This is a genomic window from Algoriphagus yeomjeoni (assembly GCF_003259505.1).
Taxonomy (GTDB): Bacteria; Bacteroidota; Bacteroidia; order Cytophagales; family Cyclobacteriaceae; genus Algoriphagus; species Algoriphagus yeomjeoni.
This window is the reverse complement of sequence record NZ_QLLK01000001.1, coordinates 576,714-634,384: the sequence shown is the minus strand read 5'-3', so window position 1 is coordinate 634,384 and position 57,671 is coordinate 576,714. Positions and strand designations below refer to the sequence as shown.

The window sequence follows — 57,671 nt, the reverse complement described above, 5'->3', positions numbered from 1 at the left end:
GATGACCTGATCACCAAGGTTAATTTTATGAATCCGACACTCAGGAATCATTTCCAAAACTTGGCGTTTCGTACTACCCAAAAGGAATGTTTTCATATGACGGGATTTATCTACTCAAAAGGAAATCAAACCTTAACATAAATAAACCATTGGTTTTCTGATGAATCTTGTTGAATTTAATAGGTGAATAAAAACCGTTAAAACCATGAAAGCAACTATACTTTTTATTACCGCCTTATTATTCTTCAATTTGGCCGAGGCACAAAGCCTTGAGGGGGCTTGGAAACTTACCCATCAGGATGGTCAAGAAGTAACCGATATAGAATATATCAAGATTTATCAAGATGATTATTTTGCATATGGAGCAAAACAGGTTGCTGATAATCACTTTATCAGTGCAGGAGGGGGACCATTTTCTTATGAGGACGGGAAATATATGGAGACTTTAGATTTCTTCACATTAGATCCATTTCAGGTCGGAAAGACAAATAAATACAAGCTGGATTGGGTCAATGAAAAGATGGTCATCTCCTCAGAGATCAATGGGAAAATGCTCGTAGAAATCTGGGAAAAAGTGTCGGATGCAGAAGACGATCTAACGGGAAACTGGGTGATTACGGGAAGAAAACGAGGTGAGGAAATCTCCAGATCAACGCCTGGAGCTAGAAGAACTGTGAAAATTCTCAGCGGAGGTAGATTCCAATGGATAGCTTTCAACTCGGAAACCAAGGAATTTTCAGGCACAGGCGGAGGAACTTACACTGCCAAAGACGGAAAATATGTGGAAAGCATAACATTCTTTTCCAGAGATGATTCTCGAGTAGGTGCTAACTTAGATTTCAACTACGAAGTAATCGATGGTGAATGGCATCACAGTGGACTAAGCTCAACGGGTAATCCAATTTACGAGATTTGGACTCCTTATGCGATTGGATATCAGGGGAAGTAAGAATTTTAAATTCTAAAAGCTGAAAGCTGAAATAATAAAAAAAGTAGCCTTGTGAGCTCCTTTTCTATTTTTTATGCTTCTACAGCGTAGAGTTCTTTCAACTTTCCGACTGTATAATCTACTTCCTCTATTGTATTAAATCGGCTGAAGGAGAATCTAACTGCATCTCGCTCTGGCGTGTGATTGATTGCTCTCAATACATGCGAGCCAACTGTAGCCCCTGAACTGCAAGCGGACCCACCAGAAGCAGAAACTCCTTCCAGATCAAGATTGAATAGCAACATTCCGCTGTTGGCTTCAGACGGAGGTAAGCTTACGCTTAGTACAGTGTACAAACTCTTATCCAAATCTCCAGACAGTCCATTGAATTCAACTCCAGGAATTTCCTGAGTAAGGCTTTGGATGAAATGTTTTTTGATAGACTCAACATGGATCTGATGCTCAGCCATGTCCTCATAGGCGATTTCCAAGGCTTTTGCTATTCCAATAATCCCTATCACATTTTCAGTTCCACCACGCATATTCCGTTCTTGAGCTCCACCGTGGATCAATGGATGGATTTTCTTATCCTTTTTCACATAAAGAAACCCGGAACCTTTTGGGCCATGAAATTTATGACCTCCAGCTACAATGGAATCCACAGGAAGAGATTTTAGATCATGTACATAGTGTCCCATGGTCTGCACGGTGTCAGAATGGAAAAACGCACCCTGCTCTTTCGCAAGTGATCCAATGCGGTTCAAATCATTAAGATTCCCGATCTCATTATTTGCATGCATCAGAGAAACCAAGCTTTTTGGGTGGGCCTTCAGCAAGTCCTCCAGCTGATTCATATCCAATTCCCCCTTCTCGTTTACATCCAGTTTGCTCAGTTTGATGTGTCCTTTTTTCTCACACATTTCCAACGTGTGCAAGACTGCATGATGCTCAAGTGGGGAAGTAATCGCATGAGTAATTCCATGACTTTCGATCCCACAAACAATCGCAGTATTATCAGCTTCAGTTCCACCAGAGGTAAAGAAAATTTCGGCAGGAGTTACATTTAACAATTCAGCAACCTTCTTCCTTGATCTCTCAATTGCAGTCCTAACTTCTCTTCCAAAACTATGGACAGAAGAAGGATTGCCGTAATGATTTCTCATAAAAGGAATCATGGCTTCGATCACTCGATCGTCCATGGCAGTGGTAGCTGCATTGTCTAAGTAAACTTTCATCGTACTCGTATTGGGTTGTATATTCTTTCTATTGAGCTAAGCTCAAATCATTGAAGCATTCACTACTTCCTTGATATCAGCAATAAGCTTTTTGGCCAAATGCTCAGCGGTTGCTTCTGATTCAGACTCTGAGTAAATCCGAATGATCGGCTCCGTATTTGACTTCCGCAAATGTACCCATTCCTTTTCAAATTCGATTTTAACGCCGTCTATATCGTTGATTGGGTGGCTTTTATACTTCTTTTTGATCTCAAGCAAAATTTTTTCTACATCAATCTCAGGAGTGAGTTCGATTTTATTTTTTGATATGTGATAGTTGGGATAAGTAGCTCTGAGTCTGGAAATGGTCTTTCCAAAATTAGCTAAGTGAGTTAAAAACAACCCGATTCCCACCAATGCATCACGACCATAATGAGAAGTTGGATAGATGATACCACCATTACCTTCACCTCCAATGATTGCATTTACAGCTTTCATTTGATTGACTACATTCACTTCTCCAACTGCTGAAGCATTGTAAGTTCCGCCTCTTTTTTCTGTCACATCGCGAAGTGCTCGGGTAGAGCTAAGGTTCGAAACAGTATTTCCTGGAGTCCTAGAAAGCACATAATCTGCTACTGCAACAAGCGTATACTCTTCGCCGAAAGCAGATCCGTCTTCATTGATGAATGCCAAACGATCTACATCAGGATCTACAACGATGCCCAAATCATAGCTTCCGCGCTCTAATTTGCTCGAAATATCTCTTAGATTCTCTGGAAGTGGCTCTGGATTATGAGGGAAATGACCATCAGGAGTACAGTACATTTCTTCTATTTCTGTGACACCAAGGGCTCTTAGCAACATTGGCACAGCGATTCCTCCGGTGGAATTCACAGCATCAACTACTATTTTGAAATTTCTCGCTTTAATGGCCTCAACATCTACTAGCTCAAGGTCTAATACATGCTGAATATGGCGCTCGATGTAATCATTGATTTGAGAATAGGTGCCGAGTTTTTTTACTTCTGCGAAAGCAAAATCTTCTTTCTCGGCTTTCTCCAAAATGTCTTTCCCTTCTTCGTCTGAAATGAACTCTCCTTTGTCATTCAGTAGTTTCAGGGCATTCCACTGCACTGGATTATGGCTTGCAGTCAGGATAATTCCTCCACCGGCTTTTTCCAAAGGAACAGCGAATTCTACCGTAGGAGTGGTACTTAAACCAAGATCGATCACATTGATTCCCATTCCTTGGAGCGTAGCCGAAACTAACCCAGAGACCATCTCACCGGAAAGACGTGCGTCTCTACCGATAATTACCTTAGGGTTATTTGTTTTCTCAAGTACCCAAGCTCCATATGCAGAAGCAAATTTGACTATATCTATGGGAGTAAGTCCATCGCCGGCCTTTCCTCCGATGGTACCTCTGATGCCAGAGATTGATTTAATTAGTGACACGTATGGTAATTTGATTTGATTAAAAACTAATAAATCCCGTCAGCAGACAGGATTATCTCTATTTGAATTTGGCCATGACCTTATCCACTTCATTGTCGGGGTTTCCACAGCTGGTATCACCATCCATAGTCTTTCCACAGAATCCACAGGTTGCTCCTTCCTTATTGAGAAAGGGACTTTGAGAGGCACAAGTGCCCTTGAATTCGCCGTTTTTGAGGAATATTAGCCTTACAGACATCATAATGAAGAATAAAGCAACGAAACCAAGGGTAAGAAATACGGTTGTCATAACGGATAAATTTGCGCAAATTTAAGGCTTTACTTCGAAAACGTCCACAAACCTAGCATAGTTTCCTCACCCATGACAAATTTGAGTACCCGAGCCGAGAAATTGGCAGCTTTTGACAGACTACTTACCATCATGGATGAACTCAGGGAACAATGCCCTTGGGATAAAAAACAAACGACAGAAAGCCTCAGACATTTGACGATCGAGGAAACTTTTGAGCTTTCGGATGCAATTCTCGAAGGAGATGCGGATGAAATCAAAAAAGAATTGGGAGACATTCTCCTTCACATCGTCTTTTATGCACGAATAGGATCGGAAGAAGGCAATTTCGATATGACTACGATGATTGATGCGCTTTGCGAAAAGCTAATCCGTCGTCATCCTCATATTTATGGAGACACCCAAGCAGAGGATGAAGAAGCTGTGAAGCAAAACTGGGAGAAAATAAAGCTGACCGAAAAAGGAAATAAATCTGTTCTTGGAGGAGTTCCAAAATCACTTCCTGCGCTGATAAAAGCCATGAGAATTCAGGAAAAAGCCCGTGGAGTTGGTTTTGATTGGGAAGAAAAAAGCCAAGTTTGGGAGAAAGTAGAGGAGGAAATACAGGAATTCAAAGAAGAATTCAATGTAGCGGACGAAAAGGAAATCGATCGTGAGAAAGCAAGTGGGGAGTTTGGCGATTTAATGTTTTCCCTGATTAATTATGCCCGCTTTATAGACATCAATCCTGAGGAAGCTTTGGAACGAACCAACAAAAAATTCATTAAGCGGTTTCAATATTTGGAGGAAGCAGCAAAGGATTCAGGCAAAAAACTTAGTGAGATGACTTTGGCTGAGATGGATGTGTATTGGAATGAAGCGAAGAGAAAGTAGTCAGTCGCAGTCGCAGTCGCAGTCGCAGTCGCAGTCAAGGAAAAAATAGAGTTTAAAATTTGAGTTCCATAACTAGTAATTAAACATGTCAAACAAAATCATATTTACAAAAGAAGCTCCAGCACCAATTGGACCCTATTCTCAAGCTGTATTGGCAGGAAATACACTTTATGTATCAGGTCAAATTGCTTTGGATGCCGAGACTGGAGAACTTATCAATGAGAACATAACGGAAGAGACTCACGCTGTGATGAAAAACCTGGAAGCAGTGCTTCGTGCAGCAGATTTCACCTTCGCCGACATCGTCAAATGCAGTATTTTCATCAAAAACATGGATGAGTTTGGCACAATCAATGAAGCCTATGGACAGTACTTCAAATCGAACCCACCGGCTCGGGAAACAGTAGAAGTAAGTAAGCTTCCTAAAAATGTGAATGTGGAAATCTCCTGTATAGCCTTTAAATAGCCATTTTTGAACCTGCTCCCATACGATAGCGAAACCTTAGTCAGCGCTCTTTCCAAGGAAGAGGTGCTAGGTCATTTAAATCGTGTGACCAAGGAAGTCAATTACTTAGATCAAAGAACTAGAGCCAAGGGAGATATTCTCTTCAATGGCATTGTGGGCCAAAAAGGTTTTAGAATATCAAAAGTCGTCGACAGAGCTGATACATTTCTCCCGCTAATTTTGGGCAAAGTAGAGGCCACTCCCCGAGGTAGTATCATATTCATTGACTATCGACTGTTTCCTGGGGCACTATTTTTCTTAGGTTTTTGGTCAATCATTTTACTTGCATTCACCGCATTTTACTCTTTTATCATACCAAATTATACGTATGCCACCCTTTGTTTTATCCTCAGCTTGGTGAATTACATCATTGCAATGTATTTCTTCAATAGACAAGTGAAGGCTTCACGGAAAGTTTTTCACCGGCTGATCAACTTCCAAATGAAGGATTAACCCTTCTATTTTTAGGGATAAATGGCTTTTGGGCGTAATTTAGAGCCGCAAAAAAGAATTAATAAAACATACAATATGAGCATCCGCATAGAAAAAGACACCATGGGACCTGTAGAGGTACCTGCTGACAAATACTGGGGCGCGCAGACCCAAAGATCTATTAACAACTTCAAAATCGGCGGCGAAAAAAACCGCATGCCTCTTGAGATCACCCACGCCTTTGCGATTTTAAAAAAAGCAGCTGCGCAAACAAATGCGGAACTTGGCGTTTTGGATCAGGACAAAGCTGATATCATCGGTAAAGTATGTGATGAAATTCTGGAAGGAAAGCATGACGATCAGTTCCCGCTGGTCGTATGGCAAACTGGCTCAGGCACGCAATCAAACATGAACTCAAATGAGGTAATTGCCTACAGAGCGCACGTACTTCTAGGAGGTTCTTTGGAAGATGCCAAAAAGAAAATCCATCCCAATGACGATGTAAATAAATCACAGTCGTCCAATGATACCTATCCCACAGCCATGCACATTGCTGCATACAAAATGGTGATGGAGACTACGATTCCAGGAGTAGAGAAATTGAGAGATACGCTTGCAGAAAAAGCGGAAGCATTTAAGGATGTAGTGAAAATCGGAAGAACTCACTTCATGGATGCGACTCCTCTCACTTTAGGTCAAGAGTTTAGTGGTTATGTAGCTCAGCTAAATCATGGATTAAAAGCATTAAGAAATACCTTATCTCACCTTTCTGAATTAGCATTGGGAGGAACTGCAGTAGGAACTGGACTAAATACTCCAAAAGGGTACTCTGAATTAGTAGCAAAGAAAATCGCTGAGCTTTCAGGTCAGCCATTTGTGACTGCGGAGAACAAATTTGAAGCACTTGCAGCGCACGATGCTATGGTTGAAACTCATGGAGCGTTGAAGCAATTGGCAGTTTCTCTGATGAAAATCGCCAATGATGTGAGAATGCTTTCCTCAGGTCCAAGGTCTGGAATCGGGGAGATTTTAATTCCTGAAAATGAACCAGGATCTTCTATCATGCCAGGCAAAGTAAACCCAACTCAAGTGGAGGCTATCACCATGGTAGCTGCTCAGGTAATGGGGAATGACGTCGCCATTTCCATTGGTGGTTCTACTGGTCATTTTGAACTGAATGTGTTCAAACCCTTAATCGCGACGAATTTCCTTCAATCTGCCCGCTTAATCGGGGATGCATGCATTTCTTTCAATGATAACTGTGCAGTAGGCATTGAGCCAAATACCCCAATGATCCAAAGACATTTGGAGAATTCCTTAATGTTGGTAACTGCTTTGAATCCGCACATCGGCTATGAAAATGCAGCAGCTATCGCCAAGAAAGCACATAAAGAAGGTACAAGCTTAAGAGAAGCAGCGATTGCACTTAATTTATTGACTTCTGAGCAATTCACTGAATGGGTAAAACCAGAAGAGATGACTGGAAGCTTGAAGTAGTATTAAGCTTAGCTGCAAAAGTAAAAATGGTCCCGTCAGCGATGTCGGGACCATTTTTTATGATCTAAAATTCATTGATCAAGGTCTTTAAGTAAAGATTTTATATAGGAATCTGTAATATTCTCTTGATCGGATTTATCATAGATAGAAAGTAAATAAACCATATCATCAGAAATAGCAAAATTGGTTATTACCCTGGCTCCCCCTGATTTACCTTTTCCTTTTGAAGCTATTGACAATCGAATTTTATAGCAGTTTTTAAAAAGTAGAGTTCCTTCGGAAGGATTAGTTTCAAGTTTTTCGATGAGCCTTATATATTCTGATCGTAGGGAATGATATTTCTTAAGTAGCTTTTTAAGCTCCTTCTCAAATTCAGGAACAGATTTGACTTTATAGGTCACAATCAGTTAATTATATCTCTAGCATTTTTAGCTTTCAATTTTCCTGATTTTACATCAAGCATTTCTTTATAGCCCTGAACTACACTTTCTGCAATTTCCTTCGAATCTTCGACTCCTTCTGATGTAATAAATTTCACATTCAATGCCTTTAAAGCTGACTTGATTTCCTTGGATCGTTCGCTATTTTCCACTTCTATTACAATGGTTTCCATGGTGTTAAGTTAAATAAAATTTATGTATTGGATGACTACTTCTTCACATTCAACGAATATTCAATGAAGACGTTTGCTTTGTATAATTGTATAGTAAATTTAGCTAAGAGAGAATTTGGTAAAACCAAAAAAGGCTCCGTCATTTTATATGACGGAGCCTTTTTTGTGCTAGTAATATTTATTCGTTAGGTGTCAACGGATTTGACTTTCTGATCAATCCATCTGGCAATTCACCTTCTGTACTTGCTACAATTGTACAAACTGTCGCATCCCCAGTGACATTCACCACTGTTCTGAACATATCCAAAATTCTATCCGGAGCGATAATCAATGCGATCCCTGCAGCAGGAACCCCAATCGATTCTAGCACAATTATCAACATAATCAATCCTGCCCCAGGAACTCCGGCAGAGCCAATAGAAGCTAAGGTAGCTGTCAAAACAATCATTAATTGCTGCGTCAAGCTCAAGTCCATGCCCAGTGCCTGAGCGATAAACACCGCTGCAACTCCTTGGTAGAGGCTGGTTCCATCCATGTTCACTGTAGCTCCCAAAGGCAAAACAAAACTGGAAATCTCCTCAGAAACTCCCAATTCTTCCTCCACTTGCTTCATGGTCACAGGAAGCGTAGCTGAACTGGAACTAGTGGAGAACGCCAGCAATTGAGCTGGTCTAATAGCTTTGAAAAAATCCTTGTATTTCACCTTGGTAAAAGCCATCAAAATCGCCGGATACACGATCAAAATCATGGTAAACAAACCTCCCAAAACAACTAGGCTATACTTTAATAAAGCCATCAAAAGCTCAACGGCTGAATCTGGATTTTCACCTGCAATCTCTACAATCAATGATGCCATCAGCGCAAAAACCCCGATAGGAGCTATCATCATGATGTAATTTACTATCTGAATTATGACATCATTAAGGCCATCAAAAAACGCAACCACAGGCGCAGCCTTACTCTTTTGGACCTGTAATAGTGCGATACCAATTAGAATCGCGAAGAATACCACCTGTAGCATGGCAGCATTATCTGTGGTAGCTCTAAACACATTGTCAGGTACAATATCCACTAAAGGCTGTAAAGGGCTTTGTTTTTGCAATTCCTCAGCCTGACCCAGTCTCGATCCCGCATCGCCTTCATACAAACTCATCAAATTCTCCCTCGTTTCTGGAGGCAAGCTTTTTCCTGGTTTGAATACATTTACAAGCAACAATCCTATCGAAACTGCCAAAACAGTGGTAACTAAATAAGTACCAATCGTTTTTCCTCCAATCCTGCTCAATTTGGAAACGTCTCCTAAATTAGAAACCCCAACAATCAAAGATGCCAATACCAAAGGCACGGCAATCATTTTAAGGGCATTGATAAAAATCGTCCCAAATGGCTTAATGTAATCTATAGTAAACGAATTGGGGATTGAAGTCTTAATGACCACTAAACCGAAAATCAACCCCAGAACAAGTCCGATGATAATTTGGGTATGTAAGGGTATCTTTTTAAGCATATAGATGGGTTTAGAAGTCCTGCAGTTTATTACTTTTTGACAACAAAATATAATCAGCTATGACCAATGCGGCCATTGCTTCCACAATCGGTACAGCTCTAGGTACCACGCATGGGTCATGACGTCCTTTCCCTGACACTACTACATTTTCACCAGCTTCATTTACCGAATCCTGATCCATCATAATAGTGGCTACCGGCTTGAAAGCCACATTGAAATAAATGTCTTCTCCGTTGGATATTCCACCTTGAATTCCTCCAGAATGGTTAGTCAGCGTACGTACTTTATCTCCTTCTTGGACAAAAGTATCATTGTGCTTGGAGCCTCTCATTTTCACACCTTCAAAACCGCTTCCATATTCAAAGCCTTTCACCGCATTGATACTTAGCATTGCTTTACCTAACTCGGCATGCAATCGATCAAATACCGGCTCTCCGATTCCAGCAGGCGTATTCTTGATCACGCAAGTCACTACTCCCCCAATGGTATCACGATCCTTTCTAACAGAATCAATCAGCTCAATCATTTCCTCTGCCTTTTCTGGGTCAGGGCATCTCAGGATATTTTCTTCAGCTTTGCTGAGATCTAATTCAGTATAACTTTTGTCCAGTTTCAATTCACCAACCTGCGACACAAATGCTTGCACACTGATCCCTTTGGTTTCCAAAAGTTGCTTTGCCAAAGCCCCAGCAACAACACGGGCAGCAGTTTCCCTAGCAGAACTTCTCCCTCCTCCACGATAATCCCGTAATCCATATTTCTCGAAATAGGTAAAATCAGCGTGTGATGGACGAAATTTATCCGAAATATGGGAATAGTCTTTACTCTTTTGATCTGAGTTATTGATCACGATTCCAATAGGAGTACCAGTAGTTACTCCTTCAAATACTCCTGATTTAATCTCAAATTCGTCTTCTTCCTTACGCTGAGTGGTGATTTTGGACTGTCCAGGTTTCCTGCGCTGCATCTCTGCAATAAGCTTTGCCTCGTCTATTTTTAGTCCTGCAGGGCATCCTTCAATGATTACCCCTAAAGCTAAACCATGTGATTCACCATAGGTGGTGATCTTGAATAGCTTTCCAAATGAATTGCCCATTATCTCTTTCTAATTATCAATACAGCCAATAAAGCTACTGAGATCAGCAGCAACACGTTGATTGCGATTGTAAAATAGTATTTATATTTCTCGTTTAAAAACCGATTGTCTTCCGTAGAAATCCGGTCGTAAAGTCCACCTAATCTTTGGCTGGAAATCGCCTGATTTGCTTTACTTTCTCCCACAACTGTAATTTTAGCTTCAGGCCTTAAGGTATCATAAACAGCACGTTCGGAATCAAAATAAACCCATTCGAAATTCTTCGAAAGATCTACCTCTCCTGCCTCGTTGATCGTGATATAATAATTGAATTCTTTGATCCCTGAAACCCGCCCGTATCCTCTATTTATCTGTTGGCGGACATTAGGGTCATAGGTATTCAGATTAGCCATTGGAATCCTCTTAGGAGCAGAGATTGCATTGATATTTCCCACTCCACTGATGCCGAAATTATAGTCAAATCCCTGACCAGTCTCTACTTCTATATTTTTGATATTTTCTCTAAGCTGAAATTGCCCCACGCTCACCTCATTTTTAAGTGGGTGTGGAGGAAGAGGCTTCACTTTTATAGTTTTTGGGTTCGAATAAAAAGTCTTAAAATCCTCCTGCCTGTTCGCTCCAAAGAAGGTGGGATTCTTAGCGATTTTATATTTGATCATTTCCCAAGGAATTCTCGGGATCACTAATTCTCCTTCGGAAAATGGGAAAAATGTCGCCTCATATACCTTAAACTTTGTCCATCTTTTTCCATTGATGGTCACCTGCTCCCGATCAATATTGCTAATGTTGAAATTTTCCTCCCATGCATTTGTAGGTTTTATTTTCTTCAAAATATCATCCAACTGTCTGCCGGCTTCATGAAAACTAAATGCAGCCTGATTAGCCTCAGACATATAAAAAGCCAAGCTGATATTGACCCCTTCTCCCTGATAGACTTCCTCTTTATCTACAGAGACAGAGAAGAATGCGTCATCTTCTACCTCCACATATTCAGGATCTTCCACTGCAGATCTCCCAAAAAAATCAGCAAAGGGATCTGAAGCTTGATTTCGTCCACTGCTAGTACTCACTGGGTCAACTACTGTTATTCTTTTTCCCGCTGAGGGATAAGCTTGCCCATTAATGGAAAGCTCAAAAGACGGTAAAGTAAAATCTCCTTTCCTGCTCGGCTTATAATACTGAATGATGCTATTAGAGCTGCTCATCTGACCGTTGATGAGGTTCATCGAGGAGGATTGAGAAATTCCTTGTTTTTGGAAACTGGGTATCTCAGGAAACTGATCGTAGGATTTGATTTTTTCGTTGCTGAGGGTTACTTTAATGGTGAACGTTTCATTCAAACCGATCTCACCAGGCCCAAGCTCTATTTGAACATCCTGAGCCATAGCCGTTCCTGTAAACAGAAAAAGGCAACATACGAAAATGATTCGGGCAAGCGTTTTAATCATGATTGCGAAAATAGGGAATATTCTACTCTTTGATTTCTAAAATAACGCAACATCTATAGAAATGCCTTCGTATTGAAACTTAAAATCAGTTAAAAACCTAAACTCTTTAGAAGACTATGATCGAATATGTAAAGACTATCTTACAAAAGGTCAGCTTTTCAAAATATTTATTTGAACGTGAGCTGAGAAAAGGACTAAGGTTAATCTCTCCGTCAGATATTCAGGAATTCAAAGACTGGTGTTATCTGATGTTTGGCAAAATACATCAGGTAATCTTGAATAGATATTTCGAACCCGCATTATAACTTAAAAGCCCCAACCAAATCTCTGGAAGGGGCTTTTTCATGTATGGTAGTTGGTATTTTTTAATCTTTTGTAGCAAAATCCGGATACGCACGCATACTGTGCTCATTGATATCCAAACCTTCGGTTTCTTCTGCTTCATCTACTCTGATTCCAATAGTCTTTTTCAACACAAAGAATATCACCCCAGCGAAAATCACACAAAACACTCCAACAGCGACCACTCCTATTAACTGTGAAATAAACTGGCCAATACCAGCCAAATCTCCGAAGATACCGACCGCCAAAGTACCCCAGATACCACCAACTAGGTGAACTGAAATGGCTCCAACTGGATCATCCACTTTGATTTTGTCAAAGAAAACAACGGCTAAAACGATCAATCCTCCGCCAACTAGACCAATGATAATTGAAGAGTTAACTCCCATCTGATCAGCTCCAGCGGTGATACCTACTAGACCAGCCAAAATACCATTCAATACCATCGTGATATCGTAGGTTTTGAACATTAAATAGGAAACGATCAATGCTCCGAAAGCTCCTGCTGCTGCAGCCATGGAGGTAGTAACAAATACTTTAGACACTAAACCTGGATCGGCGCTAAGTACAGAACCGCCGTTGAATCCAAACCATCCGAACCACAACAAGAACACGCCTAGTGTAGCCAAAGGAATATTATGACCAGGAATTGCCGTCATTCCTCTGGAAGTATATTTTCCAATTCTAGGACCTAAAAGTGCAGCCCCGATCAATGCTCCCCATCCACCTACAGAGTGTACGATGGTAGAACCTGCAAAATCATAGAACGGTGTTTCCAATGTATTCAGGAATCCACCACCCCATTTCCACATCCCTACGATAGGATAGCAAATCCCTACATATAAGAAGGAGAAAAAGATAAATGGCCCAAGCTTTACCCGCTCAGCCACTGCTCCAGATACAATCGTTGCGGCAGTTGCTGCAAACATAGCCTGGAAAATAAAATCTGTAAAGAAGGTATAGCCTGCATTGTACTCACTAGTATCCCAGCCTTCTGGAAGAGTGAGTCCAAAACCTGCAAATCCAAAAAAGGAACCAGCATATTCTGCTCCTGGGTACATCAAATTAAAGCCGACGAAGGCGTAAGTCAAAAGCCCAATTGCAGGGATTATGGTATTCTTGAATAGGATGTTAACGGTATTTTTTGAGCGTGTAAGCCCAGCTTCCAAGCTGGCAAAGCCCAAGTGCATGATGAATACCATGGTAGTGGCGATCATCATCCATAAGTTATTTACGGTAAATAATTCTTGCATGTGATAAAATAGGTTCGGTGGATGATTGATTTTAATTAAAGTGCCTGCTCGCCAGTGTCTGTATTTCTGACACGATAGGCTTCCAATACGTCATAGACAAAGATTTTCCCATCACCTACCTGACCCGTCTTACCTTCTTTTAGAATGCAGTTGATCACAGGCTCCACCAATTCTTCTACTGTAACTATCTCTATTTTAGTTCTAGGAATGTACGCTGGTTCATAAGGAACTCCTCTGTACATCTCAAGCCTGGCATGCTCCAAGCCCATACCTTTCACCTCATAAAAGGTGAGAAACTTCACTCCGAGAGCAGCCACACAGGAGTGGATCTGATCAAAGCGGGAAGTCCTGATAATCGCTTCAATTTTTTTCATTTTTTCAATGGGTTTAATGGTTTTTTGAATTAATGGCATAAAACTAAACAGAAAATTAAATTAATTCATATTCCGGGTGAAATTTTACCCAATTCTAAAAATCTAAACACACTATTCTCCAATTATGGATAATCTGAAACCCTATTTCTGAATTAAAATTTATCCATTTATCAGTTTCAAGTTTAAATAAAAACCATTGGCGTTTGGTGAAAGAGCAAAGTTCCCTTGCCCTCCTGACATAAAAACTTATTTTTGCCTTCGATTTACAAAACCTACTATGAACCAGAAACCAACACTTTTATTACTCGCAGCAGGAATGGGAAGCCGATATGGCGGAAATAAACAAATCGATGGATTTGGCCCTAACGGAGAGACTATCCTTGAATATTCTATTTTCGATGCGATCAGGGCTGGTTTTGGCAAGGTCGTTTTCATCGTCCGGGAAGAAATTCTTGAGGTAGCAAAGGAAAAATTCCTTCCAAAACTCAAAGGAAAAATCGAAGTGGATTTTGTAATCCAATCACTTGACAGCTTTGTACCAGCAGAACTGAAACAAGCGGATCGTAAGAAACCCTTCGGTACTGCACATGCAGTACTCTGTGCGAAGGATGCGATCAAAGAACCATTTGCAGTGATCAATGCAGATGACTTTTATGGAAAAGAAGCTTTTGAAGCCATAGGTAAGTTTCTAACCACTGAGGTAAAGCCTGACCTTCATGCAATGGTTGGCTATGCGGTTCAGAATGTACTTTCTGAAAATGGTACAGTTAGTCGTGGCGTCTGTGAAACCAATGCAAAAGGTCATCTTATAGGAATGGTAGAAAGAACTTCCATTGCTAGTGAAAACGGAAAAATCCTAAGTAAAGGAGAAGACGAAGTTTTGGAAATCGCTGAAGGAACACCAGTAAGCATGAACTTCTGGGGCTTCCATCAAGATGTTTTTGCTGACATCGAGAAAATGTGGAATGAATTTCTACCTGCAAACCTCGAAAATCTAAAGTCAGAATTCTACATCCCAACTGTTGCCAACAACCTGATCAAAGCTGATGAAGCAGCATTTGATATCCTGGAAGGTGGTAAAGTATGGTTTGGGGTCACCTACACAGAGGATAAACCTGTGGTGATCGATTCACTGAAAAAACTACATGATGCTGGAGAATATCCAGCTGAGCTATGGAAATGAAATAAAGGAGCTTCGGCTCCTTTTTTTATGTCTATGTATTGACAACACCATCAATCAACGAAAAATAAGAAACTTCGGAATCCAACTTTGAAAGTATCTTCTTTGACCTCTCCGGCCTCGCATCCGTCAAAAATATCTGCCCAAAGGTATGTTGCGAAATTAGCTGCATCATTTGAGCAATTCTCAGATCATCTAGCTTATCAAAAATATCGTCCAGCAATAGAATTGGCTTTTCGCCCTTCTCTCTTTCAAAAATCTGAAACTGAGCCAGCTTCAGTGCAATGATATAGGACTTCTGCTGTCCCTGGCTTCCAATCTTCCGAATCGGATGCTCGCCTATCATAAAGCCAAAATCATCTTTGTGAATCCCTGCATTGCTGTTTTTAGTGATCAGATCTTTTTTTCGAAGGCTTTTAAAATAGGCGGTAAAGTCTTCACGCAAAGCTTCGGTTTCATAGATCACACTCACTAGTTCCTGGCCTTGAGAAATCTCCGAATAATGACTTTGTAATAAGGGAGCCATTTCTTTCAGAAGCTCATTTCTTCTGGCGGCAAGGACAACACTTAGTTCGATTAATTCCAAATCGTAATTATCCAAAAGGGTCAAATCACGTCTGCCAGTTTCCGCGAACTTCTTCAGCAAGGCATTTCGCTGTTTCAAAAAGTGATGGTAACGGATCAATTGATCTAAATAGGCATGATCAAGCTGAGAAATCAATCCGTCAAAAAACTTTCTACGACCATCGCTCCCTCCTTTAATCAGTTCCGTATCGTCGGGAGCTATTAAGACTAAAGGAATCAGTCCAACATGCTCGGAAGTTTTGGCAAGTGCCTTTCCATTTTGGTAGAGCTGCTTCTTTTTTCCCAACTCCACCGTACATCTCACTTCCAGCTGCTTTTCTTCAGCAAGTTCAAATTGCCCTTTGATCGCAAAAAAATCTTTGTCATGCTGCACATTCAGACTATCGCTGGATTGCACGGCGCTTTTGGTCAAAGACAGGTAATGAATCCCATCCAGCACGTTAGTTTTCCCGCTTCCATTCAAACCCACAAAACAATTGATCTCAGTGGAAAATTGGAGTCGGGTCTTCTCATGATTTTTGAATTGTAAGAGTTCGAGCGACTTCAGGTGCATGAGATTGGGTAATTATTTCGAAGGGAGCCTGTTATTTAGGGCGGGTTGATTATATTTGGAACCTAAAATTAGCATATTTTCATCATTACGATATGGCAAAGAAAACTGCAGCAACGAAGTCCAAAGTAAAATATTCGAAGGAAACCTACACCTTTTGGTACGAGAGCATGCTCTTAATGAGGAGGTTCGAGGAAAAAGCTGGGCAACTTTATGGTCAGCAAAAAATCAGAGGATTCTGTCATTTATATATAGGTCAGGAAGCTTGCGCTTCGGGAGCCATTTCGGCTTTGACCAAAGACGACAAGTGGATCACTGCTTATCGTTGTCACGCTCACCCACTTGGATTGGGTACTGATCCAGGAGCTGTGATGGCAGAGCTTTTTGGCAAAGCGACTGGTACTACCAAAGGAAAAGGTGGTTCTATGCACATTTTCGATAAAGAGAAAAACTTCATGGGAGGTCACGGAATCGTAGGAGCACAAATTCCTATGGGTCTTGGAATGGGCTTCGCAGAAAAATATAAGGGCACCAAAAACCTGGCAATTTGCTACATGGGAGATGGTGCTGTACGTCAAGGGGCTTTTCACGAAGCATTGAACTTGGCTATGCTTTACAAGACTCCAGTGATTTTCGTCATTGAAAACAATGGCTATGCAATGGGTACTGCTGTCAAGAGATCTTCGAATGTAGAAGACCTTTCTACTTTGGGCGAATCTTACGACATGCCTTCTTTTGCAGTGGACGGAATGAATGTAGAAGCGGTACACGAAGCTGTAGCTGAGGCTGCGGAAAGAGCAAGAAGAGGCGATGGCCCGACTTTGCTGGAGATGCGAACTTACCGATACAAAGGACACTCCATGTCCGACCCTCAGAAGTACAGAACCAAGGAGGAAGTAGAAGAATACAAGCAACGTGATCCTATGGAGCAGGTGCTTGCTACGATCAAAGAAAATAATATTCTTACCGAAGAGGAGATAGAAGAAATCGTAAAAGGCGTAAAACAAAAGGTAACAGATGCGGTGAAATTCGCTGAAGAATCCCCTTGGCCTGACGGACAGGATGCTTTCAAGGATGTTTACATCCAGGAAGACTATCCATTTGTAATGGAATAAATCTAAAAAACGTAACGTCTTAAAAGCCATGAAGACAGAAAGCCTTCATGGCTTTTTTATTGGGCTTTGTAGAAAATATAAAAACCGTATATTTGCGGCTGAAATTTGAGTAGCATGGCAACGAAACAAACTAAAAGAGTACAACCTGAGCAGCACAATGATCTTTTGGAAGATCCTTCTGAGATTGCATCGAGATTAGGTAAAGGTGAGGCTTTTTTAAAGCAGAATAGTAAGGTACTAGCTGGCGTATTAATCGCAGCAGTGATTTTGATCGGAGGAATTCTTTTTTTCCAGATCAATAATCAAAACCAAAATGAGGAAGCACAAAAGGAAATGTTCCAAGCGGTATATTTCTACGAGCAAGACAGTGTTCAACTAGCCTTGAATGGTGACGGAATCAATGCTGGCCTTCTTAACATCGTAGAAGAATACCCAAGAACTGACGCGGCTAATCTTGCGCATTTCTACATTGGATCTATCTATCTTTCTGAGAGAAAATACGAGGAAGCAATCACTGAATTGGAGCAATTCTCCGCTGATGATTTCTTGGTACAGGCAAAAGCTTATTCCCTAATCGGAGATGCAAACATGGAGCTTGGCAACACAGATGCAGCTATTTCTAATTATAAGAAAGCTGCTGACTACGATGAAAACAAGTATTTCACTCCAAAGTATTTGACCAAACTTGCTATTGCTCAAGAAGAGGCAGGTAATATTTCAGAAGCAATTGCAGCTTACACTGAGATCGAAGAAAAGTATTTCGAATCATTCGAATTTTCTGCAGCACGAAAACATAAAGCTCGCTTAGAAGGTCTTGCCTCTAAGTAATGCTTTTCCTATAGCATACTAGAAGAGTAAGGCCCTGCGGTCTTACTCTTTTTTTGTTTAAACCTACTCTAATCTCTCCTCAACCAAACACCAGTCAACCCTAGATCATTCAGACTTCAAATCTTGATTCTTGGCTCTTGATTCTCTAATCTCGGCTCTTGATACTTGATACTTGATACTCAAAAACTCTGATTCTCAAAACTCAGTTCTTCCATCCAAAAATTAAAAAGCAATCCCATATGGCAACTTCTCTTAAAAGCCTAAGCGCTCATTCTTCGAAAAACGTACAAGATATTAGTAATAAAACTTTTGGAATCATCGTCTCCGAATGGAATGAAGATGTGACGGAAGCACTCTATTCAGGTGCATACCAGACACTTTTAGAAAATGGAGCAAAGAAAGGAAATATCATTCGCAAGAATGTTCCAGGCTCATTCGAACTTACACTTGCTGCGCAATGGCTAGCCCAAGAAGAAAGCATCGATGCGGTAATCTGTTTAGGATGTGTGATCCAAGGAGAGACCAAGCACTTTGATTTCATCTGTGATGCGGTTGCACATGGCATTACAAATGTGGGATTGAAATACAATAAGCCAGTGATATTTGGAGTATTGACGCCAAATACTCAGCAACAGGCCATGGATCGCGCTGGCGGAAAGCATGGCAACAAAGGCGACGAAGCAGCTATTACGGCTGTGAAAATGCTTGGATTCTAAGACAAAAACCTATTAACCTTATAAGTATATGAAAATCATGAAATTTGGAGGCACCTCTGTGGGCCGTCCAGAACGCATGCACCAGGTAAAAGACCTAATCACCCGAGGTGATGAATCAAAAATCGTAGTTCTTTCAGCTCTTTCTGGTACGACCAATTCTTTGGTAAGTATCGGAGAAGCGCTTGCGGCCTCAGATAAAGTGCTGGCAAAGTCAAGAATCGATGAGCTGCATGCCCATTACACTGACTTTTACCCAAAATTGGTAAAGACTGAAGCTGCACAAGAAAAAGCTCAGGAAATTATCAAAGAGCACTTTGAGTTTTTGAATATTCTGTTGAAAATCTCTTTCAATGAGGCAATCAACCGCGATATTCTTGCTCAAGGAGAATTGCTTTCTACCAAGCTATTTCATACGCTTTTGGAAGAATTGGAGATCCCTGCGGTATTCCTTTCTGCATTAGATTTTATGAGTATTGATGCAAATGCAGAACCTGAATTGCAGAAAATCTCAGACCGTTTGAAGGCAATTCTAGCCCAGCATCCGGACGACACTATTTTTATCACGCAGGGTTTTATTTGCAAAAATCACCTAAACGAAGTAGATAACCTAAAGCGGGGCGGATCTGATTACACTGCTTCACTAGTTGCAGCGGCCATTCAAGCTACAGCTTGCGAGATCTGGACTGATATCGACGGCATGCACAACAATGATCCTCGAATCGTAGATAAAACTCGTCCAATTGCAGAAATGTCATTTGACGAGGCTGCAGAGCTTGCTTATTTCGGCGCAAAAATCCTTCACCCTGCATCTATTTGGCCAGCCCAGCAATTTAACGTGCCAGTGAAATTGTTGAATACCATGCAGCCAGAGGCTCATGGGACGTTGATCAAAGCTGAAGTGGATTCTAGAGGTGTGAAAGCAATCGCGGCCAAAGACGGAATCACTGCGATCAAAATCAAATCCAGCCGTATGCTTTTGGCTTATGGTTTTCTGAGAAAGGTGTTTGAGATTTTCGAAAAGTATAAGACTCCAATCGATATGATTACAACTTCCGAAGTGGCTGTATCGGTGACGATTGATGATTTGAGTCACTTGGAGCATATTTTGGAAGAACTCGGCACATTCTGTAGTGTGGAAGTGGACAGGGACCAGACGATCATCTGTATCGTGGGGAATATGGTTTCGGAAAGCAAAGGAGCGATTCAATCTGTCATCGATTCGCTGATAGAATATCCCGTTCGAATGGTTTCCTTTGGAGGAAGTCGTCACAACGTCTCCGTTTTGGTAGATTCCAAATTCAAGAAAGAAGCACTGCAAAGTCTCAATCAAGACCTATTTACTTGGTAAAATGATAGCCGGCCTAGCGCCGGCTATTTTATTTAGACTCATTCTTATTACTTTTGGGGGATGTCAGTGGAAAACGATAAACCAGGCTTTCTTCAGCGCCTACAAACCAAGTGGAAATTGGATAGCCTACTTCAGGTCGTTTTAGTTTTGGTGGTTTTTGCCTGCACTGGATTCACTATTCTATTTATCAAGAACCCAATTCTTGACTTCTTTGGAGTAGAAAAAGGCGGATTTATTAACACCTTTCTTTATTTACTTTTAGTTCTTCCCCTTTACCAGATCATTTTGTTGATCTATGGTTTCATTTTTGGCCAGTTCAGATTCTTTTGGGAAAAGGAAAAGCAGATTTTTCGGAGGATTAGTGGATTGTTTTCCAAGCGGAAATAAATATTTACCCGCAGAGCGCGCGGAGAATTTCGCAGAGATCACAGGTTTTAACTGGTTAGCATAGTAAGGTGCAAGCCAATTTTTCAATCTTCAAATTTTGCAATCTTCCAATCTACTTAAGAAATCCTACTCCAATTCACAGCAGTCTTCTTTTGCTGCTTAATCTGTCGGAGAATTGGTTCGTTTTCCGGCAGAAGCAATTCTGGATCATTTGCTAAAAGTTGTTGAGCAGCATCCCTAGCCAAAGTCAAAATCGGGGCATCTTTACTTAGATCAGCGATCAACAAATCGGTGATTCCACTTTGCTGGGTTCCCATCAGATCTCCTGGTCCACGTAATCGCAAATCCACATCAGCGATCTCAAAACCATCATTAGTACGAACCATTGTCTCCAATCGCACTCGTGAATCCTTAGAAAGCTCATACTTGCTCATCAGGATGCAATAACTCTGCTCAGCACCTCTTCCTACTCTTCCGCGTAGCTGATGCAATTGGGACAGCCCAAACCGTTCAGCATTCTCTATGATCATGACAGAGGCATTAGGGACATTCACTCCCACCTCAATTACCGTAGTCGCCACCATGATTTTTGTTTCGCCTTTCACGAAGCGTTGCATCTCGTATTCCTTGGCATCTGCTTTCATCGAGCCATTCACGATGCTGATCGGATAGTTGGGAAAAGCTCGGGAAATACTTTCGAAGCCATCCATGACATTTTTGAGATCCATCTTTTCGGACTCTTCGATCAGCGGGTAAACAATATAAACTTGCCTTCCTTTTTTGATTTCCTGATTAATAAAACCAAAAACCTTCAAGCGATCCTTATCATATCTATGTACGGTCTGAATTGGCTTTCTCCCTGCAGGCATCTCGTCAATCACCGACACATCCAAATCTCCGTAAAGTGTCATAGCAAGTGTCCGTGGAATTGGAGTTGCCGTCATGACCAAGACATGTGGGATGAATTCTTCATTCTTAGCCCAAAGTTTCGCCCGCTGGGCTACACCAAAACGATGTTGCTCATCCACGATCGCTAATGCCAAGTTCTGGAACTGCACCACATCTTCTAAAAGAGCATGGGTTCCGATCAGGATTTTCAGTTCTCCTGAAAGCAGTTCGTCGTGAATGATTTTTCGGGCAGATTTCTTAGTCGAGCCCGTGAGCAAAGCAACTTTCAGCCCCATCATATCGGCGAATTCCTTCAACCCGGCGTAATGCTGTGTTGCCAAAATTTCCGTCGGAGCCATCAAGCAAGCCTGTGCGCCTGAGCTGATCGCTATCAATGCGCAAATAAACGCAACCATCGTCTTGCCACTGCCCACATCTCCCTGAATCAGCCGGTTCATCTGTTTCCCAGACTTGAGGTCACCATAAGCTTCTCGGATCACTCGCTTCTGTGCATTGGTGAGTTCAAATGGAATATGATTAGTATAGAACTCCGTAAGCAGTTCTGTGTTGTTCAGTATTTGCCCGTGAAACTTCTCAGTTCTGGCAACTTTCAACATCAGGAGACGGAGTTGCAAGTAAAAAAACTCCTCGAATTTTAGCCTCTTTCTAGCCCTTTGCAGAAGGTTCGGGTCTGTAGGAAAATGAATCTGGCGAAGAGCCTCCTTTTTCCCAATGAGCTGATATTGCTGCAAAATTTCCTCAGAGATCGTCTCCCGAATATGAGGAAAGCAAACCTGCACCAATTGCTCCATGATTTTGGAAATCCCCTTGGAATCCAAAAATCTGGCTCTCAGCTTTTCTGTGGTAGAATAAACCGGCTGAAAATTATTTCTCTTCTCATTTGCCGAAGTAAGCGGCTCCATTTCAGGGTGAGCAATGCTCCACCTTCTGCCGAATTGTGCCGGCTTTCCAAGGAAAACATAGGCAGCGCCCGGAGCAATATTCTTTTGAACCCAGGCGATTCCTTTGAACCAAGTCATTTCCATCTCCCCAGTTTCGTCTGCCACATGTGCTACGAGTCGCTTTTTATTGCCCATTCCTACGAGCTCTACCTTTCGGATTTTTGCAATAACCTGCACAGATTCCATCTCGGAATGAAGCTCTCGGATCTTAAAAAACTTCGTTCTGTCCTCGTAGCGAAAAGGATAATGCTGCAGCAATTCACCGAAAGTGAAAATATTCAACTCCTTGTTGATCAGAGCGGCGCGCTGGGGACCTACTCCTTTGAGAAATTCTATTTTGGTGTCAAAAAAACTGGACAAGGAAATTTGATTTTTGGGTAGGCCAAATTAAACCCGCTTAGCCCAAATGCCAATAAAATGACCGGAATTGTCAGAAATCAATTTCAGGACTGGGTAACTGATTTCCAGATTTTCTCTAATTCTGACTTAGCGTCTTGAAGACTTTTCAGCAAGAGCATTTGATTCTTAGCCCTGTGAAAATTTTGCTCAGGATATTCTACTTTGTAGTACACATTGCCCTGCAGGTGATCTGTGAAAAAACGAAGCCCCATAATGCAGGTCATTACCTCACCAGCCAAAAGAAAGGATTTAGTTTCATCTTTGGTAGCAAGTGATTTCACTCCACCCCAATAACCTTTCAATAACTGCTCAAAAACAGGGATTTCAAGTTTAATCTCATCCCAACTCTGACTAGTCTCTGATACAGAGCAGGCTACTGTACGAACCAAATCGCCAAAGTCATACATCAAGAATCCGCTCATCAGGGTATCCAGATCGACCAAAGCCTCCACTTTTTGAAAGTCATGAGAAAAAATCAGATTATTGATCTTAGTGTCGTTATGCGTAAGACGTTCTGGAAGGGTGCTTTGTAATTTCTGATACGCATCAATAAGATCCTTTTGTCCCAAGTAGAAATTTAATACCTCCTGATCTACTTGTGAAACAGATCCCTTCTCAGCAGCAACTTCCTTAAGCTTTGCAAAGCGCAAATCCAAGCGATGGAAATTTGGAATAGATTCCAGTAATTGATCTGTATCTACATCCTTTCCCCATGCAGCAAAGACTCCGTAAGCTTTTGCCGCCAAATAAGCTTGATCCAGAGCTGTGATTTCTTGGATTGTCTGACCCGAGACAAATTCAAATAATCGAAAAAGCCGGCTGCCTACAGTAGTAATCAATCCATTATTTGAATTCAATATGGGTAACGGAAGCTGAAAAGGGAGAAATGTGACGTTTCCTTGAGATTTCACTAACCGCTGATTGTGCGAAATTCGATCAGGAAATTGGAAAACGCCATTATTGAACTCCTGCAAAATAAATTTAGAAGCTTCAGTCTCTATCAAATAGGTACCATGGATCAATCCTGCTCCGAAAGCCTGAAATTCAAATTTTTCGAATGAATCAAATGTATAATTAGCCAGAATGGCGGCGATATCTTCCTTATTCATGGCCCAAAGCTATAGGATCGTGGTCAATTCCGAATTACCTCAAGAAGAAAAATCTAACCAAAGTATGAATTGAATCCCTATGCGATCTCATGTAATTCAGGCGGAATTATATTTTTAAAAATAAAAAGCAGATTATATTTCGCAAAAAAGCTGACTTGCCAAAATTCTGCGCAATCTTCGACAAAGTCTTTTCCTGTTTGATAGAAAATAAATACATTAGTGAAATTTATCATTTAAGTAGAAAGTTATTTTCGAAAAAATTTAAAGAACTCCCTAATCCCATATATCATGAATGTAACCGCCATAGACTGGTCGATCATTGCTGCTTTCTTTGTCATTTCTCTACTTATAGGGCTTTACACATCGAAACAGGCTGGTTCCTCTGCCAAAGAATTTTTTCTATCTGGTAGAAATATGCCGTGGTGGTTATTGGGAGTTTCTATGGTCGCTACAACCTTCTCTGCCGACACCCCAAACTTAGTGACAGACATCGTGAGAAAAAACGGCGTCGCAGGTAACTGGGCTTGGTGGGCATTTTTGCTGACAGGTATGCTGACAGTATTTGTCTATGCAAAACTTTGGAGACGTTCTGAAGTAACTACTGACTTGGAGTTCTATGAATTGAGATATTCTGGCAAGGGTGCGGCATTCTTAAGAGCATTCCGTGCAATTTACCTTGGAGTTTTCTTTAATGTGGTCATCATGGCTACGGTCTCGCTTGCTGCAATCAAAATCGGTGGCGTAATGCTTGGGCTTACCCCTGTTCAAACCTTATTGATTGCGTCTATCGTCACTGTTGTTTATAGTTCGCTAGGAGGATTAAAAGGCGTTCTGCTAACTGACTTTTTCCAGTTCTTCATTGCCATGATCGGGTCGTTTGGAGCGGCATATTTCATTCTTGACCTTCCTGAAATTGGAAGTTTAAACAACTTATTGACACATGAAAATGTGGCTGGAAAGCTAGATTTCCTTCCAGACTTCTCCAATCCGAATGCATACATTCCACTTTTCTTGATGCCAATCGCTATCCAGTGGTGGGCAACATGGTATCCCGGTGCTGAGCCTGGAGGAGGAGGATACATCGCTCAGCGTATGCTTTCTGCAAAAGATGAAAAGAATGCCATCGGTGCAACTTTGTTTTTTAACATAGCTCACTATGCCATGCGTCCTTGGCCATGGATTTTGATCGCACTTGCATCCTTGATTATATTCCCGAATATCTCGGATTTACAGACAGCTTTTCCAAACATTCCAGCAGATAAACTAGGAGACGATTTGGCCTATTCTGCCATGCTTACCTACTTGCCTACCGGTTTGATCGGTATTGTACTTGCCTCTCTGATTGCTGCGGTGATGTCTACTCTTTCTACTCATTTGAACTGGGGATCTTCCTACATCGTCAATGATTTCTACCTGAGGTTCATGAAGCCAGAAGCTTCGGACAAAGAATTGGTAGCTGTAGGTAGAATATCTACAGTAGTTCTGATGCTCCTGTCCGCTATCTTAGCTCTTGCTCTTTCCAGTGCCTTGGATGCCTTCAATATTCTATTACAGATTGGAGCTGGAACAGGCTTGATCTTTATTCTAAGATGGTTCTGGTGGAGAATCAACGCATACACTGAAATATCAGCTATGGCCATTTCATTTGTGGTTGCAATTTTCTTTGAGGTGATCAATCCTAAAGTAAACTGGATCATGATCCCAGAAAATCAAGCATACCTGAAGCTGATTTATAGTGTTAGTATTACCACGATTGGTTGGTTGATCGTGACGTTCGTTACAGCCCCAGAGAAGGATGAGGTACTGCTTTCATTCTATAGAAAAGTAACTCCAGCTGCTTTTGGTTGGAAAAAGGTTTTAGATCGATACCCAGCTGAAAAACAAGTCATCGGTCAACTTCCTAAAGAAATCGGATTAATGATGATAGGTTCGGTGATGGTTTACTCAGCCCTTTTCTCCACAGGATTCTTTATTTATGGCAATTTGCTCGGAGGGTTTGTCGCGGGTGCCATCGCTATTACAGGAGGAATCATCATCATCAGATCTTGGAAAAAACTGAGTTAATCAACAAATTTTACTGAATTCATCAAGTGGGCCATGTCCTCCTTGATGAATTCAATTACTGGGGCGAGGGAATCATTTTTCATGGCGGTGTTGAAATACAGAGCTCCTCTCAAAAAATTATCAGTAGAATCAGTCACAAAAAACTGAAATTGCGTAGGTACTTCACCCGTAAGCTCAGCCACCACTCCGGTGTATCCTTCTGGTGTTAAGAGCACAACCTCTTCTATCCCATAAGCTTTCACTTGATGTTGAGCTGTCAATCGAAAGGCATCACTGGATAGCTGCCGAAAATTGACCCGGTCTCCATCAATTCGCTTATAAGTCAGGTGTACTTTTGCCCCAAATTCCTCATAATTCAAATTGACCCAATCTTCCTCATCCAAATTGAATGTATCAGCTTCCACCTTCGAATAACTGGAATAATCAATTTGATATGGATACCCAGTAGTGAGCCTTTCAAATGAATGGTCAGGCAAGTCAATACGATTGTAGCCGGGTGGTTTGGGTAGGTAAGTTTGTTCACAAGCAACTGCCCCTACTAATATTAAAACCAGACTTAAATATTTCCTCATGCTTAAAATTAGATAAAGTGTTTGATTTGGCTGGGGAATAAATGAAATTTAACCAAACAACCAATCTCTATTCAAATGGAAAAATCAATAAAAACCTTCTCTGGCAGTTTGTTACTTGCCATTTTTATGATGGTTGCCTCAGCAGCCACAGCGCAAACGACAATGGACGAGTTTATGAGCAAATGGCAAAATAGTAAGCAATTCACGATTGATGTGCTGAACAAAATGCCTGACTCTGGCATGGATTACAAAACTGATCCTGCAGCTATGTCTTTCAAAGAGCAAATCCATCACATTGGAAATGCTATCGTAGGTATCTCGCAGGGATTCTTGAAAGGCGGTGATCCAGGGTTCACTATCGATCTTGCTACGGCATCGAAGGCAGATTTAGCTGCTTACGTAGCAAAATGCTATGACTACGGAACTGCTACAATGAAGGCATTATCTGACGCAGACGCTGCCGAATCAATGGATGTTTTTGGTAATACTGTGACAAGACGGCAAGTAATGGCTTTACTCATGGATCATTCCACACACCACAGAGGATCTGCTATCGCTTATTTGAGAGTACAAGGAGCAGAACCACCAGCATTTGTTGGTTTCTAATTAACACCATAAAGCATAAAAAACGGCGATGAATAATTTCATCGCCGTTTTTTATTGCTGGATTCACTATTCTCTGATCCAAGCCACTTTTTCATCCATACTCTCTCTTTTGCCTTCTGGCCAAGTATCAGATGCTGGCTTTGCCACATAGAAAAATCCCATCAAAGCATCTTCTCCTTCTAGGCCAAAGTCTTCTCTGGCTTCTTGCCAGAAAGTAGGCCCACCAGTTCCCCAATAAGCTGCCAATCCATGCGCTGACGCTGTCAGGTACATATTCTGAACAGCCATAGAGACTGCAGCTATCTCTTCCATCAAAGGAATGCCTTCTGATCTCTTCAAAAGAATCGCGATAACGTGGGACGCTTTTAACGGCTGCTGCTTAAACTTCTGAAAAGTGGCCTCCAAAAACGGAGTACCATTCTTCTCAGCACGCATCTTATACATATCGGCCTGGTAATCAGCAAATTTCTTCAATCCATCCCCAGTGTAAACGATAAATCTCCAAGGCTGAGTCAATTTATGAGTTGGTGCCCAACGTGCATTTTCTAGCATTTCTTCAATGACCGCATCATCCACGGGATCATTTTCTTTGAACTGTGCGACAAACATGGATCTACGTCCACGGATAATTTTATTTACTTCTTCGATGTTGAAATCGGGCTTTTGCATGTAATATTTACTTATAAATGAGGATTCGTATTTCTAAGTGCAAAGAAAGGAAATTGGTTCTGGCTGGAATAGATTTGTTTTACAAAAGTGACCTAATCGAGCGCTCCACTCAAAATTTGCTTTCTCAATTCGGGGTCAAATTTTTCAATTGCATATCGCAAAGCTGTTCTGGGCATTTTTTGGTAATGTGTCCTTAAAAACTCCATTTCAACATCAAAATCCATGTTTCCGATTTCTCTCAGCATCCAACCCACAGCTTTATGAATCAAATCATGCTCGTGAAAAAGCAGTTTTTCGGCTAATGCTAACGCATCTTCAAAAAAACCTCTTTTGATCCAGTGATAAGTAGAAATCATAGCAACCCGTTGACTCCAGAGATGGTCTTTCTCCGCCAATTCATAAAAAAGTGACCTATCCTTATCTATAAAATAATGACCCAATATATGATGACATGAACTATCTACAAGATCCCAATTATTGATAAAATTGAGATGGGACAAATAAAAATCGACTAGCTGCTTTTGCTCTGATGCGGTTTTTAACTTTTGATACCAATAGACCAAAATATATACAGCAGTCAACCTTACCTCATGATATTCGTCATGAAGTAGGACAGAAATTTCAGACAAACTGATTTCTTTGAAAACCGACTTTGCAATCTTGCGTTGTTCGGGAACCTTCACTCCAAGGAATTTATCCCCTTCTCCATATTCTCCCGGCCCTGCCTTGAAAAACCGTGGGAAAAACGCTGCTTTTTCGGGAATAGACTTGTCGGCAAGTGATGCTTTGATCTGCTCAGTCAATAGGCTCATGGATAAAAGTAACTATCCTAACCAATTTCTAAAAATCATCTCCTCCGAAATCCCCGCCCTCTCTTCGGCTTTCATTTTCTCCAGCCTTCTCCTTAAATCCTCCGAATCTATAAGTGAATGCAAGAGTTCCTACCCGCGTTTCTCTTTGGAAAACACGCTTCTCATCAAACCGAGGATTATTTGTCGTAATTCTGAAATTCCGAGTGTTGAAAATATCACTCACGTTTGCAGAAATTGTCGCTTTCCCATCAAAGATGTCTTTTCTCAAACCAACATTCAGACTGTATTGAGGTTCGATTTGACCTTGAGGTAGCACAATCGGGCCTCGGTAATTCCCTTGAAACTGAACGTTAAACCAATTTGGAATCAACCAGTTAGCAAGCAGGTTCAAAGTCCAGCTGAAATTCTCATTGCTGAAACTTTCCTCGATATTCTCCGCATTGATTCGAGAATAAAACAAATTACCTGTCAAGGTGGCGTCTAGATTATTGGATACTTGGATTTGATTGATCAATTCGAAACCTGTACTAGACCTTGTATCTGCATTTTCACGGCTTTGTATCGCCACATTATCATCGGTCAGTGTCGTAATTCTAGTTTCCACGTCTGTACTAAATCGATGATATACTGTCGCGTTAAGCAAATATCTTTCCCAACCTTTCATATAACCTACTTCATAGCTATCGGTGAATTCTGGCTGCAAATAAGGATTGCCAATACTAAAATTATACTGATCTCGTACTCTATAAATAGGCGCCAAATCCCAAATACTCGGTCTGGAAATTCTGCGCGTGTAATTTAGGGTCAGTTCATTTTCAGGAGCTATTGTGTAGCTTAAAAATGCACTCGGAAACACATTGAAATAGTTGTTTGGTATACTTTCATTATTTCTGACCGTTTCGCCTTGAGTCTCGGTGTATTCTCCTCTCAGACCTAGCTGATACCCAAATTTGCCCTTGGTATTTCTGTAGGTGAAATACCCGGCATAAACATGTTCGTCAAAATCAAAGGTATCAGACAAGGTATCCACCACAACGGGTTCAAAATCTGTAAACTGATCGCCTTGGGCAAATTCCTGGCTCCATTGCCAATTACCCAGTGTCGCTTTTAGACCGGTTTCTATGGAAGCTCCATTTTGAAAAGGCTTTTCGTAATCCAACTGCGCTACATAGAGATTACTTGTTCTAGGCCTATCGTTGGTCTGAATAAGTCTTTTGACTGGGTCAGAATTGCCGTCAGCATCGAAATACTCTTGATTAGAATAATCAGTCTGTGAGCGGTTGTCATAAGAGTAAGAAAACGAGGTAAAGAGCTTTTGGCCCAGGCTATCAAAATTTAAAGTATAATTGATCCCACCTTCATAATTTCCACTAGAACTCCACTCGTTATTTTCCCGAACAAAACTCGAATCTATTGAGCCAGTCTGACTAATATTGAGTTGGGTTACATTTGAAAACTCGACTTCATCATCGAAATTCCCTTGGAAATAAACGCCTAGCAGGCCTCTATCAGAAATATTGTAATCCACTCCAGCACGGATTAAATGTGTCTTTTCTAGCTCATACCCATCTTGATCTTGCTCTAGACTTGGAGAGAAGCCTTCTAGGTAATTTGTTCGGGAGCCTTCGCCTGTTTCTATCTGACGTCGATCTTGCCAGTTGTAGGAAGCATAGAAATTCGCTTTTTCTGTACCATAATTCAGGTTGACACCGGCTTGATATTTTTCCCGGGTTCCAATAGAGGCATTTACTTGACCATTAAATCCTGTCTTTTCATTCTTTTTCAAAACGATATTAATAATTCCGCCGACTCCAGTAGCATCATATCGAGAAGAAGGATTTGTGATCAATTCTACCGATTTTATACTATTTGCTGGAAATTGAGACAAAATACTCTCAGCATCGTCTCCAGAAAGATTAGACGGACGACCATTAATGTAAATCAGAATATTCCCACTTCCCCTCATCGTTATACCGCCTTCGTCATCTACTTGGATCGAGGGAAGTGTACTCAGCAATTGAGAGGCAGTCTGTCCTTCGGCTACAATACTGTTTTCCACATTATAGGTTCGCTTATCTATATCAGATTCAAACATAGAAGTCACGCCTTCTACCACTACTTCATCGAGATTTTGGGCATCCTCCTCAAGTGTAATCGTCCCTAAGTTGACCGAATTCTTATTTTCGCCTAAGTTGATTTTTTCATAGAACTCTAAGTAGCCAATGAATCCTACTCTCAGGATGTAATCACCCGCGGAGGCAGAAAACTCAAAACTACCGTCCAAATCACTCATCCCACCCGTGACAAGAGCAGAGTCTGTGGGAGATAGCAAAGCAATATTTGCAAACTCAAGGCCGGCTTCCCGTTTTCCATCCATTACTTTTCCTTTGATACGGATTTCTTGAGAAATCGCATCTAGAGAAAAAATCGTGAACAATAAAAGAAATGATAATGAGGAATATTTATTCATAAGAATAGATCGAAAAGAGATTAAGAAACCTTGGGAAAACTGTCTTGGATTTTTAAAACTTACTACACTATCATTAACCCTAGCGTAGGAGTAAGGTTTTACTTTTAAGTCAAAACATGTTCTATGGAAAAATGTCAGTATAGCATGAAAATTTTTAGTTCAAACGGTTGTTAATGTTTGCTCATTTTGGAAAAATCTGATTCTATCCTATTATAAATATGCTGCTAGTAATTCCTTTTCCTATCTTTAAAAATGATTAGATTGATTTTCTTAATGGGCTGTATGCTAGTAGGTACACTTGGTAGCATTCGCTCCATCGCCCAAGCTACTCAAGACACAATCCAGAGAAATAATCTCCAACAATTAGCCACTCTTTTTGAAGATTCAGAACCTAGTGACTCTATTGCGGGAGTCTATCTAAAGGAGCTAATCATTCAAAGTGAAAAACAAGGTGAGTATGATCTGATGGCAGATTATGTGCTGAAGATGGTGCATCATCCCTCACCCTCCATTCAAAACCCCGAGCTAAGAAGGCAACTTCTTAAAAATGCAATCTCTCATGAAGAGGAGCTGAGCAAATCCAGTGACAAAGGCAACCTTCACCTAAAATTAGCGGGTGAATATTTTGGGTACGAGCAATTCGATTCTGCGATTATGGAATATGGACATGCCATAGATAGATTTACTGATGAAGACTCCATTTTTATAGCAGATTCATATTTTTTCAGAGGACAAGCGAGGGATTACAAGGGGGAGCTACTCGGTAGTATGCAAGATTATCAACAGGCGAGAGACATCTATTCCAAGCTTGGAGATAAGGAATATGTAAACTACGTAAATGGTGGAATGGCTATTCTGTTTAGCAAATTTTCGATTTATAATGAGGCTGAAAAAATCAGAACTGCTTTGATCTCAACGTACGAAGAAGAAGAAAGTATTTTTAATGTTGCGATCCAGTTATACAATCAAGCCGAAGACTATGGAAAACAAGGGAAATTAAAAGATCAAGAAACCTATCTCCTCAAGGCAGATTCTTTGACCCCTTTTGATCCCCAGGATTTCTACACTGAAAGTATGATCAAACTTTCGCTCAGCAATTTCTATGGAGAACAGGGAAATTTGGAAAAGCAAAAGGAATATTTTTCCCAAGCGCAAGAGATGGTTCCTCAAGTGCCTGAAATAGTCACTACCAACCCCGTTTACCTCAACGCAAAAGCTCTGCTAGAATATTCTCAAGGCAATTATCTAACCGCAAATCAGCTAGCCAATGTCTCTTTAGATGCAGCCAGACAATCAAAAAATATGGATCATCTGATCAAAGCTTACAAGCTTTTGGGTGATACTTACAATGAATTGGGACAGTCAGAAAAAGCCTTTGAAATCAGGCAAAAATTAACGCACTACACCGACTCAATTTTCGCTTCCAATCAAGCCACTACTTTTTCCTATTTTCAAACGCTTTATGAGACGGAGAGAAAGGAAAAAGAAATTCTAACGAAAACGCAAGAAATAGAATCTATCAGTCGGCAAAACCAAGCAAGACTACGGCTGATTAGTATCATTATCATTTTTCTGATTATAGCAGGAGTAGTCATTTTTCTTTGGAAGAATTTGCAGCACGAGAAGAAAAAGAAAGAAATGCAGTCGAGATTTTCTCAGGAGCTACTAAAGAATCAAGAAGCCGAACGGGTTCGTATATCAAAGGATCTGCACGATGGCTTAGGTCAAAGCCTACTTTTGATAAAAAACAAAGTTGCCCTATCCAAAGACAATACAACAGGTGAGTTGCTTGATACGGCGATCAGCGAGTTAAGATCAATAGCAAGGTCGCTGCACCCTATGCAATTGGAAAAACTTGGATTGAGTAAAGCAGCTGAACATTTACTTGATCAGATCGATAATGAAACCGATATTTTCGTTTCTTCTGAGATAGAGGAACTAAAGGGTGTTCTGAAAAAAGAGGAGGAACTTCAACTCTATCGGATCTTGCAGGAATCGATCAATAATGTTCTGAAGCACTCTCAAGCCAGTGCATTGCGCGTTTTATTTAATAAAGTTGAAAATAGAGTAGAGTTGAAAATAGAAGACAACGGAAAAGGGTTTGATTTTTCTGAGAAACTAAATGACTTTCAAAGCCTTGGTCTAAAAACCCTTAAAGAACGCATTGCCTCTCTAAATGGAAGTATGAAAATCAACAGTGAAAAGGGAGTCGGAACAAGTTTAAGTTTTATAGTTTATGTCTGATCAAAAACCTACCGTAGTCATAGCAGATGATCACCCAATCTTATTGAAAGGATTGCAAGAATTTCTAAACGAGCTTGGATTGGATGTTGTTGGAATAGCAAAAGATGGACAAGCAGCCTTTGACCTAATTATCAAAATGAAGCCTCAGCTGGCCATTATAGATATGGAAATGCCCTATAAAACGGGGCTTGAAATTGCGTCAGATTGCAAATCGTTGGGAATTAATACGAAAGTCATCTTACTCACCCTTCATAAGGAATTATACCTTTATCATCAAGCGAAGGAGTTAAACCTTTCCGCGTATATTTTGAAAGAATTTGCCTTGGAAGATCTTTCCAAGGCTGTTTCTATAGTTTTGGAAGGAGGGCATTTTTTTAGCGAGAAAATTTTCGAAGGGATAAAAGAAAACAAATTCGCCTCCGGTGAAAATCCGCTTACGCCATCTGAAGTGAAAATTCTAAGATTGATTGCCGAGGGGATTTCTACCAAGGATATTGCAGACAAACTTTTTATATCTGAACGTACAGTTGAAAAGCACAGGAGCAATATGATAGCTAAGTTACAGCTAGAAAAAAAACACAATTCTTTGCTGATATGGGCACAAAAGAATCGTGAAATTATTGATTAACAGCACTTTTCGGTAAATCAAATTTGAAAATACGTATTACCACGTATTGAGCTGCGCCGTTTTTTTGGTTAAGTTTGATTAAATAATTATCCACAAAGAATTTTTTTTAGAGATGAAAATATCAAGTGTTCTAGGGGATTTTAAGGTAATCCAAACCATAAAAAATCGAGATGAGTTACTTGTCTTAGGATCTTGGAAAAACTTGGTGCGAATTTTTGATAGCAGCAGAACTTTTCTTGTGAATAAAAATGAGTCGCTTTTTGGCATCTATTTGTGCAAGCAGGAATGTGCCGAGTTTATGAACAAAATAATTCAGGATATTGATTACCATGAATGGGAGGACTTTAAAATAGACAAGCCCATTTTCAACAATCAAATCCAAGCGTAAAGGGTGATTTTTTCAACAATAAACTTTTAGAGCTGCGCGGATCATACGATCTACGGTTTTTTCAGCTTCTTTATCAAACTCCCCAGTGGGCCGATTCGCGACAATAGCGTTTAAGCTTAGCATTCGGTGATTGAGCAGCTGACCCATCGCATAATAGCCAGCAGTCTCCATTTCGAAATTTGTCATCTTAAGACCATCCACTTTCAGATCTCCCAGTCGCTCAATCATATTTTCCATCTTTGGTTTAATCCTAATTTCTCTGCCCTGAGGAGCATAAAAACCAGGAGCAGTAAGCGTGACACCACGGTGAAAGTCAGATGGTAATTTTTGCAAAAGCTCAGTCGAAGCTCCTGTTTGATAAGGTAAAAAAGTAAGATCCAGCGTGTCTTTTACCAATAATGCCCAATCCTGATTTCCTCCAAGTTTTGGATAGAACTGCATCAACGTATCTACTCCTATAGCAATCTCAGATGCCAGCAGACTTCCAACTTGCAAATCTGCCTGCATACTTCCAGATGTACCTAAGCGAATAATTTCAAGACTCGTCTCAGTAGGTTTTACAGTATGTGTTTTGAGATCCACGTTAACCAGAGAGTCCAACTCAGTCATCAGGATCTCAACATTATCAGTGCCCATACCAGTACTCATCACGGTGACTCTTTTGCCATTCAGTCTACCGGTATGTGTCACAAATTCACGCTTGCTGCCTTTGAAATCGATTTGATCAAAATATTTGGAAACCAAGCCAACACGGTCAGGATCACCAACAGTGAAAACAAGAGAAGCCAGATTCTCTGGCTTCAAATGGAGATGATAAATGCTTCCATCAGCATTTAATATCAATTCTGATTCTGGAATTTGTCTGCTCACGGTACAAGTTAATCATTTGATTTTTCTTTGCCTTTACGGACAAGTCCTTTGTAAGGATTATAACCATTTGTGTTTTTCTGGTAATATCCTGTACCATCATAAGGTCGCTTTTCAGGGTTTTCTTTGCAATCTGAAGAACAGGCACCCTCCATTTCCCAACCGCAGTTTTCACACATCGGGACATGAGCATTACAAGTCTGATTTGCACAGTTGACCATACGATCTGAAGCAGTACCACACACATGGCAGGTAGAAACAATCTTTGGATTCACGGTATTCACATCAACCGCGATTCGATTGTCAAACACGTAACATTTCCCTTCAAAGTCTTCTCCTCCAGCTTCCATTCCGTATTTGATGATACCACCGTGAAGCTGGTACACGTCTTCAAAACCTTGCTCCAAAAGGAAAGCAGAAGCTTTTTCACACTTGATACCGCCGGTGCAATAGGTCAATACTTTCTTGTTTTTCAGATGCTCCAACTCTTTTACCTTCTCAGGAAAATCTCGGAAATTATCAATATCGAGTGTTAAAGCATTTTTAAAACGTCCAAGTTCATGCTCGTAATTCGAACGCACATCCAAAATCACCACATCTTCCTGATCCTTCAATTTCTTGAATTGCTCCGGGTCTAGATGCTTGCCCGTTCGCACATTCGGATCGAGATGTCTCAATGCACTGTGGACAATCTCCGGCTTGTAACGCACATGAATTTTAGTAAATGCATGTTTATCGTGAGAGTCAATTTTGAACTCCGTCTTAGCGAAACGTGAATCTGCATGGATATAAGCCATGTATTTCTCGCAGTCTTCTACCAAGCCAGAAACCGTACCATTCAGCCCTTCGTCAGAAATGATGATCCGTCCACGAATGTTGTTTTCAACACAAAAAAGGTGATGCTGCTCGCGGTATTCTTCAGGATTCTCAATCTTGGCGTAGCAATAATAAAGTAGGATTTGATAATTGGTGTTTTCCATAACTTAAGCCCTGTTGCGGCAGGGTGTTTTTAGGATTTGAGATATTTGATTTTAGATATAAGATTTACTACTTCGAAAGGTTTCAACACTGGGAATCGCCTCGTAATTCGTAAATCAAAAATCGTAATTCTTATTTAACTTTTGCTGCTGGGTTACCGAATACCGTTTCGTTCGCTCCTACAGTAGCGATCACTACTGAACCGGCTCCCACTCGGGCATTCTTGCCAATAGTAACTCCTGAAACGATCGTAGCTCCAGAGCCAATAAAAGCTCCTTCTTCAATGATCACATCTGAGTTGATCACCGAGCCAGCGCCGATTTGAACGAAGTCTCCCAATTTAGCTTTGTGCTCAATCACCGCCGCCGAATTGATAATACAGTGGCTGCCCATTTCAACACCAGCACCGATATTTACATTGGCATTGATAAAATTACCATGACCAATGATAGCGTCAGTGGAAATATAAGAACGTTGATGAATCGCATTCACAGGCTGCACTTTGCGACGATCATTCAATAGTTCCACAAGAAATTTGCGATACTTCGGATTCTCTTCTGCTACAAAAGCTTCTGTCTTTTGTCCGATTAATTTCAAGAAGCCATCATCCTCAGGATTTCCAAGAACTGAAACGGTATTGATTTCTGTCCCGTGGATTTTTTCGTCCTCATCCAAGAATCCAAAAACAACGACATCGTTGCTATTGAAAATCTCTAGTGCGGAATGAGCGATGCCTTTTGCTCCAAAAATTATAACTGGTTTTTCCATAGTTTTTTGCAATTCAGGCTGCAAAAATACAGGAATTCACTGGCTTACCCAAAAATCATTTGGATTCTGATTTGATCAGCACTTGGGCAATTTTGCATTGCAAGCATTTTTTCGGTTGACAATAATTCTTAAAAAGCCCGATCATTCCTTGAGAGTCAAATCCATTTCCAGCGGACCAACCGTGGGTTTGAAAACGACGGATGATGTGATTATTCTCAGCAGAAACCTCCTGAAGCAAATCAAAACAGCGCTCCTGCCAATCCGACTCCTCAAAATATCGTCCATAAGCAAACCAAAGTGGAATCACATAATTGATCACCAAAAGCTCCAAAGCAGTGCTGGAAACACCCAAATTGGTCCTTTTTTCTGAAGGCTTCCCAAAACTATAATGGTATTGCCAATAGTCACTAGGCTTCACTTTCAGTAACTTTTTGAATGAGGCAAAGTCCCGGGAATCCTGCATCACTGATTGAAGTAAATTGGGCGCGTTGGATAGAATAGCCGCAAGCTGGGAAATTCGAACAGTCGGGAAATTACCTGGCCTCACGCCCATAAAAGTCCAGTGTTGACGCTTCATCGGAGAATCCCAGCTATATTTTTTTCTAAAAAAATCATACTCACGGATCAGAAACTGCACATAAGGCTCTTCAGACTCCAAAGGAAGCAATCCCGCTTGGCCAAATAGTATGGCTTCCAAAACGGGCAGTTGAGTTCTATGTTTCTGTAGAATTTTGTAAGGAACTAAAGCCGCCAATTCTCCCATAGCTTGACTGTTTGTCTTGAACCCAAAGCAGGTAAAAAGCCAGCGGTAGGCAGTTTCCTCCCAGTCGTCTGTGGTGGATTTGAGAATATCTAAAATGAGAGAAGACTTCTCCTGAAGCCGCTCTACAAGCGCTTTCTCCAAGGCGGAAAAACGCACAATCTCTGGAACTTCCTTCAATCCATGCGCACAAGGCAAGTCAGCCTTATAATCAAGCATTTGCTCGTAATTCCTCCAGACATCCAAAAAAATCAATCCTTTCAATTCCAGCGTGGGCATGGGCGTTCCATCATTTCGCAGTACTTCGAGATCATTTTCCCATACCACATGAAGCACTACAGAATTATAGGCTGGATTTCCGCCATGGGCGTGCTGCTTCCACTCACTCGCAAGCCTATGAACCTCCACGTGCCCATGAAGTACCACGTTTTCAATAACTATAACAGAGTCCCTGAAGTCTGGGCCTTCGCTTTGATTGTGGAATCCAACTTGGATTATTTTCAACTCATCGCCTGATGTGGTGCGAAGCTTTGCCTTATCGAAATACTGGTATTTCCAGACGAGTTGTAAAAAGTCTTCCTTGAATGTCATAAAAGTATAGGTTAAAAGTAAAGGGAATTTAACCAAAAACTAAAAAACAAAAAAGTCAGGAAATCCTGACTTTCAAAATATTAACGACTTAATTCAGATTCAAAGATATTTCTCCAGCAAACCAGCCATTTCCTCCTGTAACTTCTTCGCTTCCTGCCTCGCTGCTTTCGCAAAATCCTTTTCTCCAGAAGCATAAATGATCCCACGGCTGGAATTCACCAAAAGTCCGCAAGTGGAATTCATCCCATACTTCGCCACTTCTGACAAGCTCCCGCCTTGCGCACCAACTCCTGGTACCAAGAAAAAATGATCAGGCACTACTTTTCTCACTTCGCCAATCAATTCTCCACGTGTGGCTCCAACCACGTACATGAGGTTTTCCGCTGAGCCCCATTCTTGGCTCTTCTCCAGCACAGACTGATACAGTGGTTTGCCATTTTCGCCTTTGATCAACTGAAAATCCATGGAACCGGCATTCGATGTCAAGGCTAAAAGGATCACCCATTTATCTTCAAACTCCAAAAAAGGCGTCACGCTATCCGCTCCCATATAAGGCGCAACCGTCACTGAATCAAAATCCATTTTCTCGAAAAAAGCTTTCGCATAAAGCTTCGAGGTATTTCCGATATCTCCACGCTTGGCGTCGGCAATCGTAAAAATCTCCTTCGGGATAAGTTCAGTAACCTTCTGCAGCGTCTCCCAACCTTGAGGACCCAGCGCTTCGAAGAAAGCAATGTTCGGCTTATAAGCCACTGCATAGTCTGCCGTTTCCTCTATGATTGCTTTGCAAAAGCTGAAAATCGGATCCGGCTCAGATTTCAGATGAGAAGGGATTTTCTCAAGATCTGCATCAAGGCCAACACATAAAAAGGATGATTTTTTCTGGATTTGGGAGAAAAGCTCGGCTCGGGTCATGGAGTTTGGGATTTTGGCAAAGGTAGGGAACCAGAGTGGCTTAGAAAAGCCACAAATTCCTTTGAATTTCAATTGGGGTGTCAAAACATAATTCACCCATAAAAATAGTTTGTTTTGAGATGAGAATAAACTACTTTAGAAACCTCACAAGTATTCATGAAATGTTTAAACAGCTTGATAAAAAATTTAAAGTACGGCTAATTGTAACCTTTATTTTCCTCTTGATCTTAGACTTCATTTTTGCTTTGGTATTTCCTAGTTCGGTACCCATTTGGTTTCAGCTGATCGGGTCGATCTTCTCATCAGGGGTTATAGTTTTTGGGTTAGCTCTTTTTTTCAATAAATACGCTCAAAAATCAAACGGTTAGCAAATGAGAATCAAATGAGTGAGCTATTGACAAAACTATACTTAGATTCAGCAATGAAGAATTTTTCGATTTTTCTAGTTCTGGTTTTCTCCTTCCACTCAACTTCATATGGTCAGATCCAAGGGTATAATCCTAACACATTTATTCCAACCTTTGACACTAACTACATCATTATCAAATCATCTGAATCAATTGACAAAGAGTTCAGTTTTCTTAAAAACACCTTACCGTCATTTTTAGAAGAATTCCCAAATCCCGACAAGAATGAAGACTTCTATTATGAGATGGATGAAAAGATGGCGCGACCCATCACCTATGGGCAAAATGAATTCTATTTCCTAGGTGAAAAAATGGATGCATTCCATCTGAAAGATTCCAAATTCTCAATAGGAAATGGTAAAGATTTTATAAAAATAGGAGACCATCATTCATCGGTATCAAAGCTATTTCCACCCTATGAACTGGAGATTAGAACAGATTATGGAATAATAATAATACCCTTATCCTATCATGGCATTGTGGTTGACGAACCGATAAGTCTAATTGTTGACCTGAAAACTGGAAATATTACAAAAATAAATATATGATTTCATGCTTGAATAGGTATAAAAGAGGGCTTCCTATTGTGTTTGCACTGGTTCTTCTCTTTTCCTATTATTCTAATGCGCAAGACATTTCTGGTACTTATCGTTGGGATTTGGATAGTGGACGAAGAAATTTTGTAATCTCATTGAGTCCGAAAAATGCCATCCTTGGGACTATACCCACCAGCTTCCAAGGTGAGCATTGCGGTATTTTCAACTATGGAAGTAGAATGGACTGTAGCTACGAAGAATATTCTATTTCTGTGAATAGAATCTCTGAAAATCTATTCACCGGAACGATTCTGAGTGCATATTCTCTCGCTGTTAGTGAAATCAGGATTACCTACTTTCCCGAAAGTGAGAAAATAAGATGGGAAGTAACAAAAGAGGGGGGTGGGAAAAAACCATCTTCTACCAAATTACTTTCCTCTCGATGTGATGATGCAGTAATAGCAAAACTAAAGGAAGACCTCAAAAGCCTTCCTTTATCTTTTTCATAAATCTTGCTAAACCTATAGCACTGGTATTTTCTCCTAAAGGAAATTCATCCTTACCTGCATAGATGAAATAGCGATGGTCTGCTGATATATCCTCCACAGCATTCAGGAAGCCTTTTGAAAGCTTCGGGCTTAAGGTCCGCTTGATTTCTATCGCCCAGACTTCTCCGTTCAGACTCAATACCAAATCAAGCTCTGCTCCACCCGTCGTTCTATAAAAGCCATAATCAGCACCTTTTGGCAAAACTGAAATAATATTCTCGATAATAAATCCTTCCCAACTTCCTCCGACAACAGGATGCCCTAGCAAATCATCCAGCTTGATCAAGTTCAATAAAGCATGTGTAATTCCAGAGTCACGGATGTAGATTTTAGGGGATTTCACCAAGCGCTTGCCAACATTTACCAGCCAAGGTCTGACAGAACGAATCAGCAAAAGATCTTCGAGCATTTCCACATAACTTTTCACGGTGGGAGAAGTCAAATCCAGACCTCCCCCAAGTTTGGAGAGATTGATCAGCTGACCTTGCTGATGAGCGAGCATAGTCCAAAGTCGGCGAAGCCTATTGGCTGGGACAAACTGCGCAATCTGCGGGATATCTCTTTCCAGATAGGTAGTGATGAAATTCCCACGCCAAGTCATGCTTGATCTATCGGAACTCGCAAGAAAACTGTCGGGAAAACCTCCACGCAGCCATAGTTTTTCTACATGTCCTTCTATCGAATCCACTTCCATCACATTGAATCCGGGGAGTTCTTCATAGGCAATTCTTCCTGCCAGTGATTCGGAGGATTGCCGGATCAGGTCCAAAGAAGCGGAACCTAAAATCAGAAATTGGCAAGATCTAAAGCCTTTCTTTCTCCTTCGATCTATCACGCCTCGCAAAAGCGGAAAGAGGTCAGGCATGCGCTGGATCTCATCCAAAATAATCAAACGACCTTCATGCAGTTCAAAATATTGCTCTGGCTCAGCAAGCTTACTACGGTCTGAGGGACTTTCAAGATCAAGGTAAATAGACTGAGAATCGATGGTTCCCACGAGCTCTTGCGCCAAGGTAGTTTTACCTACTTGCCGTGGACCCAGAATCGCTATAGCCGGAAAATCAGGCATCAATTCTTGCAGTTTCAAAGTCAAATCTCGTACAATCATCCTTGCAAATTTAAAATTTGATTTTAAATTTGCAAGGATGATTTTTTATTATTTCATTGAAAAACAGCTATTTAACTATTTATCATCAAATTTAATTGAAATCATAGATCCTGTAAGGGAAACCATTGCTGTGATCAAGAAAAACAGCAAACTGAAAGCGACTGCAATCGCCTCATCTATGCCCGCATAGGTGTGCGCGTAAACGAAAACAAGTTCGCGTGCACCAACTCCTCCGATGGTCAACGGCAACACTGCCACGATGGAAGAAAGTAAAAAAACCAATTGGTAGGCAAGGAAATTTTCCGTTACCCCGAGGCTCTTTAGAATAAACCACGCGCAAACTAACTGAGCTAATTGACCAGCCATCGACCAGCCATTGGCTTTCCAGAACGAGGGAAGAAAGGCTTTAAAAAGTAACTTTTGCATCAGCCAAAAAACCGGAAATACCAGTAATGCTGCTATTCCGACCAATATCTCCCAGGGGACCTGCGAAGCGAAAGGCAAGGCCAAATCCACCGGAAGAATCAACACAAGCAGTAAAAATATAATGGCTACCAAACCGCCCAATCTGTCTAACAGAGAAGCCTGAACAAGCGATTTGACAGGAGTCTGAAAATGTTTATTCAGCAAATACACTTTATAGCCATCACCGCCGATTCCCCCGGGAAGAAATAGGTTGTAAAACATTCCTACCAAGTAAAGCTTGATATTGAGCTTCTCGGAGATATGCAGACCGATATTTTTGAAGTAGAGATTGAGACGAAAGGCAGTGAAAAGTTTACTCAGCACAAAAGTCAGAATCGCAGGAATCAACCAAAACCAGTTAATTGTCTTGGTGATTTGCCAAAGCTGATCTGTGTCTATTTTGCGAAAAACCAGAAACAAAGCCAATCCAGTCAGCAGAAGCTTCAAGGCAGTTTTGAATAGGTTTTTGAATCGGCTCAAGGAGTTTTGGAAATTTATTACCTCAGCTTTAGATAGTCCAGAATGAAAAGTTCACTAAGACAGAACCAAGGTTGTTTTAACTTTTTCTTGCTTCAAAAAAAGACAGCTACCTAATTCAATTAAACATTACTGTCCCCCTCTATTTAGATTTCTGATTTTATACTTCAGACTTTGTATTTCTGACTTCCACCTTTTCTCCTCTATAAACAGCCTTAATACTATAAGTCGTCTTATCCTGAGACTCGAAGTAAGTCCGAACAATGATCTCTGCAATAATCCCCGTGGTGATAAACTGGATACCACCCAGCACCAAGATAAACCCAAGGATCATAATTGGTCTGCCCCAGATATCCTCACCCATAATCTTCAGAATGAGTAGGTAGAGATTAATCAACAATCCAATCATAAACGCGATTATTCCAATTCCTCCAAATAAGTGAATTGGTCGCTGGAAGTACTTTTGGAAAAATAGCATCAGAATCAAATCCGACATTACTTTGAAGGTTCGGCTCAGGCCATACTTGGATTCTCCGTGAATTCGTGGATGATGTTTCACATCCATTTCGGTCATTTTGGCCCCTTGCTGCATTGCCAAAACAGGAATAAAACGGTGCAATTCCCCGTAAAGTCCCATTCCCTGAGCAATTTCCGCTTTATAAACACGAAGGGTACAGCCGTAATCTTTCAAGTAAACTTTGGTAGTATTTCTGATCACCCAGTTCGCGATTTTACTAGGTATTTTACGAAGCACAAATCCATCTTTTCTATTCGCTCGGCGACCGGCTACCACATCCCACTCTTCATCAATTGCCTTTTGAAGCATCACAGGAATGTCAGTTGGATCATTTTGCAAATCCCCATCCATGGTGCAGATGTATTCGCCAGTAGCCATGTCGATTCCTGCAGCTAGGGCAGTCGTCTGACCAAAGTTTCTGTTGAAAATAATCAGTTTAGTTCGGCTATTCGCGTACTTTTTTACCTCAGCCACAGTCCTGTCTGTAGAGCCATCCTCGATCAAAATCACCTCATAATCGATCGCCGCAAGCGCTGCATAAGTTTGTTCTAAAAGTGGCTGGATATTATCCTCTTCATTATAAACAGTGATTACTACGGAAATCTGTGGCTTGGACATGCGATAAAATTTTGTCAAAAATACGGGAAATTACTTCCTAGGACAAAAAAGCTAGGATTCGGTTCGGATGCCAACGAAAATTTGGACTTAAACACTTCAATCGGTTTATCTTTGCGGCATGTCTTTAAAAGATTCCCAAATTAATCCATGGGTGGTCATGGCAGCATTTGCCATCCTTGTTGGCCCGTTTGCACTGAGCTTCCATATGCATTTTCCTGACGAAATGTATTATACCGACGCCGCAGTGAAAATGCTTCAAAATGGAGATTACCTGACTACTTATTTGGGAAATGGAGAACTGCGGTTTAGGAAGCCAATTGGTACTTATTGGGTAGTATTGGCAGGATTCAAACTCTTTGGTGTAAGCGCATTTGCTTCTAGATTCTTCTTTTTACTCGCTGGAGCATTAACCGTAGGCGCTACGTATTGGCTAGCTAAGTTACTTTTTGAGGACAAAAAAGTAGCTGGAATCTCAGCGCTCATCATCGCTGCAAATCCGGTGTTGATTTTATCCGCAACCCGCTCAATTCCGGATGTCTTGCTAGGATTGACGATGACGCTCAGTGCCGTAGGTTTTGCGGGCTTGATGAGATTTGGTGATCAAGCTCCAAAAAAATACCTCTGGATACTTTATCTAAGTTTAGCACTTGCTCTTGAAGTAAAGGGAATTCCAGCTGTGGCTTTGGGTGGGCTAGGCATTCTTTACCTCTTATTGAACCCTTGGAAAAGACTTTCATTTAGGGCCTTTCTCCACCTTCCATCAATAGCAGTTGCTATTTTCATCGGACTTTTCTGGTTTGTAGCGATGTGGCAAATCCACGGACCTACCTATCTGGATAGCTTTCTTGAAGACCAAGTCGGTGCTCGGGTAACTTCGAGGTATCTAATGATTCTGAAAAATGGGTTTCTCGCAGTAGGAATTTTGATTGCCATCTTTATTCCTTGGATACTTCTAGTAATCCCAAAATTCAAAGAAAGCACAAGAAAAGCATGGGCTGAAAATGCAGTATTCTTCGGATTTGCACTTTTGTGGGGCTTGGCAATTCTGGGAATGGGAGCCATGACGAGCAAGTTCTATGAGCGATATTTATTACCAGTCGCACCAGTTCTAGCAGTTTTGCTCGGTTGGCTACTTGTAAAAGGAGAATTTGAGTTCAGGAAATTGGGTCTAAAAATCAGTGTTTGGGTGTTCTTGTTTCTTTGTTTAATTATTGGTGTTTTCGGCTTTTGGATAAACTTTCAATTAGGTAGTTCTGTATGGATTTACCTTCAATTGGGACTGGGATTCTCTATCTTGATTTATCTTTTCCAACTGACTTCCAAAGGAGAAAAACTCCCAAAAGCACTTTCTTATTCATTTCTATTGTTATTTTTTCTCCTAACCACAGTTACTGCAAAAATATCCCTGCCAGAGCAAGGTGAGCAAATTGAAGTATTTGTATCAGCTAATGAAATAGATCCAAAAGAGGAAATCGGGTTCATCGGAAATATACACACGAGCAGCAAGATCAGAGTTTATTTAGGCCCTGATTATTACATGACTGATTTGACAGGGGAAAAGAAGCTGACAGACGAGGAGTTGCTCCGCAAATCAACCGAGTACAACTACCTAATCGTAGAAGATAAATACCTTCCCCTGATCCCCAAAGACTCCTACACGATTCACGTGGGTTCGGTAAACTGGAACTCCAAACAAATCCCTTTTCTTCTTCAAAATCTAAGCAATCCAGCGTTTGATTCGTTAGTGAAGGAAAATGGGAAGATTTACTATTGGCTGGAGAAAAAGTAAATTAATACGTCTCTGGTAGGTATGGATTAAAGGAAACCAGCTTCCTCCAAACTTGAATCTTAGCTACCCGAAGCGGTTCGTCTCGGAATGTTATAGGCAATTCCTCTTCATAAATCAATTCCTTAAAATCTGCAAATTCTCCAGGCGAATCGAAATTCCAACTCACGAAAATTCCGAATTCATCCTTTCCAACAAACTGCTCCATTCCAGGCCAAAGATCGAATTGATTCTTTCTTGCGCCCATGTTTAACATATAGGTTTGTGGATGATCAGGAAGGTAAAAGGAAAGCTCAGAAGCCATGTGGTAGGTTTCTGAAAAGATGTAAGCGTCTTCAATTCCCAAACTATCTCGTAATGCGACGAGCCTATCTGCTAAAGGCTCATAGCCAGCCATTCTTCTGAAAGCAGATTTCTCAGCTTTTTTGATGGGAGATATACTTTTCAGGAAAGTAAAATCAGGAAGTAGGAAAAACAGAGGCAAACCTATACTCAATCCAACTCCCCAATTTCGAATTTTCTGCCAGGTCATGCTTTGCTCGCACACCCAAGCCGCCATCAGAATCGCCAAACTACCATAGGCAAAAACCGGCCAATTCACCTCAATAGAAGTCAAAAAGCTCAAGGCAGCGAAAGCAGCCCAAGACATTATTGCCGGTAAAAGCAGGTAGACCTTTACTCGGTCTTGGCTTTGAATTACTTTTCTAAAAGCTCCCACAAACAAAGGAAGCAGAAACACCGAAATCATCGCCAGCTGACCTCCTAGGTATTCGAAGAATTGCCCAAAAGACTTTCCTACATCAAAGGATTTAGATTCACCGCCTCCACCACCACTCAGTGCTGCCAAATGCTTGAATGTATCAAAATCATTCTGCCAATTCCAGATCAAAGCTGGGATGAAACCCAATAAAGTGATCCCCACAAACAGGATGAAATTCTTACTCTGAGTCTTCCAGTTTTTGGTATATATCAGGTATAAAAGAAGAAATGGAAAGATCAGAATCATGACTATTTTAGCCATCAAGCCAAAGGCAGCAGCCACACCTGCCCAGACCCACCAGAATTTCCTACCATCTTCTGTTCCTCGGTATGCCAGATAAATACTCAAACCCCAAAAAAAAGTGAGTGAGGAATCTGTCATATGAAAAATAGAAGCAAGCCACCACATAGGCATGGCCTGAAGAATCATCGCAGCCCAGAAACCTACCTTGGAAGAATACAGATGCCTACCGAAAAGAAAAATCACCCAAGACATCCCAACACCACAAAAAATGGCATTTATCCTTACTCCAAGTTCCGTATTGCCCAAAATAGCCGTACTAATATAATTGAGAACCGCTACCAGTGGCGGCTTGGAATAATAATGCCAAGCCATATTCTGAGACCAAAGCCAGTATTGGGCTTCTTCAGTGAACAGGTCTATCTCCGGCCTCTGGGTAAATAAAACCTTGGCGAAGATCAGCCCACAACTGACCAGCCAAAAATAAAGAGAGTAATTCGGTGACTTCTGCATAAGGTGATGTGTCAAAAAAAAAGCACCTCCCAGAAACTGAGAGGTGCCACAAAATTACTATCCTTATCCGTTACTGTTTAGCCAGGACAACTTTTTCTTTGTATTTCTTGATCTGTCTCCTCAATCCCTCTATGGCATCGTCAGAAGCAGCTTCAAAGGAATCAGCCTGTGTCTTAGCAAAGAATTGCTTTCCTGGCACATTCAGTTTGATTTCTACTAGTTTATTTGCGTTGTTGTCATTTTTGTCTAGCCTCAAAAAAACCTCTCCGTCTATGATTTGATCATAGTAAGTATCCAGTTTGTCAGCTTTTTTCTGAATAAAGTCGATCAGTTTGCGATCGGCGTCAAAATGGATGGAGTGCATCTGCAGTTTCATATTGATTTGCATTTAGTGGTGAACAAATTATTTATTTATGCTTTCGGATGTGCCTGTTCGAACACAGCCTTAAGTTTTTCCATGGAATTGTGCGTGTACACCTGAGTGGCCGCGAGATTTGCATGACCTAGCAAATCTTTAACAGCATTCAGATCAGCACCTTTGTTGAGCAAATGAGTAGCAAAAGTATGTCGCAAAACGTGAGGACTGCGCTTGGATGTCTGCGCGAAAAGATCTAGATAGTGCCTGACGATACGAAAAATCATCATAGGATAACTTTGCTTTTGTTGATTGCTGACAATAAAGTAGTCAGTTTGACTAACTTTAGAAAACCTTTCTTCAAATACTTTTTTATACAGCAAAATATTCTGTTTTAAGCCTTTTGTAATAGGGATTATTCTTTCTTTTTTTCTCTTTCCCAACACCTTCACCGAATCCTCTATTAAATTGATATCCGACCATTGTAAACCAATTAACTCAGACAGCCTGACACCAGTGAGGTAAAGAAACTCCATCACCATTTTGTCTCGCTGACCTTCGAAAGTAGGTTCATAGACGCTTTCATCTAAAACGGATTTTATGGCCTCTTCTTGTACAAATTCAGGAAGTTTCTTTGGGTTTTTAAGACCCTTTAACTTATACGTTGGATCGGTAGAAATGATCCGTGATCGCAGCAAAAACTTGTAATAGGACCTCAGTGTGGCGATTTTTCGGTTGACTGAAGTAGTACTTAATCCACTATCTACCAGATCAATTACCCATGCTCTGAGTTCAGGATGCTTGGCTTCAGAAATTTCATTTATTTCGAATGAAAGCGATACAAACTCTTCGAATTGCCCTAAATCACGGCGGTAAGCATCCACAGTGTGGGGACTAGCTTTTTTCTCAAACTCTAAATAATTGATGAAAGAATCGATCATATGTCAGGTAACTCAGAAGATAAGTTAGGAGAAAATAAGTGAATAATCGATGGGCAAAATCACAAAAGGGCATAAAAAAACGCACCTGCTTGATGGCAAGTGCGTTTGATATCTGAAGTCAAAACTGATTACTTCGCTGCTTCTTCTTGAAGATGCTGCTTGTAAGCTGCTTTGATGACTTGTGCTCTTCTTACTACGGAAGGCTTAGTGAAAGCTTGTCTCGCACGAAGTTCACGGACTGCACCAGTCTTGTCAAACTTCTTTTTGAAACGCTTTAGCGCTTTCTCGATTGATTCGTTCTCTTTTACGTTAACTATGATCATATCTATACACCCCCTTTCGTGGGCACAAAGGTATTGATAATATTCTAAAAACAATAGGACCACTCATAATAAACTCTTTTCAAGGCTCTTGATATATAGGGCATATTGCCTAATTTTATCCTGAATCTCAATTAGTATATCGTGAACATCAGCACTTCCATCAAAAGCTACTTTCTAGCGCTAGGCATTCTACTCCTAATTTTCACTCAATCTACCGTAGCATTTTCCCAAGAAACTCCTGAGAAAATGGAATGGTTTGCTGATGCCAAGTTGGGCATTTTCATCCATTGGGGAATTTATTCTGTCAATGGCATTGACGAATCCTGGTCGTTCTTCAACGATTACATCAGCTATGAGGATTACATGAAGCAATTGGATGGGTTCACTGCTTCGGAATATGATCCAGAAAAGTGGGCAAAATTAATCAAGCAAAGCGGAGCAAAATATGCTGTCCTCACTGCCAAGCATCATGATGGTGTGGCACTTTGGGATACCAAAGCCAGCGATCTTTCTGTCGTTAAGAAAACGCCTGCAGGAAAAGATCTGGTAGGGCCATTCATGAAAGCATTGGAGAAGGAAGGGCTGAAAAAAGGAATCTATTTTTCCGTTTTGGATTGGTCACACCCAGATTACGATAGAAACACGAGAGAAACTTATCGCTATAAAAACGATCCTGAGAGATTTAAGAAATTCACTGATTTCAATTTCAAACAACTAGGTGAATTATCGGAGCAATACAATCCAGACTTATATTGGTTTGATGGGGACTGGGAGCACAAGCCAGAAGAATGGAGAAGTGCAGAGTTGAAAGAGAAACTCTTGGGATATAATCCGAACCTGATCATCAATTCACGACTCGGGCCAGGCTTCGGGGACTACGATACTCCTGAGCAAGGAGTTCCAGTAACGAGACCGAGCAGTGAGTTCTGGGAGCTGTGCATGACCATGAACAACAGCTGGGGCTATCAAGGAAATGATGATCAGTATAAAAGCCCAAGTGAACTGCTACGGATCTTTGTTGACTGCCTCCACATGGGAGGGAATCTGTTGATGGACTTCGGGCCAAAACCTGACGGAAGTATTCCTGATGAAGCGGTAAATATCTTGAATGCATTTGGGCGCTGGACATCCAAGCATGAGTCTGCGATATTTGAAACTCAAGCTGGTATTCCAGATGGCCACGTCTATGCACCTACCACACTTTCAAAGGACAATACTATCCTTTATATCTACCTAGACTATAAAGTCAATGAATCTCTTGCCATCAAAGGTCTGAAGAATAAAATTCAACGCGTCTGGGTAGTAGGTAATGGCACCAAGCTACAATCCAGAGAAGTAGGCAAGATGTACTGGAGCGCAGTACCGGGCATGAAATACATCGATATTCCTGATAATGTATACGACAAAGACATTACCGTTTTGGCAGTCTTGCTTGATGGTCCTGTGGATCTGTATCGGGAAAAGGGTCAGGTGATAGAGAGCAATTAGTAAAAGCTGAAAGCTAAAGTTTGAAATCTGATGTAATCGAAAGATTGGACTCCAGAAAAGCTGGATTGATCAGAGCAGGTGGTATTGAAAGGCTAATAACAAAACACATTCGAACTAAATATTTACCCCCCCCATTTAAATTAACCGTTTATAAAATCATAGAAATAAGGATTTGCATTTCAACCATGATGTTTATAGTTTGAACTAAGCTAGCTTTTTAATTATCTTTTAACTTTAACAAATTAATCATGAAAAAATTAGCGTTTTTAACCCTTGCCGTACTAGGTATGGTATTGGCAAGTTTTACAGTGGTGCAGCCAGCGATGGCAAGCGTAGATGCTGATGCAGATGAAGATCAGACAATTTTATGCAGATGGAGCGAACAGGTGCACTTCTGCCTCACATCAGCCCCTGATGGATATTGTGCATATGGGGGACCTGATTGTAGCACTACTTATCCAGTGGTTACACCTTAATACTAATATTTGAGGCTGTCTTTTAATGATGACAGCCTCATTTAATTTTAAAGAAGGTGTTATAATATATTTTGTTTAATTCTAATTCCCAGTCCGAAATATTGACTTATGGAACTGTGTTCTGATCTAATAAATTTGACATAATTTATTAATGAAAAAAATTCTAATAATACTATCCTTTGCGGGCATATTTTCTTGCTCTACAAATAAAGAATCATCAAACAATCCACTTGACTACCTTATTGATACCAAAATAATTCCAATAGATAGAAAAACGGATACCTATACACGAACTTTGCAATATGTTGACGGTAACCTTTATTGGTGGAACCCTAATCGCGAAACAATAAGTATCTTCGATTTATCGAAAAAGATTCTAATAAATACCATTAAAATTGAAAGAGATGGACCAAATGGCTTGGGTAACCCTCTAGGATTTTACGTATTGAATGCTGACAGCATCTACATCCCTACCATGGCCTACGAGTTGAGCTTAATTAACTCTAAAGGAAAATGGGTAGCTGATTATGATTATCACAACTATTCAAAACTTGGTGTGTTGGCCGCTTCCATGACAAGGTATTCCAACATGATTGAGACTAACAATGCTGGTATTTTGTACCTGATTATTCGAGATCTGGAAATTCTTTCACCTTCAGATTTAAATGAAGAAGCATTACAAAACTATCCACCGATTCTTTCATTTAACACATTAACAGGAAATTTTGAATACCTTAATTTCAAAACTCCATCCTCTCTGTTAAAATTTAAGAATTTTATCAACTTTGGTGTTACAGCAACAACAAGTAAAATGCTTTTACTCAATTACCAAAGCAATACACTTATAGAAGTTGATTTCAATGGAATTGATTATAAGGAATATAATCTGGATTCAGAATTAATAAAAAACTTTTCAAACGAATATTACAATTCTTCTCGAATGTCTCAATCAATTGATGAAAATATTAGGATGTCTTTTGTCAGTTCAAAAAATTTAGGGCTTTATTTTGACTCATATAAAAACTTATTATATCGTTTTGGCTGGCCTGGTGAAGAGATCAAAAAGGATGAGGATCCAATGCAATTCAGTTCATCCCCTACGTACTTTACAATAAGTATATATGATCCATCAGACTTTTCCTTAATTAAAGAGTTTATACTGCCCAGAAACACTTACTTAGCTCACCACTATTTTGTCAATGATAAAGGACTAAACTTATTCCCAATGCATCCAAACAACGCCGAATTCAATGAGGACGAAATGGTTATTCACACTTTTGACTTTAGTAGTCTGAAGCCTTAAAAAGCAAAATTATTAGACGTGTAAAAAGTTAAGAAGTCATATTAAAAAACTTTTATCGCGATGAGTTTATACCTATTGAATAGTTATTTCGACTAGTTGAGGACAACCAAAAAAGGTCTCCCATTCACACAGGAGACCTTTTCAATATATTGAGATGGTTTCTTAGTCGACTACTTTCTCAGCCAGGACCACAATCACATTGTCTTTTACTTCCACTACTCCGCCATCCACGATCATGGATTGCTTTCCTTCAGGAGTGGTAAAGGACACAGTTCCCTTTGCCAAAGCCGATACGATCGGAGCGTGATTATTCAGCACCTGAAATGATCCGTTGGCACCAGGAAAACTGGCCTCGGATACTTCACCCTGAAATACTTTTTTGTCCGGTGTGACGATTTCTAAATGCATGGAATTTTATATCGTTTGGAGACTATTTCTCTGAAAAATCATAGATGAAGTCTCCGTTTAAATATTAACTATTGCACGTTTTCGGCTACCAAAACTGACAACCGAAAACTGACAACTGATTTACCTAACTTCAGCCAACATTTTCTCTCCCTTAGCGATGGCATCTTCGATGCTACCTACCAAGTTGAAAGCTCCTTCTGGAAGGTGATCCAACTCACCGTCCATGATCATATTGAAGCCTTTGATGGTGTCTTTGATATCTACCAATACACCCTTCAAGCCTGTAAACTGCTCTGCTACGTGGAACGGCTGAGAAAGGAAACGCTGTACACGTCTAGCTCTGTGTACCACTTGCTTATCTTCTTCAGAAAGTTCTTCCATACCCAAGATTGCAATGATATCCTGCAATTCTTTGTATCGCTGAAGAATCTCTTTCACTCGCTGCGCACATCCGTAATGCTCATCACCCAAGATATCTGGAGAAAGAATACGGGAGGTAGAATCCAGAGGATCCACCGCAGGATAAATTCCTAGCTCGGCAATCTTTCTAGACAATACAGTAGTAGCATCCAAGTGAGCGAAAGTTGTCGCTGGAGCCGGATCCGTCAAGTCATCCGCAGGTACATAAACCGCCTGAACAGAAGTAATGGAACCGTTTTTAGTAGAAGTAATACGCTCCTGCATGGTACCCATTTCTGTTGCCAAAGTTGGCTGGTAACCTACCGCAGATGGCATACGTCCTAGAAGTGCGGACACTTCTGAACCTGCCTGCGTGAATCGGAAGATGTTATCGATAAAGAAAAGGATATCCTTACCAGCACCATCACCTTCACCGTCTCTATAATATTCTGCCAAAGTCAAACCTGTCAAGGCAACTCGTGCACGTGCCCCTGGAGGCTCGTTCATCTGACCGAAAACAAAGGTTGCTTTAGAGTCTTCTAGTTTTTTCAAATCAACTTTAGAAAGATCCCATCCACCTTGTTCTTCAAGGCTGTGGACGAAGTCATCACCGTAAGTCACGATGCCTGACTCGATCATTTCACGAAGCAAGTCATTTCCTTCTCTTGTTCTTTCACCTACACCTGCAAATACAGATAGGCCAGCGTATGCTTTCGCAATGTTGTTGATCAATTCCTGAATCAATACAGTTTTACCTACACCAGCACCACCGAACAAACCGATCTTACCACCTTTTGCATAAGGCTCGATCAAGTCAATTACTTTGATACCTGTAAAAAGTACTTCTGTAGCTGTAGAAAGGTCTTCAAAACGAGGAGCAGATCTGTGAATTGGAAGTCTCTTACCAGCTGGTAAAGCAGGCAAACCATCGATCGGTTCTCCAACCACGTTGAAAAGACGTCCTTTGATGCCTTCGCCGGTAGGAACTGAAATAGGAAGACCTAGGTCTCTTACTTCCATGCCACGAACCATCCCTTCTGAGGAGTCCATTGCAATAGTTCTCACTCGATCTTCACCCAAGTGCTGTTGAACTTCCATTACGACCACTTGGCCATTTTCTTTGGTAACTTCTACCGCGTCAAGGATGTTTGGCAGCTTGCCGCCTTCGAAGGAAACGTCCACTACGGGCCCGATCACTTGAGTTATCTTTCCAATATTTGCCATTTGATAATTGAAATGTAAAAAGGATATGCTTTTTGAATTCGACCGCAAAATTAACCAATAATGCCTAAACCCAAAGGATATTTGGGAAATAATCTACAGCTTCTTAATTAATTGTCCATCATTCGCTTAAAAAAGCCTTTATACCTAAAAATTACTCTAATATCCTCCTTGCAAACAAAAAGGCTTTTGACCAATAATTATTACTCAGGTAGTCTTCTGAAACACCCAATGAGGAGGAGGAGTGAATAAAGCGAATATCCCCTCGTGGCGTTTCGGTTACAATACCTGAATGGGTTACTTGCTTCCTTCTTCTACCTGTGGCAAAAAACAAGACATCGCCAGGTTTAATTTCATTGGTACGAATACTCTTTCCCATTTTACTTTGATCCGTTGAGATTCTTGGCATTGTAATCCCTACTGAGTAAAAGGAGTGATAGACCAATGCTGAGCAATCCATACCTGCCCGAGTAGTACCACCATAGCGATAGGGCGTTCCTGTGTAACTTCGGGCTGTCTGAATCACCGTATTAAATGGCTCACTAGTCACCTTCCTTTTTGATGCACAGGAACTCGCAAGCATCAATCCAACAACAAGAAAAAAAGCGGTGAAACGGAATTGTTTGCGCAGCATAGTGGTTTTTGTTCTTTCAATTATAAGCCGAAGTCAATCAGGAATCAACCTTTTTTTAGCAAAAGGGGGATTCATTTCGTTAACTTAACCACGACAACTGGTAATATGAGCAAAGAAGAATTCACTAACCTTCCTTTTCACAAAAAAATCAATACCCTCTATTCGGAAGGCACTTTCGTCGTGGGCATACGCTATTACAAGCACAAGGTGAATCTCTATCTTCTCGAAAATGAATACGTAGAAGTATTCTACAATCACAAGCAGGACAAAATTGACAAGATTGACTTTCTTCCACGCGATCATACTCGAATGAAATTCTACCTGGATCAGATAAAGTTGGAGTGATATTTCCTGCAGAGAGAAACTAATTTGATTTTAATAGAATAGTTTCCCGCAGATCTACGCAGAAAAAACGCGCTGATTTTTGATAGAATATAAACGCTTAGTTTTTTTACAAAATCCGCGTTAATCTGCGGGAGTTATCTGCGTAGATCTGCGCGGAAAACCAACATACATCTCCGCGAAAATCAACAAACATCTACAGGAAATATCACCCACAATTTGCAGGAAAGGAATCAGTCCAGTGGAAAATCCCAAAAAATTCGAGTAATTCGCAGTGTTAAGTCAACTAGCTATGAAGAGAAAAATTGCACTTGTAACAGGAGGATATACTGGAGAGTCTGTGATCTCACTGAAGAGTGCGGCTGTGGTGGAAAAAACCATTGACCGCAATCTTTACGACGTTTACAAAATCCTGATTTATCCTGGTGATTGGCATTTTTTGAGTGCTTCAGGGGAAAAAATACCGGTGGATCTGAATGACTTCAGCATCACGATCGGCGATGACAAAATCACCTTTGATGGTGTCTTCAATATCCTTCATGGTTCTCCGGGCGAGGATGGCAAACTTGCCGGTTACTTCGATATGATCGGCATTCCATATACCACATGTGATCAGCTCAGCTCTGCTATCACGATGAATAAAGGCTATACGAAAGCTATTGTAGATGATATCGAGGAATTGAATATTGCCAAATCCCTACAGTTGTTTGAAAACAGTGTTAAAAATCTCCAGCGAGTGGAAGATGAGTTGACCTTACCTCTCTTCATCAAACCAAATAACGGTGGTAGCTCCATCGGGATGAGTAAAGTAAAATCCTGGGAGGAATTACCTGAAGCGCTAGAAAAGGCCTTTGCAGAGGATAAGCAGGTACTTGTTGAAGAATTCATATCTGGTCGAGAGTTTTCTATAGGCTGCTATAAGGGCAAAGGAGAAATCACCGTACTTCCCGCCACGGAGATCGTGAGTAGCAAGGAGTTTTTTGACTTTGAGTCCAAATATGTCCCTGGAGTAACAGAAGAAATCACTCCTGGTCGCCAAAACGAAGAAGAAGTAGCTCGTGTGAACCGAATTATTCCAAAGATCTATGAAAAGCTAAACTGCAAAGGCGCAATCCGTGTAGATTATTTTCTTCAACACGAAACTGGAAAATTTTACTTCATCGAAGTAAACACAGTTCCTGGCCAAACTGAAACTAGCCTAATTTCCCAGCAAATACGTGCAATTGGTATGGAAGTGAGAGACTTTTATACTGAGCTGATTGAGGAGATGTTTTGACATCAGTTAAGCATCAAAAATCGCTATGTAATTGTCCTAACTAATGATGTCAAAAGGTGACAGCAACCGATCCCACGAACAGTACTACTTTGTCGCTAAGCCTCCATTTTTTCAAAAAAACAAAGTGAACTAATATCAATTTCCTAATTCAGGATGATGAGCAATAGGCAATTCGACCCGACACTTGGAATACTCTTTGGACTATTTATGAGTCAAACTTATCGATAGTTCATTGAACCTTTTGAAACGTAAATAACTCGATTGAAAAAGGAGTTTTTGAAAACGCCGTGAAATAATTTTCCCGATTATGGGAAATTCTTGGTCAATGAGCTTAACCATAAACCCTCAGTCATCATGAAAAATTACAGATTAATATTAGTGGCAATTTTAGGATTATTTATCAGCTGTAGCCCTTCAGAAGAAAAAACTGAGAAGCTCAAGTTCTTGGTTGCTGAATGGAAAAACACCTCTGACAAAGTAATTAGCCTATCAGAAAAAATTGGAGATCAGGCATATTTACTAGAAGTCAAAAAAGCCGATGGTGATACCACCGAAATGCTCCAAATAGATTTTAATGGTGAACAAACCAATTGTGAGGCAGAGTATTCGACGATGAGAACTCAAATCGATGAATTCATAGAAGTCTGGAGAGAGAACTCTCTAAAAGTAGATGAGCTCACAAACAATATGTCCATAGGAAAATGGACGAATGAAGATGATGAAAATTTGCGAGCCCTTGACCTAGAGGTTAAAAAAAGTGACGCGAACATTGAGCTATGGGAGGAAGAACTGAATGAGCTAAGTCAGAAGTGTGGACTGAACTCAGAAGGCTTCGTAATCCAAGAGCAGGAAAACTAATCCAAGAATAAAATTATAATTGAAGCCGCTTGGAATTGATCTAAGCGGTTTCCTTTTTAATACCCTGCTGGATGATTTAACAATCCAGATCGATCCCAAACGTACTCCTTTAAACCATGTCGCCTTCTTAGCATTGGATAGAGGTAAAATTGATTGTTTCGAAATTCGACAAATTGCTCCTCCAAAGTTCTTTCTTGAGAAAGCGATTCTTCCAGCTGCTTTTCACCAGGATAGGAAGGGTAGTCAAAATTCTTCCAAAAGCTAGGCTGATACCTGGCTTTTCCAGCAATAAAAATCCATCCATTGTACCGATCAGGATGATAATATATGGACCTATCGGGATACACTCCTGCTACCGGAGCTTGGTATTTTTCAGACAACTGTTTATTGTCTAATACTTCCATACTATAATCTAATACATAAAGCTCCGCGTATTCTTTAACC

At 40.7% G+C, this 57,671-nt stretch carries 59 protein-coding genes (2 of these 59 cut by a window edge); 25 read left to right on the top strand and 34 right to left on the bottom strand.

Features of this window, described 5'->3' with window-relative positions; all coding sequences use genetic code 11:
• Positions 1–96, bottom strand: partial view of a Rieske (2Fe-2S) protein gene (locus LV83_RS02780; RefSeq protein WP_111609987.1) — the 5' portion only. It extends 237 nt beyond the left edge of the window; 96 of the gene's 333 nt are visible here — the first part of the coding sequence; the start codon lies at positions 94–96; its stop codon lies beyond the left edge, outside the window.
• Positions 97–205: 109 nt separating this feature from the next.
• Here LV83_RS02780 and LV83_RS02775 point away from each other — a divergent pair, with 109 nt between their 5' ends.
• A complete protein-coding gene (locus tag LV83_RS02775) occupies positions 206–949 on the top strand; it encodes a hypothetical protein (RefSeq protein ID WP_111609986.1) in 744 nt (247 codons plus the stop codon).
• Positions 950–1,020: 71 nt separating this feature from the next.
• Here the strand turns inward: LV83_RS02775 and LV83_RS02770 are convergent, their stop codons facing one another.
• The 3 genes from LV83_RS02770 to LV83_RS02760 are packed head-to-tail and all read right to left on the bottom strand — an operon-like array spanning position 1,021 to position 3,889.
• Positions 1,021–2,163, bottom strand: coding sequence for a cysteine desulfurase family protein (locus LV83_RS02770; RefSeq protein ID WP_111609985.1), 1,143 nt, complete (start codon positions 2,161–2,163; stop codon positions 1,021–1,023).
• A 42-nt stretch (positions 2,164–2,205) separates the two neighbouring features.
• A complete protein-coding gene (gene glmM / locus LV83_RS02765; protein WP_111609984.1) occupies positions 2,206–3,600 on the bottom strand; it encodes a phosphoglucosamine mutase in 1,395 nt (464 codons plus the stop codon).
• A 58-nt stretch (positions 3,601–3,658) separates the two neighbouring features.
• Entirely contained in the window at positions 3,659–3,889 is a 231-nt protein-coding gene (locus LV83_RS02760) for a hypothetical protein (protein ID WP_111609983.1), read from the bottom strand.
• 72 nt (positions 3,890–3,961) lie between these two features.
• Here LV83_RS02760 and mazG point away from each other — a divergent pair, with 72 nt between their 5' ends.
• The 4 genes from mazG to fumC all read left to right on the top strand — a co-directional run bounded on the left by mazG (position 3,962) and on the right by fumC (position 7,196).
• On the top strand, positions 3,962–4,762 hold the full coding sequence (gene mazG, locus LV83_RS02755; RefSeq protein ID WP_111609982.1) for a nucleoside triphosphate pyrophosphohydrolase: 801 nt from the start codon (positions 3,962–3,964) through the stop codon (positions 4,760–4,762).
• 85 nt (positions 4,763–4,847) lie between these two features.
• Complete coding sequence (locus LV83_RS02750) at positions 4,848–5,228, top strand: RidA family protein (RefSeq protein ID WP_111609981.1); 381 nt, start codon at positions 4,848–4,850, stop codon at positions 5,226–5,228.
• 6 nt (positions 5,229–5,234) lie between these two features.
• The gene (locus tag LV83_RS02745) at positions 5,235–5,720 is read left to right on the top strand and encodes a hypothetical protein (RefSeq protein WP_111609980.1); all 486 of its coding nucleotides are present in this window, start codon (positions 5,235–5,237) and stop codon (positions 5,718–5,720) included.
• 75 nt (positions 5,721–5,795) lie between these two features.
• Positions 5,796–7,196 carry a class II fumarate hydratase gene (fumC, locus tag LV83_RS02740; RefSeq protein ID WP_111610112.1) on the top strand — a complete coding sequence of 467 codons (1,401 nt, stop codon included), beginning with the start codon at positions 5,796–5,798 and terminating at the stop codon, positions 7,194–7,196.
• A 71-nt stretch (positions 7,197–7,267) separates the two neighbouring features.
• On the opposite strand, the gene LV83_RS02735 is transcribed toward fumC, so the two are convergent.
• The 7 genes from LV83_RS02735 to LV83_RS02700 all read right to left on the bottom strand — a co-directional run bounded on the left by LV83_RS02735 (position 7,268) and on the right by LV83_RS02700 (position 13,829).
• Positions 7,268–7,597 (bottom strand): type II toxin-antitoxin system RelE/ParE family toxin, encoded by a 330-nt coding sequence (locus LV83_RS02735; protein WP_111609979.1) that lies wholly within the window; start codon positions 7,595–7,597, stop codon positions 7,268–7,270.
• Between the two features lie 2 nt (positions 7,598–7,599).
• On the bottom strand, positions 7,600–7,809 hold the full coding sequence (locus LV83_RS02730; RefSeq protein ID WP_111609978.1) for a DUF2683 family protein: 210 nt from the start codon (positions 7,807–7,809) through the stop codon (positions 7,600–7,602).
• 178 nt (positions 7,810–7,987) lie between these two features.
• Positions 7,988–9,316 (bottom strand): dicarboxylate/amino acid:cation symporter, encoded by a 1,329-nt coding sequence (locus LV83_RS02725; RefSeq protein ID WP_111609977.1) that lies wholly within the window; start codon positions 9,314–9,316, stop codon positions 7,988–7,990.
• Between the two features lie 10 nt (positions 9,317–9,326).
• Positions 9,327–10,412: a chorismate synthase gene (gene aroC, locus LV83_RS02720; RefSeq protein ID WP_111609976.1), complete on the bottom strand. Its 1,086-nt coding sequence runs from the start codon at positions 10,410–10,412 to the stop codon at positions 9,327–9,329.
• Positions 10,412–11,860, bottom strand: a complete 1,449-nt coding sequence (locus LV83_RS02715) for a BatD family protein (protein ID WP_111609975.1) — start codon at positions 11,858–11,860, stop codon at positions 10,412–10,414. Before LV83_RS02715 ends, aroC begins: the two co-directional genes overlap by 1 nt.
• 365 nt (positions 11,861–12,225) lie before the next feature.
• Positions 12,226–13,455, bottom strand: a complete 1,230-nt coding sequence (locus LV83_RS02705; protein WP_111609973.1) for an ammonium transporter — start codon at positions 13,453–13,455, stop codon at positions 12,226–12,228.
• A gap of 35 nt (positions 13,456–13,490) precedes the next feature.
• Positions 13,491–13,829, bottom strand: coding sequence for a P-II family nitrogen regulator (locus tag LV83_RS02700; protein WP_111610111.1), 339 nt, complete (start codon positions 13,827–13,829; stop codon positions 13,491–13,493).
• Positions 13,830–14,106: 277 nt separating this feature from the next.
• Here LV83_RS02700 and LV83_RS02695 point away from each other — a divergent pair, with 277 nt between their 5' ends.
• Positions 14,107–15,012 (top strand): nucleotidyltransferase family protein, encoded by a 906-nt coding sequence (locus tag LV83_RS02695; protein ID WP_111609972.1) that lies wholly within the window; start codon positions 14,107–14,109, stop codon positions 15,010–15,012.
• 31 nt (positions 15,013–15,043) lie between these two features.
• Here LV83_RS02695 and recF read toward each other — a convergent pair whose 3' ends face one another.
• The gene (gene recF, locus LV83_RS02690; RefSeq protein ID WP_111609971.1) at positions 15,044–16,147 is read right to left on the bottom strand and encodes a DNA replication/repair protein RecF; all 1,104 of its coding nucleotides are present in this window, start codon (positions 16,145–16,147) and stop codon (positions 15,044–15,046) included.
• Between the two features lie 92 nt (positions 16,148–16,239).
• On the opposite strand from recF, the gene pdhA reads away from it, so the two are divergent.
• From pdhA to LV83_RS02665, 5 genes are all read left to right on the top strand, one after another.
• Positions 16,240–17,259: a pyruvate dehydrogenase (acetyl-transferring) E1 component subunit alpha gene (gene pdhA, locus LV83_RS02685; protein ID WP_111609970.1), complete on the top strand. Its 1,020-nt coding sequence runs from the start codon at positions 16,240–16,242 to the stop codon at positions 17,257–17,259.
• A 114-nt stretch (positions 17,260–17,373) separates the two neighbouring features.
• Positions 17,374–18,087 (top strand): tetratricopeptide repeat protein, encoded by a 714-nt coding sequence (locus LV83_RS02680; RefSeq protein WP_111609969.1) that lies wholly within the window; start codon positions 17,374–17,376, stop codon positions 18,085–18,087.
• 239 nt (positions 18,088–18,326) lie between these two features.
• Positions 18,327–18,803: a 6,7-dimethyl-8-ribityllumazine synthase gene (gene ribH / locus LV83_RS02675; RefSeq protein WP_111609968.1), complete on the top strand. Its 477-nt coding sequence runs from the start codon at positions 18,327–18,329 to the stop codon at positions 18,801–18,803.
• Positions 18,804–18,831: 28 nt separating this feature from the next.
• Positions 18,832–20,151 carry an aspartate kinase gene (locus LV83_RS02670; RefSeq protein ID WP_111609967.1) on the top strand — a complete coding sequence of 440 codons (1,320 nt, stop codon included), beginning with the start codon at positions 18,832–18,834 and terminating at the stop codon, positions 20,149–20,151.
• 60 nt (positions 20,152–20,211) lie between these two features.
• Positions 20,212–20,538: a DUF6787 family protein gene (locus tag LV83_RS02665; RefSeq protein WP_111609966.1), complete on the top strand. Its 327-nt coding sequence runs from the start codon at positions 20,212–20,214 to the stop codon at positions 20,536–20,538.
• Positions 20,539–20,654: 116 nt separating this feature from the next.
• Here LV83_RS02665 and recG read toward each other — a convergent pair whose 3' ends face one another.
• Together recG and LV83_RS02655 are read right to left on the bottom strand one after the other, a co-directional pair.
• On the bottom strand, positions 20,655–22,748 hold the full coding sequence (recG, locus tag LV83_RS02660; RefSeq protein WP_111609965.1) for an ATP-dependent DNA helicase RecG: 2,094 nt from the start codon (positions 22,746–22,748) through the stop codon (positions 20,655–20,657).
• Between the two features lie 83 nt (positions 22,749–22,831).
• Entirely contained in the window at positions 22,832–23,896 is a 1,065-nt protein-coding gene (locus LV83_RS02655) for a phosphotransferase enzyme family protein (protein ID WP_111609964.1), read from the bottom strand.
• Between the two features lie 288 nt (positions 23,897–24,184).
• Between LV83_RS02655 and LV83_RS02650 the strand changes: the two genes are divergently transcribed.
• A complete protein-coding gene (locus LV83_RS02650) occupies positions 24,185–25,960 on the top strand; it encodes a sodium:solute symporter family protein (protein WP_111609963.1) in 1,776 nt (591 codons plus the stop codon).
• On the opposite strand, the gene gldD is transcribed toward LV83_RS02650, so the two are convergent.
• Positions 25,957–26,532 carry a gliding motility lipoprotein GldD gene (gldD, locus tag LV83_RS02645; protein WP_111609962.1) on the bottom strand — a complete coding sequence of 192 codons (576 nt, stop codon included), beginning with the start codon at positions 26,530–26,532 and terminating at the stop codon, positions 25,957–25,959. The genes LV83_RS02650 and gldD overlap by 4 nt on opposite strands.
• A gap of 75 nt (positions 26,533–26,607) precedes the next feature.
• Between gldD and LV83_RS02640 the strand changes: the two genes are divergently transcribed.
• On the top strand, positions 26,608–27,138 hold the full coding sequence (locus LV83_RS02640; protein ID WP_111609961.1) for a DinB family protein: 531 nt from the start codon (positions 26,608–26,610) through the stop codon (positions 27,136–27,138).
• Between the two features lie 66 nt (positions 27,139–27,204).
• On the opposite strand, the gene LV83_RS02635 is transcribed toward LV83_RS02640, so the two are convergent.
• From LV83_RS02635 to LV83_RS02625, 3 genes are all read right to left on the bottom strand, one after another.
• On the bottom strand, positions 27,205–27,807 hold the full coding sequence (locus LV83_RS02635) for a nitroreductase family protein (RefSeq protein WP_111609960.1): 603 nt from the start codon (positions 27,805–27,807) through the stop codon (positions 27,205–27,207).
• A gap of 92 nt (positions 27,808–27,899) precedes the next feature.
• Complete coding sequence (locus LV83_RS02630) at positions 27,900–28,619, bottom strand: DNA alkylation repair protein (protein ID WP_111609959.1); 720 nt, start codon at positions 28,617–28,619, stop codon at positions 27,900–27,902.
• Positions 28,620–28,647: 28 nt separating this feature from the next.
• A complete protein-coding gene (locus LV83_RS02625) occupies positions 28,648–31,089 on the bottom strand; it encodes a TonB-dependent receptor domain-containing protein (protein ID WP_111609958.1) in 2,442 nt (813 codons plus the stop codon).
• A 252-nt stretch (positions 31,090–31,341) separates the two neighbouring features.
• On the opposite strand from LV83_RS02625, the gene LV83_RS02620 reads away from it, so the two are divergent.
• The 3 genes from LV83_RS02620 to LV83_RS02610 all read left to right on the top strand — a co-directional run bounded on the left by LV83_RS02620 (position 31,342) and on the right by LV83_RS02610 (position 34,349).
• Positions 31,342–33,333, top strand: coding sequence for a tetratricopeptide repeat-containing sensor histidine kinase (locus LV83_RS02620; protein WP_111609957.1), 1,992 nt, complete (start codon positions 31,342–31,344; stop codon positions 33,331–33,333).
• A complete protein-coding gene (locus LV83_RS02615) occupies positions 33,326–33,961 on the top strand; it encodes a response regulator (protein ID WP_111609956.1) in 636 nt (211 codons plus the stop codon). Before LV83_RS02620 ends, LV83_RS02615 begins: the two co-directional genes overlap by 8 nt.
• A 112-nt stretch (positions 33,962–34,073) precedes the next feature.
• A complete protein-coding gene (locus tag LV83_RS02610; protein ID WP_111609955.1) occupies positions 34,074–34,349 on the top strand; it encodes a hypothetical protein in 276 nt (91 codons plus the stop codon).
• A 12-nt stretch (positions 34,350–34,361) separates the two neighbouring features.
• Here the strand turns inward: LV83_RS02610 and LV83_RS02605 are convergent, their stop codons facing one another.
• The 5 genes from LV83_RS02605 to pyrF all read right to left on the bottom strand — a co-directional run bounded on the left by LV83_RS02605 (position 34,362) and on the right by pyrF (position 39,228).
• Complete coding sequence (locus LV83_RS02605) at positions 34,362–35,219, bottom strand: nucleoside phosphorylase (RefSeq protein WP_111609954.1); 858 nt, start codon at positions 35,217–35,219, stop codon at positions 34,362–34,364.
• A gap of 8 nt (positions 35,220–35,227) precedes the next feature.
• The gene (gene trhO / locus LV83_RS02600; protein WP_111609953.1) at positions 35,228–36,196 is read right to left on the bottom strand and encodes an oxygen-dependent tRNA uridine(34) hydroxylase TrhO; all 969 of its coding nucleotides are present in this window, start codon (positions 36,194–36,196) and stop codon (positions 35,228–35,230) included.
• 130 nt (positions 36,197–36,326) lie between these two features.
• Positions 36,327–36,962, bottom strand: a complete 636-nt coding sequence (locus LV83_RS02595; RefSeq protein WP_111609952.1) for an acetyltransferase — start codon at positions 36,960–36,962, stop codon at positions 36,327–36,329.
• Positions 36,963–37,017: 55 nt separating this feature from the next.
• Positions 37,018–38,313 carry a DUF2851 family protein gene (locus LV83_RS02590; RefSeq protein ID WP_111609951.1) on the bottom strand — a complete coding sequence of 432 codons (1,296 nt, stop codon included), beginning with the start codon at positions 38,311–38,313 and terminating at the stop codon, positions 37,018–37,020.
• 99 nt (positions 38,314–38,412) lie between these two features.
• Positions 38,413–39,228, bottom strand: coding sequence for an orotidine-5'-phosphate decarboxylase (gene pyrF, locus LV83_RS02585; RefSeq protein ID WP_111609950.1), 816 nt, complete (start codon positions 39,226–39,228; stop codon positions 38,413–38,415).
• Between the two features lie 382 nt (positions 39,229–39,610).
• Between pyrF and LV83_RS02575 the strand changes: the two genes are divergently transcribed.
• Positions 39,611–40,183 carry a hypothetical protein gene (locus LV83_RS02575; protein ID WP_146613675.1) on the top strand — a complete coding sequence of 191 codons (573 nt, stop codon included), beginning with the start codon at positions 39,611–39,613 and terminating at the stop codon, positions 40,181–40,183.
• Between the two features lie 8 nt (positions 40,184–40,191).
• Complete coding sequence (locus LV83_RS02570) at positions 40,192–40,680, top strand: hypothetical protein (protein WP_146613674.1); 489 nt, start codon at positions 40,192–40,194, stop codon at positions 40,678–40,680.
• Here LV83_RS02570 and LV83_RS02565 read toward each other — a convergent pair.
• The 3 genes from LV83_RS02565 to LV83_RS02555 form a co-directional block, all read right to left on the bottom strand.
• Positions 40,652–41,827 (bottom strand): ATP-binding protein, encoded by a 1,176-nt coding sequence (locus LV83_RS02565; RefSeq protein WP_111609946.1) that lies wholly within the window; start codon positions 41,825–41,827, stop codon positions 40,652–40,654. The two genes, LV83_RS02570 and LV83_RS02565, sit on opposite strands and share 29 nt — an antisense overlap.
• 75 nt (positions 41,828–41,902) lie before the next feature.
• Positions 41,903–42,772, bottom strand: a complete 870-nt coding sequence (locus LV83_RS02560; RefSeq protein ID WP_245946977.1) for a lysylphosphatidylglycerol synthase transmembrane domain-containing protein — start codon at positions 42,770–42,772, stop codon at positions 41,903–41,905.
• Positions 42,773–42,929: 157 nt separating this feature from the next.
• Positions 42,930–43,904 carry a glycosyltransferase family 2 protein gene (locus LV83_RS02555; RefSeq protein WP_111609945.1) on the bottom strand — a complete coding sequence of 325 codons (975 nt, stop codon included), beginning with the start codon at positions 43,902–43,904 and terminating at the stop codon, positions 42,930–42,932.
• Between the two features lie 118 nt (positions 43,905–44,022).
• On the opposite strand from LV83_RS02555, the gene LV83_RS02550 reads away from it, so the two are divergent.
• Positions 44,023–45,693: an ArnT family glycosyltransferase gene (locus LV83_RS02550; protein WP_111609944.1), complete on the top strand. Its 1,671-nt coding sequence runs from the start codon at positions 44,023–44,025 to the stop codon at positions 45,691–45,693.
• Position 45,694: 1 nt separating this feature from the next.
• Here the strand turns inward: LV83_RS02550 and LV83_RS02545 are convergent, their stop codons facing one another.
• The 4 genes from LV83_RS02545 to rpsU all read right to left on the bottom strand — a co-directional run bounded on the left by LV83_RS02545 (position 45,695) and on the right by rpsU (position 48,822).
• On the bottom strand, positions 45,695–47,203 hold the full coding sequence (locus LV83_RS02545) for an ArnT family glycosyltransferase (protein WP_111609943.1): 1,509 nt from the start codon (positions 47,201–47,203) through the stop codon (positions 45,695–45,697).
• A 70-nt stretch (positions 47,204–47,273) separates the two neighbouring features.
• A complete protein-coding gene (hpf, locus tag LV83_RS02540) occupies positions 47,274–47,579 on the bottom strand; it encodes a ribosome hibernation-promoting factor, HPF/YfiA family (protein WP_111610109.1) in 306 nt (101 codons plus the stop codon).
• Positions 47,580–47,614: 35 nt separating this feature from the next.
• A complete protein-coding gene (locus LV83_RS02535) occupies positions 47,615–48,499 on the bottom strand; it encodes a tyrosine-type recombinase/integrase (RefSeq protein WP_111609942.1) in 885 nt (294 codons plus the stop codon).
• Between the two features lie 128 nt (positions 48,500–48,627).
• Positions 48,628–48,822 (bottom strand): 30S ribosomal protein S21, encoded by a 195-nt coding sequence (gene rpsU, locus LV83_RS02530; RefSeq protein WP_091692504.1) that lies wholly within the window; start codon positions 48,820–48,822, stop codon positions 48,628–48,630.
• Positions 48,823–48,963: 141 nt separating this feature from the next.
• On the opposite strand from rpsU, the gene LV83_RS02525 reads away from it, so the two are divergent.
• From LV83_RS02525 to LV83_RS02515, 3 genes are all read left to right on the top strand, one after another.
• Positions 48,964–50,310 (top strand): alpha-L-fucosidase, encoded by a 1,347-nt coding sequence (locus LV83_RS02525; RefSeq protein WP_111609941.1) that lies wholly within the window; start codon positions 48,964–48,966, stop codon positions 50,308–50,310.
• A gap of 248 nt (positions 50,311–50,558) precedes the next feature.
• On the top strand, positions 50,559–50,786 hold the full coding sequence (locus tag LV83_RS02520; RefSeq protein ID WP_111609940.1) for a hypothetical protein: 228 nt from the start codon (positions 50,559–50,561) through the stop codon (positions 50,784–50,786).
• A 151-nt stretch (positions 50,787–50,937) separates the two neighbouring features.
• Positions 50,938–52,089 carry a DUF4221 family protein gene (locus LV83_RS02515; RefSeq protein WP_111609939.1) on the top strand — a complete coding sequence of 384 codons (1,152 nt, stop codon included), beginning with the start codon at positions 50,938–50,940 and terminating at the stop codon, positions 52,087–52,089.
• Between the two features lie 162 nt (positions 52,090–52,251).
• Here LV83_RS02515 and atpC read toward each other — a convergent pair whose 3' ends face one another.
• The 3 genes from atpC to LV83_RS02500 all read right to left on the bottom strand — a co-directional run bounded on the left by atpC (position 52,252) and on the right by LV83_RS02500 (position 54,751).
• Entirely contained in the window at positions 52,252–52,497 is a 246-nt protein-coding gene (atpC, locus tag LV83_RS02510) for an ATP synthase F1 subunit epsilon (protein WP_111609938.1), read from the bottom strand.
• A 120-nt stretch (positions 52,498–52,617) separates the two neighbouring features.
• Positions 52,618–54,120 (bottom strand): F0F1 ATP synthase subunit beta, encoded by a 1,503-nt coding sequence (atpD, locus tag LV83_RS02505; RefSeq protein ID WP_111609937.1) that lies wholly within the window; start codon positions 54,118–54,120, stop codon positions 52,618–52,620.
• Positions 54,121–54,271: 151 nt separating this feature from the next.
• Positions 54,272–54,751, bottom strand: a complete 480-nt coding sequence (locus tag LV83_RS02500) for a C40 family peptidase (protein ID WP_111609936.1) — start codon at positions 54,749–54,751, stop codon at positions 54,272–54,274.
• Positions 54,752–54,856: 105 nt separating this feature from the next.
• On the opposite strand from LV83_RS02500, the gene LV83_RS02495 reads away from it, so the two are divergent.
• From LV83_RS02495 to LV83_RS02485, 3 genes are all read left to right on the top strand, one after another.
• Positions 54,857–55,096 (top strand): hypothetical protein, encoded by a 240-nt coding sequence (locus LV83_RS02495; RefSeq protein ID WP_111609935.1) that lies wholly within the window; start codon positions 54,857–54,859, stop codon positions 55,094–55,096.
• 289 nt (positions 55,097–55,385) lie between these two features.
• Complete coding sequence (locus LV83_RS02490; protein WP_111609934.1) at positions 55,386–56,369, top strand: D-alanine--D-alanine ligase; 984 nt, start codon at positions 55,386–55,388, stop codon at positions 56,367–56,369.
• 354 nt (positions 56,370–56,723) lie between these two features.
• Positions 56,724–57,227, top strand: coding sequence for a hypothetical protein (locus tag LV83_RS02485; RefSeq protein ID WP_111609933.1), 504 nt, complete (start codon positions 56,724–56,726; stop codon positions 57,225–57,227).
• Positions 57,228–57,283: 56 nt separating this feature from the next.
• Here the strand turns inward: LV83_RS02485 and LV83_RS02480 are convergent, their stop codons facing one another.
• Positions 57,284–57,671 carry the final stretch of a carboxypeptidase-like regulatory domain-containing protein gene (locus LV83_RS02480; protein WP_111609932.1) on the bottom strand. It continues 1,061 nt past the right edge of the window, so 388 of the gene's 1,449 nt are visible here — the last part of the coding sequence; its start codon lies beyond the right edge, outside the window; the stop codon is at positions 57,284–57,286.

Bases quoted from the DNA above. Each gene is read 5' to 3' on its own strand.
- LV83_RS02775 (WP_111609986.1), top strand. From the start codon at position 206: ATGAAAGCAACTATACTTTTTATTACCGCCTTATTATTCTTCAATTTG.
- LV83_RS02770 (WP_111609985.1), bottom strand. From the start codon at position 2,163: ATGAAAGTTTACTTAGACAATGCAGCTACCACTGCCATGGACGATCGA.
- LV83_RS02760 (WP_111609983.1), bottom strand. From the start codon at position 3,889: ATGACAACCGTATTTCTTACCCTTGGTTTCGTTGCTTTATTCTTCATT.
- mazG (WP_111609982.1), top strand. From the start codon at position 3,962: ATGACAAATTTGAGTACCCGAGCCGAGAAATTGGCAGCTTTTGACAGA.
- LV83_RS02750 (WP_111609981.1), top strand. From the start codon at position 4,848: ATGTCAAACAAAATCATATTTACAAAAGAAGCTCCAGCACCAATTGGA.
- fumC (WP_111610112.1), top strand. From the start codon at position 5,796: ATGAGCATCCGCATAGAAAAAGACACCATGGGACCTGTAGAGGTACCT.
- LV83_RS02730 (WP_111609978.1), bottom strand. From the start codon at position 7,809: ATGGAAACCATTGTAATAGAAGTGGAAAATAGCGAACGATCCAAGGAA.
- LV83_RS02725 (WP_111609977.1), bottom strand. From the start codon at position 9,316: ATGCTTAAAAAGATACCCTTACATACCCAAATTATCATCGGACTTGTT.
- aroC (WP_111609976.1), bottom strand. From the start codon at position 10,412: ATGGGCAATTCATTTGGAAAGCTATTCAAGATCACCACCTATGGTGAA.
- LV83_RS02715 (WP_111609975.1), bottom strand. From the start codon at position 11,860: ATGATTAAAACGCTTGCCCGAATCATTTTCGTATGTTGCCTTTTTCTG.
- LV83_RS02705 (WP_111609973.1), bottom strand. From the start codon at position 13,455: ATGCAAGAATTATTTACCGTAAATAACTTATGGATGATGATCGCCACT.
- LV83_RS02700 (WP_111610111.1), bottom strand. From the start codon at position 13,829: ATGAAAAAAATTGAAGCGATTATCAGGACTTCCCGCTTTGATCAGATC.
- LV83_RS02695 (WP_111609972.1), top strand. From the start codon at position 14,107: ATGAACCAGAAACCAACACTTTTATTACTCGCAGCAGGAATGGGAAGC.
- recF (WP_111609971.1), bottom strand. From the start codon at position 16,147: ATGCACCTGAAGTCGCTCGAACTCTTACAATTCAAAAATCATGAGAAG.
- pdhA (WP_111609970.1), top strand. From the start codon at position 16,240: ATGGCAAAGAAAACTGCAGCAACGAAGTCCAAAGTAAAATATTCGAAG.
- LV83_RS02680 (WP_111609969.1), top strand. From the start codon at position 17,374: ATGGCAACGAAACAAACTAAAAGAGTACAACCTGAGCAGCACAATGAT.
- ribH (WP_111609968.1), top strand. From the start codon at position 18,327: ATGGCAACTTCTCTTAAAAGCCTAAGCGCTCATTCTTCGAAAAACGTA.
- LV83_RS02670 (WP_111609967.1), top strand. From the start codon at position 18,832: ATGAAAATCATGAAATTTGGAGGCACCTCTGTGGGCCGTCCAGAACGC.
- LV83_RS02665 (WP_111609966.1), top strand. From the start codon at position 20,212: ATGTCAGTGGAAAACGATAAACCAGGCTTTCTTCAGCGCCTACAAACC.
- LV83_RS02655 (WP_111609964.1), bottom strand. From the start codon at position 23,896: ATGAATAAGGAAGATATCGCCGCCATTCTGGCTAATTATACATTTGAT.
- LV83_RS02650 (WP_111609963.1), top strand. From the start codon at position 24,185: ATGAATGTAACCGCCATAGACTGGTCGATCATTGCTGCTTTCTTTGTC.
- gldD (WP_111609962.1), bottom strand. From the start codon at position 26,532: ATGAGGAAATATTTAAGTCTGGTTTTAATATTAGTAGGGGCAGTTGCT.
- LV83_RS02640 (WP_111609961.1), top strand. From the start codon at position 26,608: ATGGAAAAATCAATAAAAACCTTCTCTGGCAGTTTGTTACTTGCCATT.
- LV83_RS02635 (WP_111609960.1), bottom strand. From the start codon at position 27,807: ATGCAAAAGCCCGATTTCAACATCGAAGAAGTAAATAAAATTATCCGT.
- LV83_RS02630 (WP_111609959.1), bottom strand. From the start codon at position 28,619: ATGAGCCTATTGACTGAGCAGATCAAAGCATCACTTGCCGACAAGTCT.
- LV83_RS02625 (WP_111609958.1), bottom strand. From the start codon at position 31,089: ATGAATAAATATTCCTCATTATCATTTCTTTTATTGTTCACGATTTTT.
- LV83_RS02620 (WP_111609957.1), top strand. From the start codon at position 31,342: ATGATTAGATTGATTTTCTTAATGGGCTGTATGCTAGTAGGTACACTT.
- LV83_RS02615 (WP_111609956.1), top strand. From the start codon at position 33,326: ATGTCTGATCAAAAACCTACCGTAGTCATAGCAGATGATCACCCAATC.
- LV83_RS02610 (WP_111609955.1), top strand. From the start codon at position 34,074: ATGAAAATATCAAGTGTTCTAGGGGATTTTAAGGTAATCCAAACCATA.
- trhO (WP_111609953.1), bottom strand. From the start codon at position 36,196: ATGGAAAACACCAATTATCAAATCCTACTTTATTATTGCTACGCCAAG.
- LV83_RS02595 (WP_111609952.1), bottom strand. From the start codon at position 36,962: ATGGAAAAACCAGTTATAATTTTTGGAGCAAAAGGCATCGCTCATTCC.
- LV83_RS02590 (WP_111609951.1), bottom strand. From the start codon at position 38,313: ATGACATTCAAGGAAGACTTTTTACAACTCGTCTGGAAATACCAGTAT.
- pyrF (WP_111609950.1), bottom strand. From the start codon at position 39,228: ATGACCCGAGCCGAGCTTTTCTCCCAAATCCAGAAAAAATCATCCTTT.
- LV83_RS02575 (WP_146613675.1), top strand. From the start codon at position 39,611: ATGAGTGAGCTATTGACAAAACTATACTTAGATTCAGCAATGAAGAAT.
- LV83_RS02565 (WP_111609946.1), bottom strand. From the start codon at position 41,827: ATGATTGTACGAGATTTGACTTTGAAACTGCAAGAATTGATGCCTGAT.
- LV83_RS02555 (WP_111609945.1), bottom strand. From the start codon at position 43,904: ATGTCCAAGCCACAGATTTCCGTAGTAATCACTGTTTATAATGAAGAG.
- LV83_RS02550 (WP_111609944.1), top strand. From the start codon at position 44,023: ATGTCTTTAAAAGATTCCCAAATTAATCCATGGGTGGTCATGGCAGCA.
- LV83_RS02545 (WP_111609943.1), bottom strand. From the start codon at position 47,203: ATGCAGAAGTCACCGAATTACTCTCTTTATTTTTGGCTGGTCAGTTGT.
- hpf (WP_111610109.1), bottom strand. From the start codon at position 47,579: ATGAAACTGCAGATGCACTCCATCCATTTTGACGCCGATCGCAAACTG.
- LV83_RS02535 (WP_111609942.1), bottom strand. From the start codon at position 48,499: ATGATCGATTCTTTCATCAATTATTTAGAGTTTGAGAAAAAAGCTAGT.
- rpsU (WP_091692504.1), bottom strand. From the start codon at position 48,822: ATGATCATAGTTAACGTAAAAGAGAACGAATCAATCGAGAAAGCGCTA.
- LV83_RS02520 (WP_111609940.1), top strand. From the start codon at position 50,559: ATGAAAAAATTAGCGTTTTTAACCCTTGCCGTACTAGGTATGGTATTG.
- LV83_RS02515 (WP_111609939.1), top strand. From the start codon at position 50,938: ATGAAAAAAATTCTAATAATACTATCCTTTGCGGGCATATTTTCTTGC.
- atpC (WP_111609938.1), bottom strand. From the start codon at position 52,497: ATGCATTTAGAAATCGTCACACCGGACAAAAAAGTATTTCAGGGTGAA.
- atpD (WP_111609937.1), bottom strand. From the start codon at position 54,120: ATGGCAAATATTGGAAAGATAACTCAAGTGATCGGGCCCGTAGTGGAC.
- LV83_RS02500 (WP_111609936.1), bottom strand. From the start codon at position 54,751: ATGCTGCGCAAACAATTCCGTTTCACCGCTTTTTTTCTTGTTGTTGGA.
- LV83_RS02495 (WP_111609935.1), top strand. From the start codon at position 54,857: ATGAGCAAAGAAGAATTCACTAACCTTCCTTTTCACAAAAAAATCAAT.
- LV83_RS02490 (WP_111609934.1), top strand. From the start codon at position 55,386: ATGAAGAGAAAAATTGCACTTGTAACAGGAGGATATACTGGAGAGTCT.
- LV83_RS02485 (WP_111609933.1), top strand. From the start codon at position 56,724: ATGAAAAATTACAGATTAATATTAGTGGCAATTTTAGGATTATTTATC.